Raw genomic sequence first — 55240 nt, 5'->3', positions numbered from 1 at the left:
CCATGATCGACATGTACAAAGCCAAGAATCAAGGCCTGGACAACAGTGTGCAACGCACCCCCGAGAACACCACGCCGACCACCTTCAAGCAGTGGTGCGAAGACATCCTGGCTCCCATGATCCTCGCGTGACGAAAGCTTTACCTGGCGCGATGCCCGGCCACAAAGGCTGCGCAAGGATGCACAGGCCGTCAGCCGCCGATGATCTTCATCACCGTGGCACCGCCGGAAAAGGCCAGGTCCTGCTTGTCTCCCAACGCCTTGATCAGCAAGCGTTGCAGCGCTGGCAGAGCCTGGTGGCGCGGTTTGTCCAACAGGTCGCCGACATAGTGACGGTTGCTCGACGACAGGCAGCCATGCAGCCAGCCGGTGGACGACAGGCGCAGGCGTGAGCAGGTGCGGCAGAACGGCACGCTCTCGTTGGCGATCACGCCGAAATGGCCGACGCCCGGAATGGCGTAGCGCATCGCCGTGGCATCCACCGGGGCGCTGGCCTGCACATACTGATGGCGGCTGCCGATCAGCTCGAGCAACTCCGGCAGAGCAACGAACTGCTGATTGAAGGCGTTGCCATCACGGGCCAGATGGCCCATGCGCATCAGCTCGATGAAGCGCAACTCGAAGCCGCGTTCCAGGCAGTAATCCAGCAGAGGCAATACCTGGTCGAGGTTCTGCCCACGCAGCGGCACCATATTGACCTTGATCTTGATTCCCGCCTCACGCGCCGCCTCCATGCCCGCCAGCACGGTGGCCAGATCGCCACCACGGGCGATGCTGCGGAAAGCAGCGGCATCGAGGGTGTCGAGGGACACATTTAAACGACGGATGCCGCAGTCAATCAGCAGTGGCAGCTTGCGCTCGAGCAACTGACCATTGGTGGTCAGGCTGATGTCATCCAGGCCCATCTGGCTGACCTGGCGCAGAAAGGGCTCCAGCCGCGTGCTGACCAGCGGTTCGCCACCGGTGATGCGCAGCCGCTCGATGCCTGCTGCCTCGATCAGATAGGCCACGCCACGCGCCAGGGCATCGGCGGACAGTTCGTCCTGAGCGGCGACCAGGCGCTTGCCGTCCGGCACGCAATAGGTACAGGCATAGTTGCAGGCGGCAGTGAGGCTGACACGCAGGTTGCGAAAACGTCTGCCCTGGCGGTCGACGATCATGAAAGGCTCCGATGGCTCGATGCCCGGAGTATATCGCGAGGCCGGCCGCCTCATAGGTGCAGGCCGGCCTCGGAAGCGGCGAGGTCGCGATCGCAGTGTCGCGAGGTCGTACTCAGTCGCGTTTGCGCTTGTTGCCCATGCGCACGCCGATATCCATGAGGAACTGGAAGAAGCCTTCCTGATCCTCCAGCACGTTGCTCCAGAACGGCGAGTGGTACAGCGCCACGGCGCCATGCACCAGTGCCCAGGCGGCGCAGTAGTGGAAGTACGGCGGCACGTCTTCCAGCTTGCCTTCGGCGATGCGGCCCTTGATCAACTGGGTCAGACGCTCGAAGTTGGAGGCGCGGATCTTGTGCAGTTGCTCCACCATCTCCGGTACCTGATTGCCCTTGACCACCTTCTCTTCCAGGCGGTCGAACAGGCGATAGCGCTGCGGATCGCGCATGCGGAACTCGAAGTAGGCGCGCGACAGCGCCTCCTTGTCGCGATCCACGTCGGAGGAATGCAGCAGCTCGTTCAGGTCGCGCTCGTAGTCGAGCATCAGGCGCAGGTAGATCTCCGCCTTCGACTTGAAGTGCTTGTAGATGGTGCCTTTGCCGATACCCACCGCGTCGGCGATCATTTCGACGGTGACGCTGTCTTCCCCTTCATCGAGGAAGAGTTTCAGTGCCGTGTCGAGAATCTCTTGTTCGCGGCGGCGAAATTCGCGGACCTTACGGGGTTCTTTCTGCATAAAGGGACTGCGGAGTCAAAATTTGAAGGCGCACATTATGCCTAAATGTAGCCAAATTGCACGGATCATCCGACCATGTACGTGTTTCATGATGAGTTTCCCCAAGCGCCCGATCTGCGTTATCTGAACCATGCGGCGGTCGCCCCCTGGCCCAGACGCAGTGCTGAAGCGGTGCAGCGGTTCTCGGAAGCGAACGTGACCAGCGGTGCACGTGACTATTCCGACTGGCTGAAACTTGAGCGTAGCCTACGTGAACGCCTCGTGCGCCTGATGAACGCACCAAGCACCGGCGATATCGCACTGGTCAAGAATACCTCCGAGGCACTTTCCTTCGTCGCCTTCGGTCTGGACTGGCGCCCCGGTGATCAGGTGATCATCAGCGACGAGGAATTCCCCTCCAACCGCATCGTCTGGCTGGCCCTGGCGTCCAAGGGCGTGGAGGTGATCGAGGTGAACCTCCGTGGTGCCGACCCGGAGGCCGCCCTGCTGGCCGCCATCACCCCGCGCACGCGGCTGCTATCGATCAGCGCCGTGCAGTATGCCAGTGGCCTGCGTCTGGATCTGCCACGCCTCGGCCAGGGCTGCCGACAGCATGGCGTGTTGTTCTGCATCGATGCCATCCAACAGCTCGGCGCCCTGCCCTTCGACGTGCAGGCCTATGACTGCGATTTCGCCATGGCCGACGGCCACAAATGGATGCTCGGCCCGGAAGGGCTCGGCGTGTTCTATTGCCGCAACCCGGTGCGCGAGCAGCTCGCCCTGCAGGAGTATGGCTGGCACATGCTCGAGCATGCCGGCGACTACACGCGCCAGGACTGGCAGCCGGCACGCAGCGCGCGGCGCTTCGAGTGCGGCAGCCCGAACATGCTCGGCGCCTTCGCCCTGGAAGCGAGCCTGTCGCTGCTCGAAGAGGTCGGCATGGCACGAGTCGGCGAGTTGCTGGAACAGCGGGTGCAACGCCTGAGCGAGGGCATCGGCGCATTGCCGGGCGCGGTGATCCACAGCCCGCTCGAGGCGCAACGCCGTGCCGGCATCGTCAATTTCAGCCTGGCCGGCTGGGACAACACGGCCTTGCAACAACGCCTGCGCGAGGAGCAGATCATCTGCGTCCAGCGTGGCGCCGGCGTCCGCCTGTCGCCACATTTCTACACCCGCGAGCAGGTGATCGAGGACACCTTGGGCTTGCTGGCCCAGCTGGCAAAAGGCTGAGGACTCAACAGCGCCTGGGGTATTCCAAATCCGTTTAAGAAAGATTCCATTTGGCCTGGACGCTCGGCGAGGCTGACCAATACTGAAAACTGCTGGTGTGCGGCATATCCCCCCAAGTGTCCCACCAGTGTGGGCACGACTGTGCCTTGCTTTACTCCTAATGGTCTTAACCCGGATTCATCCCCCAGAATCCGGGTTTTTTTTGGGTGCTTGGTGGGGGTATGGTGCACGCTGGCCTTGATACTGAACTGGCAAGTTTGTTTTTTGGTGTTCTGGACGCCGCTGCGGTGTATTCAGATACTCCTTGTTTCGCCCCCTCGGGCGACTCACTTTTCTTTGAAATGCGCAAAGAAAAGTAAGCAAAAGAAACGCACCCCCGCCATCCGGGTCTCGCTGCGCTCGACTTCCCTCACTCCGGCATCGCTCCGGGGTCGGCGTACATGGGCCATCCCTGGCCCATTACGCCTCTCGTGGCATCCATGCCACTCGCCCCCTGCGCAATGCCTGCGTTCGGCCTCCTGAAGGGGGAATTCCGCGCGCCTGAAAGTATTGGTTTCACTCGACAGCCAGGTCGTTCGCTGTTGCTCTTGCCAGAGCACTCCTAGCTACACCTGAGTTACTGGAGGTTCAGGCGCGTGCAGAGCCCGCCCAGGAGGGCGAACGCAATCGTCGTGGAAGAGGTTGAGCGACATGGATGTCGCGAGAGCCGCGATGGGCCAGGGATGGCCCACCGCGGCGGGCCTCTGGAGCGGCGATGGAGTGAGCGAACCCTCGCGCAGCGAGGGCCGGATGATCGGGCGGAGGGTTTTGGTTACTTTTGCCCGTCAAAAGTGACTCGCCCGGGAGGGCGAAACCAAAAAACATCAGCAGAAACGCGGCAATTCGGAACAGACGCAAGAACACAAAAGTGTATTGCCAGTCCGGTACCAAGCAAACTGGCCAGCCCAGGAACCGTAGCCCGGATGCAATCCGGGTACATCCAATTCCCCGGATTGCATCCGAGCTACCTCATCACGCCACGCCAGCCAACGGAAACAGACGCTTGAAGTTATTGCCGGTCTGCTCGGCCAGGGTCTCGTAACTCACCCCACGCAGCACCGCCAGGTACTCGGCCACCTCGCGCACGTACTGCGGCAGGTTGGGCTTACCCCGGTGCGGCACGGGCGCCAGGTAGGGGGAGTCGGTTTCCACCAGCAGGCGGTCGGCCGGCACCTGGCGCGCCACTTCGCGCAGCGCCTCGGCATTGCGGAAGGTGACGATGCCCGACAGCGAAATGTAGAAGCCGATATCCAGGGCGGCCTTGGCCATCTCCCAGTCCTCGGTGAAGCAATGCAGCACACCGGCCTGGGGCAACGCCGCTTCACGCAGCAGCGCCAGGGTATCGGCGCGGGCTTCGCGGGTGTGCACGATCACCGGCTTGCCGGTGATGCGGGCCGCCTCCAGATGCAGGCGAAACGAGGCCTGCTGCAAGGCGGCGGATTCGGGTTCGTAGTGGTAGTCCAGGCCGGTTTCGCCAATGGCCACCACCTTGGGATGGGCCAGCTCACCGAGCAACCAGTCCAGCGCCGGTTCGGCGCCCGGTTCGAGATCCAGCGGGTGCACGCCCACCGAGCAATCGACATCGGCATAGCGCTCGGCCAGGTTCTTCACCGTGGCGGCGTTGTCGGCGCTGACGCCGATGCACAGGAAGTGCCCGACACCAGCGGCGCGCGCAGCATCGAGCGCCGCGTCGAGGGAGCCGCCATGGGCAGCGAGATCGAGACGGTCGAGGTGGCAATGGGAGTCGATAAGCATCTGGTAAAGCCTCGAGCGGCAAGCTTCAAGCTGCAAGTGAAAGCGAGCGCGAGCGCAGCGGCATTCTTGTCGCTTGTGGCTTGCAGCTTACCGCTGCTGTTACATGGTATGAGTCGGACGATCGGACTTCAGCGCGCCGGCCAGGTAGGTCTCGATCTTGTTGCGCGCCGTGGCGTCGCCTTCGTTGAATTGCACGCCGACACCGGCGGCACGGTTGCCCTGGGCACCCTTGGGAGTGATCCACACCACCTTGCCGGCCACCGGAATCTTTTCCGGCTCGTCCATCAGGTTGAGCAGCATGAACACTTCGTCACCGAGCTTGTAGCTCTTGTTGGTGGGGATGAACAAGCCGCCGTTCTTGATGAAGGGCATGTATGCCGCATAGAGCACGGACTTGTCCTTGATGGTCAGGGACAAGATTCCGTTACGAGGACCCAGATTGGGAGGCAGGCTCATTTGGCGTATTCCTGGCGGCTATTGCTTAGCTGCTCGATTCTAGGGCCTGCGCGGGTTCGGGTGCAAACCGCTGGCCAGCATAAGGATGGCAAATGTGACGCCCTGCCCCATCCACAGGGGCAGCGGCTCAAGCGCGCTCGCTGCTGGGCAAGGCTGCCCACCGCACCAGCAAGGCTTCGAGCAGCAACACCGGGTTGAGGTTGGCCTTGCCGATCACCTTCTGCCGCTGCTCCAGCAGCCAGCTCTGCACGGCCAGCACCTGGGCCTGGGGCGTCTTGTCCGCCAGGTATTGCACCACCTTGCGCATGTCGGCCAGGCCAAGGCCCTGTTCGTCCTGGGTCAACTGATAGCGCAGCATCAGTTGCGCCCAGTCGCAGAACCAATCGAACAAGAGCTTCATCGGCAAGGCTTTCCAGCTTTCTGCCAGTTGGCTCGGCGTCGCCTGCTGCTTGAGCAGTTTCTTCACCCCCTCGACCACCTGCGCCCGCTGCTCGCGCACGCCTTGCTCCTGCAGGCGCAGCGCCATCAGCGGCGAGCCGGCGGCCAGGGTCAGCAGCTCGTCACGTTCTTCCTCGCTGGCCTCGGGCAGTGCGCCGGCCAACCAGGCCAGGCTCTCGTCCTGCCCTGGCAAAGGGCAGGCCTGCTGCACGCAGCGGCTCTTGATGGTCGGCAGCAAGCGGCTGGGCTGGTGGCTGATGAGCAGCAGCACGGTATTGCCGGAAGGCTCTTCCAGGCTTTTCAGCAGGGCGTTGGCCGCATTGAGGTTCATCGCTTCGGCCGGCTCCAGCAGCACCACCTTGCGCCCGCCGAGCTGTGCGGTCTGCACCACGAACTCCACCAGCTCACGCACCTGGTCGACCTTGATCGGTTTGTCTGCCTCCTCGGGCTCGAGGACGAAATTATCCGGGTGGGTGCCGGCCGCCAGCAGGTGGCAGGATTTGCATTGACCACAGGCCTCCAGGCCATTTGGGCTCAGGCACAGCAAACGCGCCATCAGGCGCTCGGCCAGGGCACGCTTGCCGATGCCGGCCGGGCCGTGCAACAGGTAGGCATGGGCATGCTGGGCACGCCCGGCAAGCTGCTGCCAGAGGTTCGTCTGCCAGGGATAGCGCTCAGCCACGGCAGGCCTCCAGCAGGCTCGGCAGCAGGGCGTCGAGATCGGCCTGTACCTGAGCCAGGCTCTGCCCAGCGTCCAGCACCCGGTAGCGCTGTGGCGCCTGCGCCGCACGTTGCAGATAGGCCTGGCGCACCGCCTCGAAGAAGCCGCGCCCTTCCTGCTCGAAGCGATCCAGGCGGCCACGCGCGGCGGCACGGGCCAGGCCCACCTCCACTGGCAGGTCGAAGATCAGGGTCAGATCCGGGCGCAGCTCGCCCTGTACGAACGCCTCGAGCTGGGCGATGCGTTCGATGGACAGACCGCGCCCGCCGCCCTGGTAGGCATAGGTGGCATCGGTGAAACGGTCGCACAGCACCACGCTGCCCCTGGTCAGGGCCGGGTGAATGACCTGCTGCAGGTGCTGGGCACGGGCGGCGAACACCAGCAGCAGCTCGGTATCCACGGCCATGGGCTCGTCACTGGGTGCCAGCAGCAGTTCGCGGATGCGCTCGGCCAGGGGCGTGCCGCCCGGTTCACGGGTCAGCAGCACCTCCACGCCGCGTTCGCGCAGGCGCTCGGCGAGGTAGTCGCGGTTGGTGCTCTTGCCGGCGCCTTCCGGGCCTTCGAGGGTGATGAACAGACCGGTCACGATAAAACCTTATTGGCTGTCAGCCGCGCGCGGCGCAGGGCTGGAGCGATAGTCGGCTCGACGCTTGAGCTGGTACTCGCGCACCGCGCGGTTGTGCTCGTCGAGGGTGTTGGAGAATACGTGACTGCCGTCGCCCTTGGCGACGAAATACAGCGCCTTGCCTTCACGCGGGTGCAGCGCCGCGTGGATGGCTTCACGGCCGACCATGGCGATCGGCGTAGGCGGCATGCCATCGATGGTGTAGGTGTTGTAGGGCGTCGGTGTGCGCAGATCGGCGCGGGTGATGCGTCCCTTGTAATCCTCGCCCATGCCATAGATCACCGTCGGGTCGGTCTGCAGGCGCATGCCCAGACGCAGGCGCCGGATGAACACCCCGGCGATCTCGTCACGCTCCTCGGGTACGCCGGTTTCCTTCTCGATCATCGAGGCCATGATCAGCGCCTCGTAAGGGTCGCGATAGGGCAAACCCTCGGCGCGCTGCTGCCATTCCTCGGCGAGCACGCTTTCGAGCCGGGCATTGGCCTTCTTCAGCAGATCCTCGTCGCTCATGCCACGCACGTAGTGATAGGTGTCGGGGAAGAAGCGCCCCTCCGGGTGCTGCCCGGCCAGGCCAAGGCGTGTCATCACCTCGGCATCGTCGAGGTCGGCCAGCTTCTGCGTCAGTGCTTCCTGCCTGGCCAGTGCGGCGCGCAACTGGTGGAAGTTCCAGCCCTCCACCAGGGTCAGGCTGTACTGCACCACCTCGCCACGCTGCCACAGACCGAGCATGTCGCGCGCCGTCTGCTGGGGCAGCAGGCGGTATTCACCGCTGTGCAGGGACGGCCCCTTGAGGTTGAAGCGCCAGTAAAGGCGCAGCCAGAGCGCGCCATGGATCACCCCTTCGCTTTCTAGCTGATTGAGCAGCCCACTGGGGGTGGAACCAGGCGGCACCTGCAACAGGCGCTCCGCGTCCAGTTGCAGCGGTTGATCCAAGGCCTCGTGCTGCAACCAGGCGGCGCCGACGACCAGCAGCGCGGCCAACAACAGGCCGCATTGAAGCAGCAGTAATAGCTTGCGTAGCACGGATCAGGATTCCAAGAGACGGCGAACGATGGCCTGCAGTTTACGGGTGAGCGTACCGACCGGCCAGTGCTGCGCCTGCAACGCGCGCACCGGCCAGATGCCGTACAGGCTGTTGCAGAGAAAGACTTCGTCGGCCGCCAGCAGTTCGTCCATGGCAACATCGCGTAACTCGAAGGGCACCCCAAGCATCTGCGCCTGCTCGATGATCTCGGCGCGCATCACCCCCTCCACGCCACAGCGCGACAGCTCGGCGGTGACCAGGGTGCCGGCGCTGACCAGAAACAGATTGCTGTAGACGCCCTCGATGACCCGGCCACTGCCGTCACGCATCAGGCCTTCGGCGCACTCGGCATCCTGCCATTCGGCCCGCGCCAGCACCTGCTCCAGACGATTGAGGTGCTTGAGCCCAGCCAGCAGAGGCTGCTCGGCCAGGCGCGTGGCACAAGGAAATAGGCGCACGCCCTGCTCGGCATGGGCGGCGGGATACTGCGGCAAGGGGGCTGCCTGAAGGATGCGCAGCGGCTGGCAGGGCTGCGGCGGCGCATAACCACGCTGACCTTCGCCACGCGTGACGATCAGCTTGGCCACACCCTCGCCCAGTTGCCCGGCGAAGGCCTGCAATTCGGCCTCCAGCAGCGCCAGATCGAGCGGCATGGACAGACGCCGGCAGCCCTCGCCAAGACGCGCCAGATGCCGCGTCAGCAGCGGGATGCGGCCGCCACGCACGGCGATGGTCTCGAACAGACCATCGCCGTAAGCCAGGCCACGGTCGCGAACCGACAACTGCTCGCCGGGCGCGCCGTTGACCCAGCACAGCATCAGCCGTGATACCGACGGAACAGCAGCGAACCGTTGGTGCCACCGAAACCGAAGGAGTTCGACAGGGCGATCTCGATGGGCATGGCCTTGGCCTGGTGCGCCACGAAGTCCAGGTCGCAGCCTTCGTCCGGCTCGTCCAGGTTGATGGTCGGCGGTGCAACCTGATCGCGCAGCGCCAGCACGCTGAAGATCGCTTCCACCGCGCCCGCCGCACCCAGCAGGTGACCGGTCATGGACTTGGTCGAGCTGACCGCCAGCTTGTAGGCGTGATCGCCGAACACGCTCTTCACCGCCTGCGCCTCGGCCAGGTCTCCGGCCGAGGTGGAGGTGCCATGGGCGTTGATGTACTGCACCTGGTCGGCATTGATGCCGGCGTCACGCAGGGCGTTGGCCATGCAGCGGGCGGCACCGGCACCGTCTTCGGGCGGCGAGGTCATGTGGAAGGCGTCACCGCTCATGCCGAAACCGATCAGCTCGGCGTGGATGGTGGCACCACGCGCCTTGGCGTGCTCCAGCTCTTCCAGCACCAGGGCGCCGGCACCGTCGGAGAGCACGAAGCCGTCACGGCCCTTGTCCCACGGACGGCTGGCCTTGGTCGGCTCGTCATTGCGCGTCGACAGTGCGCGGGCCGCACCGAAGCCGCCCATGCCCAGGCCACAGGCCGCCATCTCGGCGCCGCCGGCAACCATCACGTCAGCCTCGCCATAGGCGATGTTGCGCGCAGCCATGCCGATGCAGTGGGTGCCGGTGGTGCAAGCGGTGGCGATGGCGTAGTTGGGCCCCTGCAGACCCAGGTGGATCGACAGGAAACCGGAGATCATGTTGATGATCGAGCCCGGCACGAAGAACGGCGAAATGCGCCGCGGCCCCTGCTCATGCAACACCTTGCAGTTGTTCTCGATATTGGTCAGGCCGCCGATGCCGGAGCCCATGACCACACCGATACGCTCACGATTGGCGTCGGTGATATCCAGCCCGGAATCACGCACGGCCTGGAAGGAGGCGGCGAGACCATACTGGATGAACAGGTCGAGCTTGCGGGCTTCCTTGGCGGAAAGATACGGCTCGACGTCGAAATTCTTGACCGACCCACCGAAACGGGTGGAATAGGCGGACAAATCCATGTGCTCGATCAGGCCAATGCCACTGCGCCCGGCCAAAATGCCCTGCCAGCTGCTCGGCACATCGTTACCCAGCGGCGATAACATGCCCATACCGGTAACCACGACGCGTCTACGCGACACAGCAATCTCCTCTTGTTCTACTACTCAGGCGCACAGGCGCCTTGCACGTAAAGAAAAGCCGCACGCCTGTTGAGGGCAGTGCGGCTTCTGCAGCTCGGGAAGCTGACGGTGACTTATTGCGCGTGGGCAGTCACGTAGTCGATGGCTTCCTGAACGGTGGTGATCTTCTCGGCTTGCTCGTCCGGGATCTCGGTCTCGAATTCTTCTTCGAGAGCCATCACCAGCTCAACGGTGTCAAGAGAGTCGGCACCCAGGTCTTCAACGAAGGAAGCACTGTTGGTCACTTCCTCTTCCTTGACGCCAAGTTGCTCGGCAACGATTTTCTTGACGCGTTCTTCGATGGTGCTCATACCTTGTTTTCACTCCTAATTGGACAAATCCAGGCAGCTGGTAGCGGCCAAGTGTATAGAAAGGGTTTTTAGCATTTCAAGCTGAATGCCGGGGAGCCCCCAGGAACACTTCAACGATCTGTCTATAAACCTGTTGCAGCTTTATAACGGATTTTAGACAGCGACTATGACAGTTTTCTGATGGCTCGCGTCACATTCGCGAGCCTCCGGACGTTCGGAGGCCCTTTTTTCAGCTCATGTACATACCGCCGTTGACCGGAATGGTAGCCCCGGTCACGTAACCTGCGCCCTCGGAAGCCAGGAAGCCGACCACCTTGGCGATCTCCTCGGCCTGGCCCAGACGGCCCAGCGGAATCTGCGTCAGCAACGCGTCGCGCTGTGCTTCCGGCAGCTCACGGGTCATGTCGGTATCGATGAAACCCGGGGCCACCGAGTTGACAGTAATACCACGCGAACCGACTTCACGCGCCAGCGCCCGTCCGAAACCTTCCAGACCGGCCTTGGCAGCAGCGTAGTTGGCCTGACCGGCGTTGCCCATGGCACCGACCACGGAACCGATGTTGATGATGCGACCAAAGCGCGCCTTGGTCATCCCCCGCAGCACGCCCTTGGACAGGCGATAGAGGCTGTTGAGGTTGGTTTCGATGACATCGAACCATTCGTCGTCTTTCATGCGCAGCATCAGGTTGTCGCGGGTGATGCCGGCATTGTTGACCAGAATGGCCGGCGCGCCGAACTGCTCGGCGATGGCGCCCAGCACGGCCTCTACGGACTCGGCGTTGGTCACGTTCAGCTCCATGCCGGTGCCGCTGATGCCGTGCTCCTTGAGGGTGGCGGCAATGCGCTCGGCACCTGCAGCGCTGGTGGCGGTGCCGATGACGACGGCGCCCTGACGGCCCAGCTCCAGGGCGATTGCCTGGCCGATACCACGGCTGGCGCCGGTGACCAGCGCGACCTTACCTTGCAGACTCATGTTCGTTCTCCTTTCCTAAACCGTTTCAAGCCAAGGCAGCGCGTGCGGCGGCAAAGGCGTCGGGGGTGTCCAGATTATGGGTGTTGATGCCCTTGACGCAGCGCTTGTTCAGGCCACTGAGCACCTTGCCTGGGCCGCACTCGACCAGATCGGTGACGCCCTGTTCGGACAGGCGCACCATGGACTCGACCCAACGTACCGGGCTGTAAAGCTGCGCCAGCAGGTCGGCCTTGAGGGTGGCCAGGTCGGACACCACGGCGGCGCTGACGTTCTGCACCAGGGGAATCTGCGGTGCCTGCCAGTTCAGCGCCTCCACCGACTCGGCGAAACGCTCGGCAGCCGGTTTCATCAGGGCGCAGTGCGACGGCACGCTGACCGGCAGCGCCATGGCGCGCTTGGCGCCACGGGCCTTGCATGCTTCGATGGCACGCTCGACGGCAGCGGCGCTACCGGCGATCACCACCTGGCCGGGGGCGTTGAAGTTGACCGCGCTGACCACCTCGCCTTGCGCCGCCTCGGCGCAGGCGGCCAGCACATCGGCATCTTCCAGACCGAGGATGGCGGCCATGCCGCCCTGCCCGGCCGGTACGGCCTGCTGCATCAGTTGGCCACGGCGCTCCACCAGCTTCACCGCATCGGCGAAGGCGATGCTGCCAGCGGCGACCAGCGCGGAGTATTCACCCAGGCTGTGGCCGGCAACGAAGGCCGGCTTGGCGCCGTCCTCGGCCTGCCACAGACGCCACAGGGCGATGGAGGCGGTGAGAATGGCCGGCTGGGTCTTGTCGGTCTGGTTCAACTGCGCTTCCGGGCCTTGCTGGGTCAGTGCCCAGAGGTCATAGCCGAGGGCTTCGGAGGCTTCGCCGAAGGTGTCGAGTACCAGCTTCTGCTGGGCACCGTGATCGGCGAGCATGGCCAGGGCTTGCGAACCCTGACCGGGGAAGACGAATGCGAGGGATGCAGACATGGATAGGTCCCTTGAGTCGAAAAACCAGCGCCAGGCGAGCCTGGCGCAGCAAACTGACAGTTGGATGACAGGCCACGTGCCGCAGTCACATTCCGCCGCAGCCCATGCCCCTGAAGGGCGCCTCTAAAAACGTAGGCGAGGCAGCCAGCGCAAGGCAAAAACAGGCGAAAAAGCGCAGTTTACGCGCTGTAAATGAGCATTTTGAGCCTGTTTTTAACGCCGCGATGGCAACGCAGGTAGTTTTTAGAGGCGCCCTGAAAACGTGACGAGTTTACAGCAACATGTCCTCGAGGCGACCATGCAGTCGTTGCGGCAGATTTTCCTGCACCTCGCGCAATGCGCAGCGAATGGCACTCTGAAAACCCTCTTCGCCAGCGGAGCCATGGCTCTTGACCACGATGCCCTGCAAACCGAGAAAGCTCGCGCCATTGTGCTGAGCCGGCGCCAGATCGTCCTTCAGGCGGCGCAGCAACGGCATCGCCAGGGCGCCAATGGCCTGGGCAAACAGGCCTTCGTTGAACAAGCGCTCGAGCCGCCCGGTGATCATCCGAGCCAGGCCTTCGCTGGACTTGAGCAGGATATTGCCGACGAAACCGTCGCACACCACCACATCGGCCTCACCGCGGTACAGGCCATCACCTTCTATGTAACCGATGAAATTCAACCCCGAGGCCTGACGCAACAAGCTGGCGGCCAGTTTGACCTGCTGGTTGCCCTTGATGTCCTCGGTGCCGACGTTGAGCAGCGCCACCCGTGGCTGCTCGATGCCCAGCGTCTCGGCCGCCACCGCGCCCATGATGGCGAACTGATAGAGATGCTCGGCACTGCAATCGACGTTGGCCCCCAGATCCAGCAGGTAGCAATGACCGGCGTCAGTGGGGATCGGGCTGACCATGGCCGGCCGATCGATGCCCGGCAGGGTCTTGAGCAGGTAACGCGACAAGGCCATCAGCGCGCCGGTATTGCCAGCACTGACACAGGCATGGGCGTGGCCCTGACGCACCAGCTCCAGCGCCACGCGCATCGAAGCATCGGGCTTGCCGCGCAGGGCCTGGGCCGGGCGCTCGTTCGCAGCGATCACTTCGCTGGCGTGATGAATCTGCAGGCGTGCGCGGTCGACATCGCCGGACTGGCGTTCGAGCTGTTCTTCGATGAGGGAGGCTTGACCGACGAGGGTCAGGTGCAACGAGGGGAATTCGGCCAACGCAGAAATGCAGGCCGGAACAATGCAGTGGGGACCGAAGTCCCCACCCATTGCATCAATCGCGATGATCGAGGCGGACAAGATTACTCGTCAGCGCCCTTGTCGATCACCTTGCGGCCACGGTACACGCCTTCCGGAGAAACGTGGTGGCGCAGGTGAACTTCACCGGTGCTCTTCTCTACGGACAGGGTGTTCGCGTCGAGCGCATCGTGGGAACGACGCATATCGCGGGCGGAACGGGATTTTTTGTTCTGCTGAACAGCCATAACTCATTAACTCCTAAACGTTTGGGTCACGCTTTAACTGCGCCAATACACTGAACGGGTTGGACCGCGATACCTCGTCCTCGCCTGGCTCGGGCTCATCGAGACCGGCCGGCTGCTGGCATTCACCTGGGGCATGAGCGGGAACGATCGGTAAGGCAAGGAGCAGTTCATCCTCGACCAGACCAAGCAGCTCCAGCGGCTCTTCACCCACTTCCAGCACGTCGTAGCCCTTCGGCAAGGACTGAGTGTTCGCTCCAACCCGAACCACGGCGTATTCACATTCGCTGCGGATGGGTAGCGCGACCAGCTCCAGACAACGCTGGCAGACCATTTTGACCTCGACCTCGAGCTCACTGCGAATCACCACAGTTTTCTGCTCATCACGTGCGAAATGAAATTTCGCCTGCACCGTACCTGCCGTATCGGCAAGCGGGTCGCAGAGACGCTCCAGGCTGGCCAGTTCGAGCTGCCCTTCGAGGGTAGCTTCGCGGTCGGCGAGCTTGCGCGGATCAACGTGAGGTGGAATCGGCCCATTCAACATAGGCGCAGCATTCTAGGGATGCACCCTGCCGCTGTCAAAGGAAATTCGGCCTGTTTTAAGGCTCCGGCGACCAGTAGAATTTCCCGCCCGCCTATATAAAGGAAGAGAACATGCCCGCGCTGCTGCTCGCCTCCAGCTCACCCTATCGCCGCGAGCTGCTCGGCCGCCTGCAACTGCCCTTCACCTGGCAGTCTCCGAGCATCGACGAAAGCAGGCGAGAAGGCGAAGCAGCCGTAGACCTGGTCAAACGCCTGGCCGAGGAAAAGGCCCGCGCCCTCGCCGCCAGCCATCCGGATCACCTGATCATCGGCTCGGATCAGGTCGCCGTGCTCGGCAACGGCGAGATTCTCGGCAAGCCCCACGACCTGCCGCGAGCCCAGGCGCAACTGCGCGCCGCCAGCGGCAGCAGTGTCACCTTCCTCACCGGCCTGGCCCTGCTCGACAGCACCAGCGGCAACTGCCAAGTGGACTGCGTGCCCTTTACCGTGCACTTTCGTGAGCTGAGCGACGAACGGATCCTGCGCTACCTGCAGCGCGAGCAACCTTTCGACTGCGCCGGCAGCTTCAAGTCCGAAGGCCTGGGCATCAGCCTGTTCCGCGGCACAGAAGGTGAAGACGCCACCAGCCTGATCGGCCTGCCGCTGATCCGCCTGGTGGACATGCTGCTGAAGGCCGGCATGGAGCTTCCCTGACAATAGCGGCAAGCTTCAAGCGACAAGCCTCAAGTCGAAGCAAAAGCAACTGCGCTTGAAGCTTGAAGCTTGAAGCTTGAAGCTTGAAGCTTGCCGCTGCCTTTATCGCAACGTCGGCCCCTGGAAGCCCATCCACAGGGCGACACGATCAGCGACACTGGCCCCCAGGCGCTTGGCGAAGCGGTCAAAAGGCGTGTCATGCTGAGTGAAGTCGACCATCTCCTTCTCGCCGATCACGTCACGCGCCACGTAGCTGGCACTGCCCAGAGCATCCACCAACCCTAGCTGCAACGCCTGCTCGCCCGACCAGACCAGGCCGGAGAACAGCTCCGGATGCCCCTCCACCTTGAGCCTGTCGCCACGCCCCTTCTTCACGCTGTCGATGAACTGCTGATGGGTGGTATCCAGCACGGTTTTCCAGAAGAGGGTTTCTTCTTCCTTCTCTGGCTGGAACGGATCGAGGAAGGCCTTGTGCTCACCCGAGGTGTAGACACGGCGCTCGACACCCAGCTTCTCCATGGTGCCAACGAAACCGAAACTGGCTGCCGTCACGCCAATGGAACCGACCAGACTGGCCTTGTCGGCGTAGATCTCATCGGCCGCGCTGGCGATGTAGTAGGCGCCGGAAGCCCCAAGATCACTGATCACCGCATACAGCTTGATCTGCGGATGCTCACCACGCAGGCGACGGATTTCGTCATAGATATAGCCGGACTGCACCGGGCTGCCGCCCGGACTGTTGATACGCAGGATCACGCCCTTGGTATTGGGATCCTCGAACGCCGCGCGCAAGCTGCCGATCACATTGTCGGCACTGGCTTCCTCGCGGTCGGCGATCATGCCGCGAATATCGATGACCGCGGTATGCGGCCCGGTCGTGGCCACCTTGCCCTGGTACAAGGTCGACAGGAACAACCCCAGCGCCACGAACAGATAGGTAAAGGTCAGCAGTTTGAAAAAGATCCCCCAGCGCCGCGAACGGCGCTGCTCCTGCACACTGGACAGCAACACCTTTTCCAGCAGCTTCCAGCTCTTGGCATCCTCACCATCCGACGACGATGACTTCCACTCATCCGACATCTTCATTCACCTCTACAGTAGGCCGCACATGCTGGCCCTGTAGCCAGGTGCGCAGCTCGTTGAACTCATTGATCGCCAAACGGGGTGCACATTCACGCAGCACCGACAACGGCTGCGCCCCGAAACCGACAGCAACCGCATCCATGCCGGCGTTGCGCGCCATCAGCAGGTCGAAGGTCGAATCCCCCACCATCAGCGCCTGTTCCGGCCGCACCCGGCAATGCGCAAGAATTTCATGCAGCATCAGCGGATCCGGCTTGCTCGCCGTCTCGTCAGCGCAGCGGGTAATGTCGAAATAATCCAGCCAGCCCTTGTCCGCCAGCACCCGATTCAGACCATTGCGCCCCTTGCCGGTCGCCACCGCCAGACGATAGCCCTGCTCACGGAAGTGGGCGAGCGACTCCTGCACACCAGCGAACAACGGCGAAGGCTCGGTTTCCAGCGCCAGGTACTGCTCGCTGTAGGCACGCCGGATGGTTTCGATACGCAACGGCTCGTCGAGTTCCGGATAGAGGGTCCGGATTGCCACCCCCAGCTCCAGCCCGATGATGCCACGCACTGCGACATCACTGCAGCGCGGCACGCCAGCCGTTTCGGCAGCGCGATGCATGGCCTCGACGATACGGCCGATGGAGTCCACCAGCGTACCGTCCCAGTCGAAGATCAGCAGCCGATAGTCAGGCACTCAGACGCTCCAGGGTCTTGGCCCACATTTCGTCCACGGGCGCTTCCAGCTTGAGCACCCCGCCCTCGGGCAACGGCACGTGCAGCTCGTAGGCATGCAGGAACAGACGCTTGCCACCCAGTTCGCGAATCTCCCGGGTGAATTCGTCATCGCCGTACTTGGAATCACCCGCGATGGAGTGCCCGGCATGCTTGGCGTGCACGCGAATCTGATGGGTACGCCCGGTCACCGGCTTGGCCTCGACCAGGGTGGCGAAATCGCCGAAGCGGCGCAGCACGCGAAACAACGTCAACGCCTCCTTGCCCTCGTCATCCACCTCGACCATGCGCTCACCAGAGCGCAGATTGCTCTTCTGCAATGGCGCACTGACCTGCTTCCTGGCCGTCGCCCAGTGGCCACGCACCAGGGCCATGTAGCGCTTGTCGACGCCATCGCCGCGCAGTTGCTCGTGCAGATGGCGCAGCATGCTGCGTTTCTTGGCGATCATCAGCAGACCGGAGGTATCACGATCCAGACGGTGCACCAGCTCCAGATCCTTGGCCTCGGGGCGCAACTGACGGAACGCCTCGATCACCCCATAATTGAGACCACTGCCACCATGCACGGCGATGCCAGCGGGCTTGTTGAGCACGATCAGCGCCTTGTCCTCGTAGACGATGGCCGCCTCCAAACGCTCGAGCAATCCTTGCGCCAACGGCTCGGGCTCGTCGCGCTCGGGCAGGCGCAGCGGCGGCACTCGCACCACGTCGCCGGCCTGCAGCTTGTATTCGGGCTTGATACGCCCCTTGTTCACACGCACCTCACCTTTGCGTAGGATGCGATAGATCAAGGTCTTGGGCACGCCCTTGAGCTGCGCCCGAAGGAAGTTGTCGATGCGTTGGCCGGCAAGTTCCGGTGCAACCTCGATCAGCTGGACGCCGGAGGTTGGAGAGGCAGGAGTAGTCATCGCGCAATCATAACAATTTTTTATGGAATTGAAGCACTTAATCATTACTGCTATAGTCGCGAACGCCGCCAAAAGCGGCCTGGCTTGCGGATGATCGCCAAACTTGCCATCCCCTGCCCGCGCAATCCTTTCGGGACGTGAGGCCGTCCGACGGATTCTTCGGTTTAGAACGGCCAAAAAGGCTGCGAAGAATTCGGAAATAAAGCCTTGAGTATGATGCGCGATTCGCCCGCCGGGCGGTCGTGATAATGACAACCGCTGCGGAATCCGCGCGGCACCCGATTTTCAGCGATACGTGTAGGGTGGAGATGTACAACAGCAGGCCTGCGTAGCCTCTGGCTTGATCAAAGACGCCTTATCTCGTCCGCGACCTGCAGTTGATTCCTCCTCCTGATTGAGTGCTTTCTGTCACCACAGCAAGCAGGAGACGTCCGTCGCGACCGCAGCCTCTGATGGCGCCGTCGCTCGACAGTGGAACGATTTACGACCGTTTCTGACGCGCCTGACACCGACCCTGAGAGTCGTGTGTGCCTAACGTGGCTTCCGCTAGCCCCGGAACCCATTGGTACCACATGAAAAGAATGCTCATTAACGCAACTCAGCCCGAAGAGTTGCGTGTTGCCCTGGTAGACGGCCAAAAACTCTACGATCTGGACATCGAGTCCGGCGCCCGCGAACAGAAGAAGGCCAACATCTACAAAGGCCGCATCACCCGCGTTGAACCCAGCCTCGAAGCCGCCTTCGTCGATTTCGGCTCCGAACGCCACGGCTTCCTCCCCCTCAAAGAAATCTCCCGCGAATACTTCTCCAAGGCCCCTGAAGGCGGCCGCGTCAACATCAAGGACGTGCTCAAGGAAGGCCAGGAAGTCATCGTCCAGGTCGAGAAGGAAGAGCGCGGCAACAAGGGCGCGGCCCTGACCACCTTCATCAGCCTGGCCGGTCGTTACCTGGTGCTGATGCCGAACAACCCGCGTGCCGGTGGCATCAGCCGCCGCATCGAAGGCGAAGAGCGCAACGAACTGCGCGAAGCACTCAATGGCCTCAACGCTCCGGCCGACATGGGCCTGATCGTGCGCACCGCCGGCCTGGGTCGCTCCAGTGAAGAAATGCAGTGGGACCTCGACTACCTGCTGCAACTGTGGAGCGCCATCAAGGAAGCTTCCACCAGCCGCCCGGCCCCCTTCCTGATCTATCAGGAATCCAACGTCATCATCCGCGCCATCCGCGACTACCTGCGCCAGGACATCGGCGAAGTGCTGGTCGACAGCGTCGAAGCCCAGGAAGAAGCCCTGTCCTTCATCCAGCAGGTGATGCCGCAGTACGCCAGCAAGATCAAGCTGTACGAAGACAGCGTGCCGCTGTTCAACCGCTTCCAGATCGAAAGCCAGATCGAAACCGCTTTCCAGCGTGAAGTGAAGCTGCCGTCGGGCGGCTCCATCGTCATCGACCCGACCGAAGCCCTGGTGTCCATCGACATCAACTCGGCGCGCGCCACCAAAGGCAGCGACATCGAAGAAACCGCCCTGCAGACCAACCTGGAGGCGGCCGAGGAAATCGCCCGCCAACTGCGCCTGCGCGACATCGGTGGCCTGATCGTCATCGACTTCATCGACATGACCCCGGCGAAGAACCAGCGCGCCGTCGAAGAGAAGGTGCGTGAAGCCCTGGAAGCCGACCGTGCCCGCGTGCAGGTCGGCCGCATCTCGCGCTTCGGCCTGCTGGAAATGTCCCGTCAGCGCCTGCGTCCGTCGCTGGGCGAGACCAGCGGCATCGTCTGCCCGCGCTGCAACGGCCAAGGCATCATCCGTGACGTGGAATCGCTGTCGCTGGCCATCCTGCGCCTGATCGAAGAAGAAGCGCTGAAGGATCGCACCGCCGAAGTCCGTGCCCAGGTGCCGATCCCGGTCGCCGCCTTCCTGCTCAACGAGAAGCGCAACTCGATCACCAAGATCGAACTGCGCACCCGTGCACGCATCGTCATCCTGCCCAACGATCACCTCGAAACCCCGCACTTCGAGGTTCAGCGTCTGCGTGACGACAACCCCGAAGCGCTGAGCGGCCAGACCAGCTACGAAATCGCCGCCACTACCGAAGCCGAAGACGCCGCAGCCCACCCGGCCACCGCGACTCGCACCCTGGTTCGCCAGGAGGCCGCGATCAAGGCCGCACCGCGCAGCAACGCGCCGGTGGCCGCCGAGCCACAACCGGCTCCACTGGCCCCGACCAAGGCGCCGGAACCGAGCCTGTTCAAGGGCCTGGTCAAGTCGCTGGTCAGCCTCTTCGCCGGCAAGGAAGAAGAAGAAGCCCAGCCAGCCGTGGTAGAGAAGAAGGCCAGCGAGCGCCCACCGCGCGAAGAGCGCCGCAACGGCCGTCAGCAGAGCCGTAACCGTGGCGGTCGTCGCGACGAAGAGCGCAAGCCCCGCGAAGAGCGTGGCGCGCGTGAGGAACGTGCTCCGCGCGAAGAGCGTCAACCTCGTGAGGAGCGCCAGCCGCGTGAAGAGCGTCAGCCGCGCGAAGGCCAGGAGAACCGTCGTGAGCGTCGCCCACGCGAGGATCGCGCACCGCGTGAAGAGCGCGTGCGCGAACTGCGCGAGCCACTGGACAACAACGCAGCCGAATCGCGCAAGGAAGAACAGCGCACCGAGCGTCAGCCACGCGCCGAACGCCAGGAGCGTCAGCGTCCGCCACGCGAAGAGCGCCAGCCACGCCCGGAACAGGCCGAGGCCCTGCAGGACGAAGCGCTGCCGAACGACGAGCAACAAGGCGATGACGAGCAGGAAGGGGGTAACGAGAACGAGCGCCCACGTCGCCGCTCCCGTGGCCAGCGTCGCCGCAGCAACCGTCGCGAACGTCAGCGTGATGCCGACGGCAACCTGATCGAAAGTGCCGAGAACAGCGAGGCAGCCGCTAACAACGAAGCACAGACGGTCATTCCGGCAGCCACTGCCGCGGCCGCTGCCGTGGTTGCCGAAAGCGTCGACAGCAGCGAAAACGTCGCCAGCGAGACGCCAGAGGTCGAAGCCCCGGCCGCTCAGGTTGAAGCCCCCGTCACCGCGCCGGTCGAGGCGCAAGCCGAAGCCACGCCTAGCGAGGCGGTCGAAGCACCGGCGAGCGAGGCACCAGCCGCCGAGGCCGAGCCCGCTGTCGTGAGCGAAGTACCTGCCGCAGTCGAAACGCCGGTCGCCGAGCCGATCGCTCCAGTAGCAGAGCCGGTTGCTGAAGCCACTCAAGAGCCCGAGCCAGCTCCGGCTCCGGCGCCGGTCGAAGAAGCCGCTCCGGCACCTGCGCCGGTTCCAGCCAATGCCACCGGCCGTGCCCCGAACGATCCGCGTGAAGTGCGCCGTCGCCAGCGCGAAGCCGAGCGCCTGGCTCGTGAGGCCGCCCAGGCCGAGCAAAACGCTGCGGCACAAGAGACTGCAGCCGAACCCGCTGCCAGCCAAGAGCCTGCCGAGCAGGCTGACGAGCAGCCCAGTGAAGCCGTGGTGAGCGACGAAGCGAAGCAGGAGGACATCAAGCACAACGCTTGATGACCGAGTTCGCAACGCAAAAGGGGATGCTTCGGCATCCCCTTTTTCATGGGCAAATCGCAGGCAAAAAAAGGGGCGGGAAAACCCGCCCACTTTTTGTCCCTAGTCCCTCTGTTTCCCAACTCATCGTCCTGATGAATCGCTTCGTGCGATGTTCCTGATCATCCTCCTGACGACCTGTGCTTCTCCCTAAGCACGGGCTCGATATTACTCACGCCCGTTTCGTGCTCAACCCCATGCAAATCACCGGCAGGTCGTTTCGGCAAACAGAGCGCTTGCAAAAAACTTAGTAGTATCAATGGCTTGAAAATTTCACACAGGCAAAGCGGAAAAAATCAGAACCCGCTTGCCCTGAAGTCTGACGCGTCATGTAAGCGATGACTGACAAGCAGCATCGAAGATCCGCTGCTCGACGCCCGAACCGATCAGCAAGAAGCCTCTTCGGGCCATCGGGCGAACGAGCGGTATTGCGGTGATGCTTGCCGACCAGCCCGGCGCAGGCACGCCAGGAGTGCGTGCAGTGCTCAGGAACGCAGGAAAAAAGGAATGGCGACCAACAGGGTACCAGCCGCCACTAGCCAGAGTGTGCTGCTCATCAGGTAGGGAGCGCCCATCAGGCACATCCCGCAGAGGAAAGGAATGGGCTTGCGCTGACGCCGCCCGTAGATGACGAAGCCCAGGCCGATGCTACCGAACAGCAGGCCCCAGAGCAGAGCCGCGCTGTCCATCAGGCGAAGCTCGAGAAATCTGGCTTTCTGCGCTGCATAAACGCCGACAACGCCTCGACGGCCTCCGGCGAGCGCAGGCGCTGACCGAACAGAGCGCCCTCCTCTTCGATCACCCGGCGCAGGGCCTCACGATCCGGCGCTCGCATCAGGCGCTTGCTGTCGGCGACTGCCGAGGGTGCCAGCTCGAGAAAGCGCAAGGCCATCTCACGGGCCTTGGCCAGCGTGGCAGAGCCATCGTCGAGTGCCTGGTTGGCGATGCCCCAGGCGGCGGCCTGCTCGCCGCTGAAGCTCTGGCCGAGCAACAGCAGCTCGGCGGCCCGCGCATGCCCCAGCAGGCGTGGCAGAATCAGACTGGAACCGTATTCGGGGCACAGCCCGAGGTTGACGAAGGGCATCTTCAATTGTGCGTCGCCGCTGACGTAGACCAGATCGCAGTGCAGCAGCAAGGTGGTGCCGATCCCTACCGCCGGCCCGGCAACGGCTGCCACCACCGGCTTGGGAAAGTCGAACAGAGCCCGCATGAACTGGAACACTTCGCTGTTCAGGCCAGAAGGCGGCGCCTGCAGGAAGTCGGCGACATCGTTGCCGCTGGTGAAGCAGTGCTCGTCTCCGCTCAACAGCACCACGCGCACTGCCGCGTCGCGGGCCGCCTCGTCCAGCACCTCGGCCATACCAGCGTACATGGCGCGGGTCAGCGCGTTCTTCTTGTCCGGACGCTGCATGCGCAGGGTCAACAGGCCAGCGTCGCGTTCGATATGCAGATGTTCGCTCATGCAATGCTCCGAAGCCGTAGCCACCTGGGTCTACGCGTGGGTGAGAAAGGCGTCGGCAAACATCTGGCCGCGCGGCAAACCGGCCATGTACAGGCGCCGCGCAAAACTCTCGAGTGCCTTGGGTTGGCCGCAGAGTAAGGCGAGGGTCTGCCGCGAAACAAGGCGCAGTTCGGCCAAAGCAGCCGACAACTGCGCCGCCGTGATCAGCTCCACCTGCAGGTTGGCATGCGCCTCGGCCAATGCTTCGAGCTCGCGGGCCAGATAATGCTCGGCCGGTTCGTGCGCCAGATGCAACAGGCGGATGGCGCCGCGATGCTCCTGGCGCAACGCCTCACGCAATACGCCATAAAGAGGCGCCAGGCCGGTGCCGGCGGCCAGCAGCCAGAGCGGCCGTGTCTGCCAGTCGGCGTCATACTGCAAGGCGCCGCCACGCAGCTCACCCAGACGCAGACCGTCGCCCACCTGCAGGCTGCGCGCGGCATCGCAGAAGGCCCCCGGCTGGCGACAATCGATATGGAACTCCAACCAGTCATCCTCACCGGGCAGGCTCGCCAGCGAGTAAGGGCGCGCCACATCGCCATGCCAGAGCAGCAGATGTTGCCCGGCGCGATAGCGTAGCGGCCTGGCCGGTTGCAAACGCAGGCGTAATACCTGCGGGCTGGGCCAGTCCACTGCCATGACCTTGGCCGCCAGACCATCGCGCTGCGGGTCGAAGGGCTCGACGCTCAGATCACCGACCACCTGACACTGACAGGCCAGGCGCCAACCTTCGGCACGCTTGTCTGTCGCCAAGGCCTCGGGCTGGCGATCATGCGCCTCACCCTCGATGCAGCGCACCAGGCAGGCGTGGCAACTACCGGCGCGACAGCTATGCGGCACAGCGATACCGTTGCCCAGCAAGGCATCAAGCAGATTGCTCTGTGCGGCCACCTGAAATCGCCGCTGGCCGACCCGCAACTCAGGCATCGGCCCGTTCCCAGGTGGCCTCGCAGCGGTTACGTCCGCTGCGCTTGGCGTGATACAAGGCCTGATCGGCGCGGTGCAAGGCTTCGTCGAGGTCATCCCCGGCATTGAGCAGGGTCATGCCCATGGACAGGCTGAGTTCACCCACCTTGACGCCTATCGGCTCGGCCTTGGAGAAGGCCTCACGCAAGCGCTCGCAGCAGGCCGAGAACTGGTCGGCGTCGGTATTGGGCAACAACAGCACGAACTCCTCACCGCCATAACGGGCGATCACGTCACCGTCACGCAGGCAGGAGCGCGCGACCGAAGCGAAAGTCTGCAACACGCGATCTCCAGCGGCATGACCGTATTTGTCATTGATGCGCTTGAAATGATCGAGATCGATCAAGGCCAGACCATGCTGCCGCTCCACCTGCATCTGTTGCAACTCGCGGCTTGCCATGCGCAGGAAATGACGGCGATTGAACAAGCCGGTCAATTCATCGGTAGCGACCAGATCCTCGAGCTGGCGCATCATCCCACGCAAGGTGTCCTGATGCGCCTGCAGGGCGAAACGACGCTGACGCATGCGTTGGCGCATGGCCTGCATGTAACCGGAAAACAGGCACAGCCAGACCAGCAATACGAACAGGATCGACACCTGCAGCCAACTCAGCCCCGGATCGCTCAGGCGCATGCGATAGGCCTCGACCAGTACCATCGCGGCAAACCCCAGGAAGGCGAATACGGCACAGCGCACGAACACGCGCGGCGTCAGCTGGAAGACACCGAACAGCAGGATCAGCACGTAGAAGACCAACAGACTGCCGCGTGCGCTGTCGAAGCAGGCCTGCACCAGCGGTTGCCAGGCCAGCGCCACCAGCACCTGCGCCTCGGTGAGGCTGGGATCCTCGAAACGCAGGTTCTGCCCCGAGAGGAACAGGGCCAGGAACACCAACTGACTGGCGAAAACCCCGAGCGTCAACCATGCCGCACTGCTGACGGAGCCCACGAACAGATCGTTGAGCACAGCGAGCCAGCAAACGAGCGCCATCATCACATAGGTCGTGAATGCCATGGCGAAGCGTTTGAGCAGAAGATTTTGCAGGCTGCTTTGCGTGGCTCGTCGTCTGGTTGAGCTCATGGGCTCCGTCCCATACTGGCATCATGCCTTACTCTACAGATGTGCCCGGCAAAAGCCTAGGGAAGCGATAAGCCGGCGTCACGATCCCCAGCGGCTGTGCCCGTTCCAGCGGGTGCGTTATACTGCCGCGCCTTTTTCGGCCCCACTTCGAGCACCAGGGCGACACGGCGCGACTGCAAGGTCGCCGCGCCCGGGTAATTGCTGAGGGTGCCCTTTTGCCGTTGCGCCGAGTCACGATTCGGCGCTTGCCTACCGATGTTCCCAGCCAGAGGAGCGCCCCATGACCGTGATCAAGCAGGACGACCTGATTCAGAGCGTCGCCGACGCCCTGCAGTTCATCTCCTATTACCACCCCGTCGACTTCATCCAGGCCATGCACGAGGCCTACCTGAAGGAAGAGTCCCCGGCCGCCAAGGACGCCATGGCGCAGATCCTGATCAACTCGCGCATGTGCGCCACCGGCCACCGCCCGATCTGCCAGGACACCGGTATCGTCACGGTATTCGTCAAGGTGGGCATGGACGTGCGCTGGGACGGCGCCACCATGAGCGTCGACGACATGATCAACGAGGGCGTGCGCCGCGCCTACAACCTGCCGGAGAACGTGCTGCGTGCGTCGATCCTGGCCGACCCGGCAGGCGCGCGCAAGAACACCAAGGACAACACCCCGGCGGTGATCCACTACTCCCTCGTTCCCGGTGACAAGGTGGAAGTGGACGTAGCAGCCAAGGGCGGCGGCTCCGAGAACAAGTCGAAGATGGCCATGCTCAACCCGTCCGACTCCATCGTCGACTGGGTACTCAAGACCGTGCCGACCATGGGCGCCGGCTGGTGCCCGCCGGGCATGCTCGGCATCGGCATCGGCGGCACTGCCGAGAAGGCGGCGGTGATGGCCAAGGAAGTGCTGATGGAGCACATCGACATCCACGAGCTGAAAGCCCGCGGCCCGCAGAACCGCATCGAGGAACTGCGTCTGGAGCTGTTCGACAAGGTCAACCAACTGGGCATCGGCGCCCAGGGGCTGGGCGGCCTGACCACCGTGCTCGACGTCAAGATCATGGACTACCCGACCCACGCTGCCTCCTTGCCGGTGTGCATGATCCCCAACTGCGCCGCCACCCGCCACGCTCACTTCGTGCTCGACGGCTCCGGCCCGGCCTCGCTGGAGGCACCGGATCTGGATGCCTACCCGGAAATCGTCTGGGAAGCCGGCCCGAGCGCGCGCCGCGTCAACCTCGACAGCATCACCCCGGAAGAAGTGCAGAGCTGGAAGCCAGGCGAGACCATCCTGCTCAACGGCAAGATGCTCACCGGCCGCGACGCCGCGCACAAGCGCATGGTCGACATGCTGAACAAGGGCGAAGCGCTGCCGGTGGATCTGAAAGGCCGCTTCATCTACTACGTCGGCCCGGTCGATCCGGTCGGTGACGAAGTAGTCGGCCCAGCCGGCCCGACCACCGCCACCCGTATGGACAAGTTCACCCGTCAGATCCTGGAAAGCACCGGCCTGCTGGGCATGATCGGCAAGTCCGAGCGCGGCCCCATCGCCATCGAGGCGATCAAGGACAACAAGGCCGTGTACCTGATGGCCGTCGGCGGCGCCGCCTATCTGGTCGCCCAGGCGATCAAGGCCTCGAAGACCGTCGCCTTCCCCGAGCTGGGCATGGAGGCAATCTACGAGTTCGAGGTCAAGGACATGCCGGTCACCGTCGCGGTCGACACCAACGGCGAGTCGGTGCACAACACCGGCCCGGCGATCTGGAGCAAGAAGATCGCCGACAGCCTGGCAGTCGAGATCAAGTAAGCATCACAGCGTTACCCACGAACCCGGCCCAGTGCCGGGTTCGTCGTTTTCTGGCAGCCGTGCCCACCCGTCATACCCGCCCCGCTCCCCGTGACAGCCTGCCACTAAAATGCCATTATCTGGGCCTAGAGTATCCATTACGTGCGATCTCGCTGCATGAGGTCATGGGTTTCAGCAGTCGAGATCATGAAAACAGTGCAGATCACCAGCCGATCGCAGGCCCAGCAAGCCTTTCGCTAGCGTCTCCTCAGACCATGGGGCGCAAAGATCGAGCGCCAATCTGCTTCCCTGGAGCGCGGCTTGCAAGATATCGAGCGCCCCTCTGAAAGCCTGCCCACACATCGTTCATCGAGATACCTGCAGGGCAATGGATAGGCGGTTGTCCTACCAGCCCTGATCAATCTCTTCGCCCCCAGCAGGCGTCCTGCGGGGGCTCGAGCGGAACCAAAGAGCATCAGCATGACCCTTGACTCGGCAGCATCCAATAGAGCCCACAGCCCCGCCCTGCATGCGCGCGGATGGACAGCGCACGAGGGCCTCGCCAGGCCCGATCGCTGCAGCTCGCACCTGAGCCGTCTGGCGGCATTCGCCGCGTTCGCGGCCGCGCTGCTGCTCTCGGGCTGCGCCACCAAGCCAGAGGCCGACACCCCAAACCAGGAGGCCAGGACTGGCCTTGCTCACAGCGAATATCAGGCACTGCTGGATCAACCCTATATCGACCCACTGGCGGACTATCTCGTGCGCTACCGCACTGACCCGAGCCGGGCCGAGTACCTCAAGCAGGTCAGCGCGGAACGGGAAAAGCGTTGCGCAGTGATCGCCAGGCGCTACCAGGACAGAGCGCCGACCCCGGCCAATCTGAGAAAGCTCAGGAGCGGCTACGGCGTCGCCTGCCCGGCCGTCGTCGCCGACTTTGCTGCACGCCTGGCTGCGCAGGGCGGCAAGGTCGAAACACCCAGTCCGAGCACGCCAGCGCCCGAGGCACCCAAAGCAGCGCCGGTCTCGTCGAAAGAACTGCAGAGCTGCTATTTGCTGTTCTCCATCGCCAACTACCGCGAAGCCGAGCGAGTCTGTCGCGACCCGGCCCAGGCAGGCGATGCCAGAGCCCAATACAACATGGCCGCCATCGCCCAGGTACTACAGCGCACCCCGGAGTCGCTCGAATGGACGCGCAAGGCCGTGGCTCAGGGTTTGCCAGAAGCCGAGCTGCACCTCGGCTTGTTGTATCTGGAAGGCAAGGGCCTGCCCAAGGATGCCGGCCAAGCATTGAAATGGTTTGAAACCGCAGGCGATCGCGGGCTGGCCGAAGCGAACTACCGCGCCGGCCTGATGCATTACCGAGGCGATGGAGTTCCGCAAGCCTCCGACAAGGCCAGGCAACGCTTCCTGGCAGCCGCACAGAAGGGTAATGCCAAGGCTCAGATGCTCCTCGCCGAGCTATACGAGAAGGGCCTAGGCGGTGCTGCCGACACCGACGCCGCGCGGCGCTGGTTGCGCAAGGCGGCGGAGAATGGCCTGGCGCAGGCGCAAAGCCGCCTGGGAACGCTCTACGCCAAAGGTGAAGGCGTGCAGCAAGACGACGCGGAAGCCTTCTATTGGCTAAGCCTCGCCACGGCTGGCGGAAACGCTGGCGCGAGGTCGCTACGTGACGATGTCGCCCAGGCCCTCACCCCCGAGCAACTCGAAGCCGCCCGTGAGCGCCTGAACCAGAGGCTGGAGCGCCGACCATGAACGCCAATCGCCTGGCCGGCATGATGCGCTGGATACGCGTGCCATCAGCAATTGGCGACCGGGGGGACATGAAGTCCCTGAAAAAGCTGATCATGGCCATCCTGTTGCTGTTGGTGACCCTGTTCATGTCCGGCATGGGCCTGATGTCCTGGTTGAACCTGAGCTACTCGCAAGAAGCCATGTCAGCCCTGAGGATGCGCCAGATCGAGGATACCTTTCACGCCAACCTCGACCGCATCGACAGCCAGCACAAACTGCTGGAGATGCATACCAGCGCACTGGCGCGCCTCGGTGAGCTTTTCTATCGCCAGCGGCACAAGGGCGCCAGCAACACGCAGACCTTCGAGCGCGCCCTGATCGAACGCGTGCGCAACTTTCCCGAAGCCTACGGCGGCGGCATCTGGTTCACTCCCTTCACCTATACGCCCAGGCAACGCGCGTTCGCCCTGTTCGCCCATTGGGACAAGAATGCCGTCGCCATCGACCCCAGGTACAACGACGAGTCCTCCCCCTACATGGAGCAGGACTGGTACAAGACCGCCCTGCCGACCGAACAGTGTGCGTCTTGCCCGCAGAGCTTTCACTGGACACCGGCCTACTACGACCCCATCGCCGAGAATGCCATGCTGTCGGTCACGGCCTGCATGTATGACGATCAAGGCAAGTTCATCGGCCTCGCCAGCACTACCTGGCGCAACGATGACATCATGCGCCTGGTGCGCTCGGTGGACGTGACGCAGAGCAGCTTTGCCTTTTTCATCGATGGCAACGATCGCAAACTGTCCAGCCTCACCATGGGCAAGAACGCCGATACCAGCCAGGCGATCATGGACTCGCTGTCCAACGATTACTTCTCCTCGCCAGCCGCCGCGCCGGAAATCTCCTCTTCCGGGCGTTTTCGCGTACCGGTGATGGTACACAGGCTATCGATAGAGGGGCGCGACTACAGGCTGTTCGTCTCCAAGACACGGGCCAACATGACCTTCGGTATCGGCGTGCCGCAAGACGAAATCGACTCCGTGCTAACCCCCATGCGGCAGAGCAACCTGCGCATCGCCATCGCCACGGGCATCGTGCTGCTCGTGCTGTCGATGGTCATTCTGTACATCGTCGCCACCATCATGCGCCTGCTCCAGGCCCTCTACACCGATGCCCTGACCCAGCTCGAGAACCGCGCGAAACTGTTGCACGACACGCACGTGCCGGGCCACGAGAGCCTCATTCTGGTCAACATCGACGCCTTCAAGGAAATCAACGACTTCTACGGTCACCAGTGTGGCGACAACCTGCTGCGCGAACTGGCCGAGGCCCTGAGCGCGTTCGTCGCCCGCGAGTCGGCCTGGTCGGACTGCGTGCTCTACAAGCTGCCTGCCGACGAGTTCGCGGTGCGCTTCCCCGTCCCTCTGGACCCGGACGACCTGGAGGCACGCATGGCGGCCCTGGCGGCCTTCGCCGGCACCCAGGTATTTCGGTGGGACGGCCAGGAGTTCGGCATTTCGGTGACCCAGGGCGCTGCCACCAGCGCCCGTGGCCCGCACACGGCCAATGGCGCGGAGCTGCTGTCCTGCGCCAATATCGCGCTCAAGCTCGCCAGGCGCCAGCACAGGCATTTCGGCGTCTACGATCCCGCGCTCAGGGTCAGGGAAGAATACGAGCACAACCTGCTCTGGGCCTCCCTGCTCAGAGCCGGGCTGCAGGAAGACCGGGTCGTGCCCTTCTTCCAGCCGATCCTCAACAACCACAGCGGCAAGGTGGAGAAGTTCGAGTGCCTGGTGCGCCTGATAAACGAACAGGGCCAACCGGTGAGCCCGGGCCTGTTCCTGGACATTGCCAAGAAACTGCGGATTTATGGCCAGATTACCCGGATCATGGTGGACAAGAGCTTCGCTCAGTTCCGCGACGAAACCTTCGACTTCTCCCTCAACCTGTCCTATGAAGACCTCACCGACCCTGCCACCATCAGTTTCATCAGGACGCGCCTGAAGGAGACCGGCATAGGCCCCCGAGTGATCTTCGAGATTCTCGAATCCGAAGGCATCAAGAACTATGACGAGGTCAAGGCCTTCATCGACGATGTGAAAACCTTCGGTGCCAGAGTGGCCATCGACGACTTCGGCGCGGGTTACTCCAACTTCGAGCATTTGCTCCGCCTGGGCGCCGACATCATCAAGATCGACGGCAGCCTGATCCACAATCTGGACAACGACGCCAACGCCCGCACCATCACCCGCGGCATCGTCCAGTTCGCCCGCAAGTTGCGCATGCAGATAGTCGCCGAGTTCGTGCATTCACGCTCGGTACAAGAACGCGTTGTGCACCTGGGCATCGACTACTCTCAGGGCGCCTGGCTCGGCATGCCTGCCGCACAGCTCTGTGACCGCGTGCCAGAAGATTCTTCCGCTGAGGCGTACAAGCCCGTAGCGCCATAGGACTGAGCACCCCGGCGCACGCCTCGGCGCTTCACGGGCCCGCCGCAGAGCCGGGCTCGCACCAGGGGCCGTCACGGCAATAGCAGGCCGTTGAAAAACGTAGGCGAGGCAGCCAGTGCAAGGCAAAAACAGCCGAAAAAGCGCAGTTTACGTGTTGTAAATGAGCATTTTGAGGCTGTTTTTAACGCAGCAATGGCAACGTAGGTAGTTTTTCAACGGCCTGATAGCTGTCGACCACGCGCCAGATAGCTGTCCATCTCCACCTGCGGCACCATGCTGCCGCCCGTGGCCCAGACCAGATGGGTCGCCCGCGCCAGACGCTGCGGGGTCAGGCCCATGCGCTGGCGATAGCCCTGCTGCTCGGCCAGAACATGCAAAACACCGGGCATACCGGCCAGGGCCGAAGGCTCCAGACGCTGACCCTCGGTCTGCTCCAGTAGCGCCAGGTAACGGAACATCTGTTCGTCGCTGACCGTGTAGTAGCCATCGATCAGCCGCTGCATGGCACGGCCGACGAAGCCGGATGGGCGACCGACCGCCAGACCGTCTGCGGCAGTACGGTTGTCGATGCCGAAGTCCTGCACCGCCAGCTCGTCGTGCCGGCCCGTATGCACGCCAAGCAGCATACAGGGCGAGTGCGTCGGCTCGGCGAACAGGCAATGCACTGCATCGCCGAACGCCAGCTTGAGACCGAACGCCACGCCACCCGGCCCGCCGCCGACGCCACAGGGCAGGTAGACGAACAGCGGATGCTCGGCATCGACCACCACACCAGCCGTCGCCAGTTGCTGCTTGAGGCGTTCACCGGCCACCGCGTAGCCGAGAAACAGGTGCCTGGAGTTCTCGTCATCGACGAAGTGGCAGCGCGGGTCGCCCTCGGCCTGGCGCCGCCCCTGCTCCACCGCGACGCTGTAGTCGCTGGCGTACTCGACCACCGTCACGCCATGCTCTCGCAGCTTGTCCTTCTTCCACTGGCGGGCATCGGCGGACATATGCACGGTGGCCTGAAAGCCCAGGCGCGCACTGATGATGCCGATGGACAGGCCGAGGTTGCCGGTGGAGCCGACCGCCACCTGATAACCGCCGAAGAAGGCGCGCATCGCGTCGCTGTCGAGGCAGGCATAATCGTCATCGAGGCTGAGCAGCCCGGCCGCCAGCGCCAGATCCTCGGCATGCTTGAGCACCTCGTAAATGCCGCCACGGGCCTTGATCGAACCGGAGATGGGTAGATGGCTGTCACGCTTGAGCCACAGCGCGCCGATCCCGCCTGCGGCCTGCGCCTCATCGCGCAGCAGCGCCTGCATCCCTGGCAACGGCAGGATGTCCGACTCGATGATGCCGCCGCTGCCGGCCGTCTGCGGGAATACCCGCGCCAGATAAGGCGCGAAACGTGCCAGGCGGGCGCTGGCCTCGGCCACATCGGCCGCACTCAGACCGACGTCGGCCAGCGCCTCGGCAGCAGGCACCACGGCAGGGTTGAACCAACTGGTTTCGCGCAGAGCGATCAGTTCGTCGAGCAGCGGGTATTGCGCACACCAGTCGGCGAGCGGTTTGCCAAGGATCATGGCGGTACTCCTGATTGCATGCACTGGACTGCGTGCATTAGACGCTGCCCAGGCTGATCAGGCAAAGCCAACCAAGCGGAACGATCCCCCTCCTGGTCAGGCCTAAACTGAAAATCGCCGAGGAGTCGCCATGACCTTTTCCCTTATCGCCCGCTGCCCGCATAGCGGACAATTCGGCGTTGCCGCTGCCACGGCCATGCCGGCGGTGGGCAAGTTGCTCAGCCATGCCGCTGCCGGCGTGGGCGCGGTGGCGACCCAGGCCCAGGTCAATCCCTATCTCGGCCTGGATGGCCTTGCGCTGCTGCGCCAGGGGCTTTCGGCCGCCGAGGCGCTGACGCGTCTGCACGCCACCGATCCCTGCATGGCCCTGCGCCAATGTGCGTTGATCGATGCGCGTGGCGACACCGTTTGCTGGACGGGTGAGCGCTGCATTCCCTGGGCCGGCTCACTGAGCGGCGAGCAGTTTTCCGTGCAGGGTAATCGCCTGGTCGGGCCACAGGTGCTGGACGCCGTGGCCGAGGCCTTTTGCCGCGCAGGGCAGCGCCCGCTGATCGACCGCCTGATCGAGGCGCTGGCCGCTGGCGATCGCTGCGGCGGTGATCGCCATGGCGAGTCCTCCGCGGTGATCTACATAGTGGATCAGGAGCAATACCCGCTCTGGGACATCCGCGTCGATCACCACCGCGACCCGGTGGCCGAACTGCGCCGCCTGCATGCCGTATTCGCCCGCGAAGTGCTGCCGGAGATACTCGCCATGCCCACCCGGCAGAACCCGGCGGGCAAGGCGGCGGAAGAGTCGGTCTAACGAGCCGCGGTGCCGAAGCGCCGACGATAATCACCTGGCGATAGCCCCACCAGGCGGGCGAACACCTTGCGGAAGGCGCCACTGTCGCGATAGCCCACCTGCCAGGCCACCTGATCGATGCTCTGGCGGGTGAATTCGAGCAACTCGCGGGCTTTGGTCACGCGCAACTGCTGGCAGTACTCGGTGGGTTTCAGCCCGGTGGCAGCACGAAAACGTCGCAGGAAGGTACGCTCGCCCAGGCCGGCACGCGCGGCCATGTCCGCCAGCCCCGCTTCGGCGCCGGCCTCGCCCTGCAGCCAGTGCTGCACCGCCAGCACTGCCGCATCGCCATGGTCGAAGCTGGGCACGAAATGGCTGAAGTGCCGCTGCGATTCACGGTTCAGATCCACCACCAGAAAACGCGCAGTTTCCGCGGCGACGGTCGGCCCCAGCAGGCGTGTCACCAGGGCCAGGCCCAGGTCGGTCCAGGCCATCAGCCCCCCCGCCGTGATCAGGTCGCCGTCATCGACCACCATGCGCTCCGGTAGCACCTGCACCTGGGGGAAACGCGCCGCCAGTTCCGCAGCCAGCGCCCAGTGCGTGGTCACCCTGCGCCCATCGAGCAGGCCGGCATGGGCCAGCGGGAAAGCACCAGCGCAGACCGAGGCCAGGGTCACCCCTACGCCATGCTGCTGGCGTAACCAGTCGCCATAGCAGGCGGCCAGCGGCTGCTCGGCATCACCGCCCAGGCAAGGCGGCAGGATCACCACCTGCGGCGCCCCGCCGGCCTGCGGCAGGCTGTCGAACACGCGCACCAACGCTCCCGCTGCATCCGCCTGCCAGTGACTGATACGCAGGCTCGGCAGGCCCTGCCGCTGCTGCTCGGCAACCATACGGTTGGCCACAGCGAACAGATCGCCCAGGCCATGCACCGCCGCCAGTTGCACACCGGGATACAGCAACAGCCCGATCTCCAGGCAACGCTCGCTCATTGTCAGTTTTTCCCCGCAGATTGTCGGCCTCGCCCATCCTCGCATCAGCGCCGCAGCGCTAGGCTCTGTACGAAAAGTCGTCGAGCGAAGGTCAGGCAAGGCGAAATCACTCGAAGAAGCGCAGTTTACGTGTTGTAAATGAGCATTCTGAGAGTGATTTCAACGCAGCATCACCGAGCGCAGGCACTTTTCGTACAAAGCCTAAGGTGTGCACACATCATCCCACGGAGAGCCCCATGAGCAAGCGTGCCCTGATCCTCATCGACATCCAGAACGATTATTTTGCAGGCGGCAAGTGGCCCCTGGCGGGCATGGACAGTGCCGCCAGCAACGCCGCCCGTGTGCTCGAGGCGGCTCGCGCGGCAGGCGATACGGTGATTCACGTTCGCCATGAGTTCGAGAGCGACGACGCCCCCTTCTTCGCCCCCGGCAGCGAGGGCGCGCGCCTGCATGCCAGCGTGCTGCCGCAGGTGGGCGAGGCCATGGTGCTCAAGCACCAGGTCAACGCCTTCCTTGGCACAGAGCTGAAAGCGCAACTGGATGCCGCCGCCATCGAACAAGTGATCCTGGTAGGCGCCATGAGCCACATGTGCATCGCCGCCGCCGCGCGCGCCAGCGCCGACTTCGGCTACGCCACCACGGTGATTCACGACGCCTGCGCCACCCACGACCAGACCTTCGAGGGCAGCACGATCCCCGCCGCCCAGGTGCATGCAGCCAATATGGCGGCGCTGGCGTTCGCCTACGCCACGGTGCTCTCCACCGAGCAGTATCTGGCCGGCTGATCGCTTGCCAAGACGACGGTTTGCGCCCACTGGCAAACCGTCGTTCGCGGCCTTGGCGCTGCCAAGTGCAGCAGCGAATCGCCAATATTCAGGCGCAGCAAAACGCCATCAAACCGTCAGTCGCCTGATCACTGCCCTCCATCCGCAAGCAGACCCAGCGCACATCAGCGCCGGCCCGCCGCTCCTATGCTGCAATCCCGAGTCACCCAGCTAGGGAGAACAGCCATGTTCCACTACCTGTACAAAGGGTTCGCCACCCTCCTGCTGGCCGCAGGCGTCGCCTTTGCCGCCCAGGCCGCCCCCTCCTATTCGATGAAGGCACCGCGCACGGTGGCCTGGGCCGATTTTCTCGGCCTCAACGTACAACTGCCCTGGTTTCCCGAAGCGGCCTACCGCCAGCAGATCGCCAAGCTCAAGGAGCTGGAGCTGCAGTGGATTCGCATGGGCCTGCACTGGGATCGTCTGGAGCCCGCCCCCGGGCAATGGCAATGGGCAGAGGTCGACCGGGTGATGCAGGTGGTCGAGCAAGAGCAACTCAAGCCGCTGATCTACCTGGTGGGCTCGGCGCCCTTCGCCACCTCCGCGCCCAGCGGCGTGAGCAATCGCGACCAGTACCCGCCGATCAACGCCCAGCTATTCGCCAGCAGCTTCGCTACCCTGGCCAGCCGCTATCCCTACGCCAAGGCCTGGCAGGTGTGGAACGAGCAGAACATTCCCTCCTTCTGGCAACCGGCGGAAAACCCGCTGCAGTACCAGCAGTTGCTGGAAAGCAGCCTGAACGCCCTGGCCAGCGCCCGCCCGGACGCGACCCAGGTGATCGGCGGCAATGCCTACTACAGCCAGATGCCGGTGCGTGGCGGCCTGATGCTCGAAGCGCTGCTGCGCCTCGGCAGCGTCAAGCGTGACCGCGTCACGGCCTACCACCCCTACAGCCAGGAACCGGAAGGCGACGTGCCCGGTGCAGGCGATTTCATCAGCAACGCCAACACCGTCAACCAGTACCTGCGCCAGTACGGCAGCGGGCCGATCTGGGCCACCGAGTTCGGCTGGTCGAGCTACCCCGGCCCAGCGGAACTGCAGCCGATCATCGGCGAACAGGGCCAGGCCGACTATATGTTGCGGCGCCTGGCCCTGATGAGCGCGATGGATTTCGACCGGGTGTTTCTCTTCACCCTGAGCGACCTGGATGCCCGCGCCACGCCGCGTGACCGCTTCTATGGTCTGCTGCGCCTGGATGGCAGCGAGAAGCCGGCCTACCAGGCCCTCAAACGCTTCCTGCAGATCAGCGGCCCCCGCCTGACGCCGCTGAACCCACCGAGCTTCGCCAACGCCCCGGCCGGCATGCTCAGCATTGCCTGGCAGCGTGCCGACGGCCGCTGGCTGTGGTGGTTCTGGGCACAGGAGGAAGGCAGCGTACGCCTGTCGCGCAACGGCAGTGGCACCCTGTACAACCCGCTGCAGGGCACCAGCCAGAGCGTGCAATCCAGCGGCGGTGGCATCACCGTCAAGGTCAGCCGCGAGCTGCAGATGCTCTTGCTATGAGCGGCCGAAGCGCTCCAACTGCATCTCGCGCAAACGGCTGAGCGTGCGGCGAAAGGCAAACTCCAGGTAGCCCTGGGTGTACAGCTCATCCAGCGCCACCTCGGCCTCGATATACAGCGGCACGCGGCGGTCGTAGCACTCGTCGACCAGGGCGATGAAACGCCGCACCGCATCGTCGTTGCGCGCCAGCGCCGGCAACTGCCGATCCCCGGCATCGACCCGCTCGGCAGCGTCCTCGGTGCCACGGGCAATGCGCCCCTCACACGGCTCGCCACCCAGGCACGGTACCCCGTCAAGCAGGATGGCCGGAAAGCGCCCGCACAACTCGATGAAATCCGGCGCGGCCAGCGGCTGTTCACACAGCTCACCGAAGCGGCACCACAGCGCTGCCGAACTGTTGCCCAGACAGGCGATATGCCGGTGGCTCAGTTCGACCGGCTCATAGCTGACCACCTGGCCCTGACTCAAGCGGGCGAACAACTCGGCCAGCGCCTGTGGCTGCTGCACCCAGTAGCGTTGCACCTCGGTGCCAGGGTGCAGACGATGATCCTGCTCGCCGTCCACAGCCACCACCTGCATATGCGCCTCGAGCGCGGCGATGGCCGGCAGGAAACGCTCGCGGTTGAAACCGTCGGCATAAAGCTGATCCGGCGGCTGGTTGGAAGTGGCCACCAGCACCACGCCCTGCTCCACCACCAGGCTAAGCAGGCGGCCCAGCAACATGGCATCGCCGATGTCAGTGACGAACAGTTCGTCGAAGCACAGAACACGCACCTCGCGCCCCAGCTCCTCAGCCAGCAGACGCAGTGGGTCGGCATTGCCGGTCAGCTCGAACTGGCGGCGATGCACCCACTGCATGAAGTGATGGAAATGCTGACGTCGCGCCGGCACATGCAGGCTGTTGTAGAAGCTGTCCATCAGCCAGGTTTTGCCGCGCCCCACCGGCCCCCAGAGGTACACGCCGGGCGGATATTCCCCGTGATGCAAGGCCTGGTGGCAACGCTGCAGCGCCTCGACCGCACGGCGCTGCGCGGCATCGGCGACGAAGCCACCCGCCAGTGCCTGCTCATAAGCAGCCAGCGGCGAGCCTGGCAATGCCTCTGGCGCGTTCAACGCAGCACCAGCCGGCCGTCGTCGAACTGTTTTGGCCAGTCGCGCCGGGTGAATACCTGGCCCGCCTCACGCACCCGGCGCACCTCGGCCAGATCCAGCTCGGCGATCAGCCAGTGACTGCGCGTGGGGCACAGCGCTTCGCTCTCGGCAATCACGCCACTAGCCGGCATGCCATAGTCCGACGGCACGTACAGCGCGGCGCGGCCGATATTCTCGTCCAACGCTGGCGACCAGGGTGCCAGGCCCACCGTGGGCGATTGCAGCACGGCAATCTGGTTTTCCAGCGCTCGTGCCTGGGCGCCGATGCGCACACGATAGAAGCCGGCCTCGGTATCGGTGCAACTGGGCGCCAGAATCAGATCGACTCCGGCCTCGGCCAGGGTGCGCGCCAGCAGCGGAAACTCGTTGTCATAGCAGATCAGGATGCCCAGCTTGCCAAGCGCCGTGTCGAACACCTTGAGCCCGCTGCCAGCGGCGATCTGCCATTGCTCCAGCTCGAAGCGGGTCATCATCAGCTTGTCCTGGCTGCCCAGGCAGCCGTCCGGGCCGAACAGCCAGGCGCGATTGCGGTAGACGCCGTCATCATCCAGCACGGCTACCGAGCCGGGTTGCAGATAGACCTGCAGCCGCCGCGCCAGGCTCTCGCACAATTCCAACCAGCGCGGCAGCAGCGCCTGGATGCCAGCGATGGAGCCGTGCAGGTCACTGCGTTCTGCTTCCGGCAACTGCCCGGTCAGCACCAGCCCGGCGTATTCCGGCAGCAGCAACAGCTCGGCGCCCTGCCCCGCCGCCTCTTCGCAAAGCCTGGTGAGGTGTTCGGCGTAGGCATCCCAGCTGGTCAGCAGATCGATGTGATATTGGCAGGCGGCAACCTTGATCATCAGTTGAGCTCCTTGAGCCAGAACGACATGGGCTTAGCCGATTCCTCGGCTTCGTCCAGGTCGCGCCAGTGGTACTGGGTATGCAGTTCGGGATGATGGCGATAGCCCCGGCGCGCCCAGAAGGCATCCAGTGGCTGATAATCGGCGGGCCGCCGCGGGTGGTCAGCCGGGCGCTGCACGGCGCAGAAGGCGCACCAGTCGAAGCGACCCAGCTTGCGCGCATGGGCCTCGCGCTCGGCGAAGAAGCGCACGCCCAGGCCATGGCCGCGCCAGGCCGGCAACACCACCGACTCAGCGCAATAGAAGATGCGCGCAGGGTCCCAGCCCGCCGAGAGGAAGGGCTGTTGGAATTCCAGGGTTTCGTCAGCCAGCGGCAGCGCCGTGGAGGCGCCGACCACTTGGCCCGCGTCCCGTACCAGCACGCACAGGCTTTCGGCACTGCGCACATAGGTGTCGAGGTATTCGGCCTCGTAGTCGAGGCTGCCGTCGTAGAGGTAGGGGAATTCGCGGAAGACCGTGATGCGCAAATGCGCCAGGTCTTCGATATGGGGCGCTATCTGCCGCCCCTGGAGCAATTCGATGTCCATCTGGAGTCGTTCGCCAGCAGCAGGGTGACGCCGGCGGCTATGCCGGCATGAAAGCGCGAACTTATCATGCGAGCCATTCCACCACTAACCACGCTACGAAAGGAACTTAGCCATGACCGCCACCGAACTGGTTCAGGCCTACTACGCCGCCTTCAATGCCGGCGACATGCCCACCTTCCTCGACCTGCTGGCCGAGGACGTGGTGCACGACATCAACCAGGGCGAGCGCCAGGTCGGCAAGGCCACCTTCGCCGCCTTCATGGACAAGATGAACCGCTGCTACCGCGAGCGCCTGGCCGACATCGTGGTGATGCAGAACGCCGCCGGCGACCGCGCCGCAGCCGAGTTCGTGGTGCACGGTGAGTACCTGGCCGACGACGAAGGCCTGCCACCGGCCAACGGCCAGACCTACGTCCTGCCAGCCGGCGCCTTCTTCGAGATCAAAAACGGCAAGGTGGCGCGCATCAGCAACTACTACAACCTCAATGACTGGGTTGCGCAGGTCGGCTGAGTATCGCAGGTAAGGGGCCGGGTCTGTCGCAGCTCGGCGCCCTGATGCACAAGCTCAGTGAACCCAGTACAGCCCACGTTGCTCGGCCAGCCTCGCTCGCTCGCGATCCAGCTCGGCCCGTAGCTCTTCTTCGCTGGGCAGCACCAGCTTGTATTTGCTGGCGAACAGTTGCTCGCTGCCTTGCAGCACCGAATAACGCACCACGGATGCATCCTTCTGCGCACAGAGGATGATGCCCACGGTCGGGCCGTCTTCCGGGCCACGTTTGGGCGCCTCTAAAAACGTAGGCGAGGCAGCCAGCACAAGGCAAAAACAAGCGAAAAAGCGGAGTTTACGAGTTGTAAATGAGCATTTTGAGCTTGTTTTTAACGCAGTGATGGCAACGCAGGTAGTTTTTAGAGATGCCCATTTGAGGTCATCGAACATGCGTACATACATGTCCATCTGGCCGATGTCCTGGTGAGTTAGCTCACCGCGCTTGAGATCGAAGATCACGAAACACTTGAGCAGGTAGTTGTAGAACACCAGGTCGATGTAGAAATCCTTGCTCTCGGTGCTGATGCGCTGCTGTCGGCCGACAAAGGCGAAACCCTTGCCCAGCTCCAGCAGAAAGCTCTGCAACTGGTCGATCAGCGCCTGCTCCAGCTCGCCTTCCAGCATAACGCCGGCATTGGGCAGACCGAGAAATTCCAGCAGCACCGGATCGCGCACGAACTCACGAGGGCTCTTGCCCAGAGCCTGCAGCTTGCTCGCCGCCTCCTGCTCCACAGCAGCGCGATCCTGGCTGGCCAGCAGGCGCTCGTAATACAGCGTGCCGATCTGCCGCTCCAGTGCGCGAGTGCTCCAGTTCTGTATGGCGGCTTCGTTCATATACCACTGGCGGGCACTGTCGCTGTCCAGCTTGAGCAGGGTGCGATAGTGCGTCCAGCTCAATTCGCGACGCAGTGCGTCGCGAATTGGAAAAGCCAGAAAGAACGCACGCATATGACGCAGATTGGTTGTATCAAAACCTTTGCCGAACTCGGCCGTCAGCCCCTTGGCCTGCGTCGCTAGCAGCTTCTTGCCGTAGGCGGCACGCGCCTGCCCAGCCTGCTCGAACTCGACGATATGCCGGCCCACTTCCCAGCAGGTCTGCACCTGAATCGTATCCACGGCCCGCACTGCCTGCTGCCGTGCCTGGCGGATCAGCTCGGCCAGTTCGGCGAGCAAAGGTTGCAGCCTGGGGTCAGCGTTGGCTGGCGTCATCTTTCCTCCCTGAATGCCCAATCTTGATCCTGTCAGCGATTGCCTGCTCAGTGCGAAACATATTCTCTGGAGCAAATTTCTTCGTGATAGTGCAGCGCCCGAAACATTCTGCAAAGCCTTAATACAGCGTTAAGCCAGCCCCTCGCACAATCGGCCCCAGGTTCATTACCGAGATCCCGACGATGGAACTCCCCTGGGCACAGCATGATCGTCCCGTGGCCCGTATCGGGCGCGGGGATACTTACGAACTCCACCTGGCCTCCGCCGACAGCGCGCGACGCGCGGCCTTGGAGCAGTTCATCCGCCAACGCTTCGAGCTGCAGCATGGCGCGCGCATTCGTCACTTCATGCCCTGTCTGTTCGGCCTGGAGAACCCAGCCGGGCAGTTGCTCGGCGCGGTGGGTGTGCGCAGCGCAGACAATGGCTCGCTGTTTCTCGAACGCTATCTGGACGAGCCGATCCACAAGGCCATTGGTGCACGCCTGGGCCACACCGAGCCTGGCCGTGGCGAGCTGGTGGAAGTGGGCAACCTGGCCGCCGACAACCCCGGCGCCGCGCGCCTGCTGATCGTCGCCCTCACCGATCTGCTGGTGGCGCTGGGTTTTCGCTGGGTCACCTTCACCGGTACACCCACCCTGCTCAATAGCTTCCAGCGCCTCGGGCTGACCCCCATCGCCCTCGGCGAGGCCGACCCAACACGCATGGGCGAGGAGCTGGCCGACTGGGGCCGCTATTACCACAGCCGCCCGCTGGTGATGGCTGGCGATATCCATGGCGGCCATCAGCGCCTGCTGCAACTGGGCGCTTACCCACGCCTCGGCCATCAACCGCTCTATGCTCTGGAGGAGATGCCCGATGTGGTCTGTAGCTGAGCCTTTCTTCACCCGTCTGGCCGAACATGGCGAGCATGTCGCGCTGATCGAGGGCGAACGCACGCTGAGCTACGCCCAACTGCTCGACGCCGTGGCGAGCCGCAGCAGGCACCTGCGTGACCTGGGCGCACAGCGCGTGGCGCTGGCCCTGGACAACGGCATCGACTGGGTGCTGTGGGATCTGGCTGCGCTGCATGCCGGCCTGGTCTGCGTGCCCGTGCCGGGGTTCTTCTCCGCCGATCAGCAGCGCCATGTGCTCGACAGCGCCGGCATCGATTGCCTGATCGGCAGCGCAGCCCCAGGCTTCGTCTGCCTGGAGGGCGACATCCATCGCCGCCACGTGGCGCAACCGGCCCCGCTGCATCCGAATACCTGCAAGATCACCTACACCTCCGGCACCACCGGCCAGCCCAAGGGCGTATGCCTGGATCTGGCCACGCAACTGGCGGTGGCTGGCAGCCTGGTCGAGGCCAGTGCCAGTCGCAGCGTCGAGCGCCACCTGTGCATCCTGCCGCTGGCCACATTGCTGGAGAACATCGCCGGCGTCTACGCGCCGCTGCTGGCCGGGGCACGGGTGGAGTTGATGCCGATGGCGCAAGTCGGTCTGACAGGCGCCAGCGGCTTCGACCTGATGCGTTTCCTGCAGGCACTGCAAGCGGCCCAGCCGCACAGCCTGATCCTGCTGCCACAACTGCTGCTGGCCCTGATCAGCGCCGCCGAGCGCGGCCTGCCGCTGCCAAATTCGTTGCGTTTCGTCGCGGTCGGTGGTGGGCGGGTCTCCGCGCAATTGCTGGAGCGGGCCGAAGCGTTGGCGCTGCCGATCTTCGAGGGCTACGGGCTATCCGAATGCGCCTCGGTGGTGTGCCTGAACACGCCCGAACAGCGCCGCCTCGGCAGCACCGGCAAGCCGCTCGGCCATCTGCAGGTGAAGTTGGCGGACGACGGTGAGGTGCAGGTCAAGGGCGCACGCATGCTCGGTTATCTCGGTGAGCCGGCACCGCAAGGCGAATGGCTGGGCACCGGCGACCTGGGCCATTTCGAGGACGGCTTCCTGGTGCTGCATGGGCGCAAGAAGCACCAGTTCATCACCGCCTACGGGCGCAACGTCAACCCGGAGTGGGTGGAATCCGAACTGGTGCAGCAGTTACCCATCGCCCAGGCCTGGCTGCATGGCGAGGCGCTGCCGGCCAACGTCGCGGTGCTGGTGCCACGCTTCCCCAATACTCCCGACGCGCAGCTACAGGCGGCAGTGGACGCGGTCAATCACGGCCTGCCGGATTACGCCCGCGTGCACCACTGGCTGCGCGCCGATTCTCCCTTCAATGCGAGCAACGACCTGGCCACCGCCAACGGTCGCCTGCGTCGCACAGCCCTGTTCACCCATTACCAAGCCGCCATCGATGAGTTGATGGCAGAAGGAGTACCTGCATGAGTTTCTACCAATCCCTACTGGAGCAGACCCAGGCCGAACGTGATTACCTGCTCGGCGCGCCGATCATCCAGCAGGCCATGACCGGCCAGGTGGCGCTGCACAGTTACATCGCCTTCCTCACCGAGGCCTATCACCACGTCAAGCACACCGTGCCGCTGCTGATGGCCTGCGGCGCACGCCTGCCGGAACGCCTGGAATGGCTGCGTGAAGCCATAGCCGAATACATCGAGGAGGAGTATGGCCACCAGGAGTGGGTGCTCAGCGACATCGCCGCCTGCGGTGCGGACAAGGAAGCCGTGCGCCATGGCACGCCGCGCCTGCCCACCGAGTTGATGGTGGCTTACGTCTACGACCGCATCGCCCGGCACAACCCGGTGAGCTTCTTCGGCATGGTCAACGTGCTCGAAGGCACCAGCATCGCCCTGGCCACGCAGGCCGCCGGCATCATTCAGGACAAGCTGCGCCTGCCGAGCCAGGCCTTCAGCTACCTCAACTCCCACGGCAGCCTGGACCTGGAACACATCGAGTTCTTCAAGAAGCTGATGAACCGCCTGGACAACGATGATGACAAAGCCGCAGTGGTACACACCGCCAAGGTGGTCTACCGCCTCTATGGCGACATGTTCCGCAGCCTGCCGCTGTCGGACGAGGAATAAGCTCATGCAGCCGACGGATTGCCGCGCCCTGCTCACGGGCGCCAGTGGCGGTATCGGCCTGGCCCTGGCCGGGCGCCTGGCCAGCGAAGGTGCCCACCTGCTGCTGGTGGGAAGGCGCCTGGAGCCCCTGCAGGAACTGCTCCAGCGCTACCCCAACCAGGTGCAACTGGTACAGGCCGATATCGGCAGCCGCACCGGGCGCGATGCGCTGGTAGCCGCTGCGCAGAACTTCGGCGGGCTGAACTGCCTGATCAACGCCGCCGGGGTCAACCGTTTCGCCCTGCTCGACCAGCAGGACGAACAGCAGATCGCCGAGCTGATCGGTCTCAACGTCACCGCCACGCTGCAGATCACTCAGCGCCTGCTGCCACTGCTGCGCGCACAGCGTCACGCCCTGGTGATCAACGTCGGCTCCACCTTCGGCGCCATCGGCTACCCGGGTTTCGCCGCCTACTGTGCCAGCAAGTTCGCCCTGCGTGGTTTTTCCGAGGCCCTGCGGCGCGAACTGGCCGATACCCATGTGCGCGTTCTCTACTTCGCCCCGCGTGCCACCCGCACGGCGATGAATGCCCCCAGCGTGGTGGCGATGAACGACGAGTTGGGCGTGGCCATGGATGACCCCGAACAGGTCGCCAATGAACTGCTCGACACCCTTCGCCGCGAGCAGGAAGAACGCCATCTCGGCTGGCCCGAGCGGCTGTTCGTGCGCCTCAACGGCCTGCTACCCAAGGTGGTCGATCAGGCCCTGCGCAAGCAGTTGCCGATCATCCAACGCTTCGCCCGCCATAAACCCTGAGGAAGAAACTCGTGAACGCATTGCGTACCCTGCTCATCGCCACGCTCGGCTTCACCACCCTGCCCGCCTTCGCCTTGAGCGCCAGCGGCGAAGCGCAGTTGCACCAGTTGCAGACGCGCTGGGCCGAGATCAACTACCAGACGCCGGAAAAGCAGCGTGAAGAAGCCTTCGCCAAGCTGGTCAGCCAGGCCGACGCAGCCCTGGCCAGCGAGCCCAAGGCCCCCGAGCTGCTGATCTGGCGCGGCATCATCCTCAGCACCGAGGCCGGCGCCAAGGGTGGCCTCGGCGCGCTGAGCCTGGTCAAGCAGGCCAAGGCCAGCCTGGAACAAGCCCTGGCCATCGACCCGCAGGCGCTGGGTGGATCGGCCTACACCAGCCTTGGCAGCCTCTACTACCAGGTGCCGGGCTGGCCGATCGGTTTCGGTGATGACGAGAAGGCCGAAAAGATGCTCAAGCAGGCGCTGGCGATCAACCCGGATGGCATCGACCCGAACTACTTCTACGGCGACTTCCTGCAGCGTCAGAAACGCTACGACGAAGCCCGCGCCGCGCTGGAAAAGGCCCTGGCCGCCCAGGATCGCCCTGGCCGCGAACTGGCCGATCAGGGGCGTCGCGCAGAAGCCCAAGCGCTTTTGCAGCAGGTCGAGAGTAAACTCCGCTAACTCGGCCCCTTACAGGATTTGCCATGCGCATTCTTCTCGTCGAAGACGACCCGGCATTGGGCGAAGGCATTCGCACCGCACTGAAACCCGAAGGCTACACCGTCGACTGGCTGCAGGATGGCGCCAGCGCGCTGCATGCCCTCAGCCACGAGAGCTTCGAGCTGGTCATACTCGACCTCGGCCTGCCGCGCATGGACGGCCTGCAGGTGCTCAAGCACCTGCGTGCCGCCGCCAACCCGGTGCCGGTGCTGGTGCTGACCGCGCGCGATGCCACCAGCGACCGCATCGCCGGCCTCGATGCTGGCGCCGATGACTACCTGATCAAGCCCTTCGATGTCGCCGAACTCAAGGCGCGCCTGCGCGCCCTGCTGCGGCGTAGCTTCCAGCGCCCGCAACCGGCACTGGAGTACCGTGGTATTCGCCTCGACCCGGCAAGCCAGGTGGTCGAATACCAGGGTCAGAGCCTCAACCTGCCGCGCAAGGAATTCCTCCTGCTGCACGAGTTGCTGATCCAGCCCGGCCGCGTGCTGACCCGCGACAAGCTGCAGCAGGCACTCTATGGCTGGGACGAGGAAGTGGAAAGCAACGCCCTGGAAGTACACGTGCACCACCTGCGCAAGAAATTCTTTCCAGAGCTGATCCGCACCGTGCGCGGCGTTGGCTATCTGGTGGACAAATGAGGCTGCTGAAAGTCTTCGGCTCCATCCGCACCCGCCTGCTGGTTCTGTTGCTGCTGATGCTGGCCGCCAGCTTCGGCCTGATCAGCCACAAGATCTACCACGACTCGGTGCATGAGGTGCGCGAGCTGTTCGACGCCCAACTGTCGCAGACCGCACGCCTGCTGATGGGGCTGGTGCGCCATGACCTGAACGCAAACGAGCGCCGCGAGATGCAGGCCGTACTCGACGAAGCCTTGCTGCTGCGCAACGTGCGCAATCCGGACAACCTGTTCGGCCATGAATATGAAGGCAAGCTGGCCTTCCAGATGCTCAACTACGATGGCGAAGTGCTGTTCCAGTCCGCCAGTGCGCCACCCGGGCTGCTCGACGACATGATCAAGCAGCTCGGTCTGACCCTGCCCGATGAAGGCCAGCCGATGCACGAACGCTTGACGCAACTGGCACGCTACCTGATCGGCTACCACACCGTGAGTATTGGCGAACACCGCTGGCGGGTGTTCGTTCTGCAGGATGTGCGTGACAACCACTGGGTACTGGCTGGCGAGCGAGAGGACGTGCGCGGCGAACTGATCGACAAGATCGCCCGGCGTAGCCTGCAGCCCTTGTTGTACGGCCTGCCCATCGTCGGCCTGCTGCTATGGCTGGCCGTGGGCTGGGGCCTGAGCCCGCTGCAACGCATGGCCCAGGCCATTCGCGGGCGCGCTCCGGACAACCTGGCGCCGCTGGTCTTTCCGCCACTGCCGGGCGAACTGGAACCGATGGCGGCGGCACTGAACCGGTTGCTGCTGCAGGTCAACCAGTTGCTCGATCAGGAGAAACGCTTCATCGCCGACGCCGCCCACGAGTTGCGTACGCCGCTGGCGGTGCTGCGCATCCACGCACAGAACGCCCTGGAGGCAGCGGATGCCAGCGACCGTGATGAGGCCCTGCGCCAGCTCGCCGGCGGCGTCGACCGTGCCACCCGCGTGGTGGCGCAACTGCTCACCCTGGCCCGCCTCGACCCCAACAGCGTGCGCCTGAGCATGAGCAATCTCGATCTGCTGGCCTTCCTCCGCGGCGAGCTGGCCGAACTGACCCCCCTGGCCCTGGAGCGCCAGCAGGATCTGGTGCTGGAAGCCAGCGACGGCGGTGACTACCAACTGATCGCCGACGCGCCGAGCCTGGGCATCCTGCTGCAGAACCTGGTGAGCAATGCGGTGCAGTACACCCCGCTCGGCGGCAGCATCCAGGTGCAATTGCTCAGCGATGCGCAGGCGCTGACCCTGCAGGTGCAGGACAGCGGCCCCGGCGTGCCGGTGGACATGCGCGAGCGCCTGTTCGAGCGTTTCTTCCGCCTCGGCGAAGGCCAGGGGGCGGGGCTTGGCTTGTCCATCGTGCGTCGAGTGGTGGAACTGCATCAGGGCAGCATCGCCCTGGAGGACTCACCGCTGGGGGGTCTGCAGGTCAGCGTGCGCCTGCCTCGACGCTGAAGGCTCAGAAATAGACAGGCATTATCGAGCGAACAGGAACAATCCGATTTCCCTATGACCACTTGAGACTGATCATGCCCGCCTGTTTCCCCTACCTACAGGGCGCCTCTAAAAACGTAGGCGAGGCAGCCAGTGCAAGGCAAAAACAGCCGAAAAAGCGCAGTTTACGTGTTGTAAATGAGCATTTTGAGGCTGTTTTTAACGCAGCAGTGGCAACGCAGGTAGTTTTTAGAGGTGCCCTACAGGAGCCCGACCATGAGCCTGATCAGACGTCTCTTCCAGTCAAACCGCCCCACCCAGCAAAGCGTTGCGCCGAGCGCGCAGGAACACCCGAACTTCTGGATGTATCAGTGATTCAGGTGCCAGCACCGACCAGGCGCAACGGCACCTGGCGGCCGGCCTTCTGCGCCAGGTAACGAGTGCAACTGACGCGCAGGAAGGAAGCGAAGTTGACCACCTCGCCGCGAAAATCCATCACCTCTTCATAGAGTTTGGCGATCAACTGGTTGGTGGTCATGCCATCGACCTCGGCGATCTCGCGCAGGATGTCCCAGAACTGGTTCTCCAGGCGCAAGGTGGTCACCACACCGCGGATGCGCAGCGAGCGTGAGCGCGATTCGTAGAGGATGGGGTCGGCCTTCACATAGAGTTCGCACATCTTGCTGCTCCCTGTCGTAGCCCGGATGCAATCCGGGAAATCCAGCCCATCATGCGCCCCCGGATTGCATCCGGGCTACGGGTTTACAGGCGAATTTCCGTGCCCAGCACCTTGAGAAACGCCGCCAGCCAGGCTGGATGCGCAGGCCAGGCCGGCGCACTGACCAGCTTGCCATGCACGTGAGCCTGATCCACCGGGATCTCCACATAGGTGCCACCCGCCAAGCCGACTTCCGGCGCGCAGGCCGGATAGGCGCTGCATTCACGCCCCTGCAGTACGCCGGCTGCCGCCAGTAGCTGGGCACCGTGACAGACAGCAGCGATGGGTTTGTCGGCGGCGGCGAAGGCCTTGACCAGGGCCAGCACCTCGGCATTCAGGCGCAGGTATTCCGGCGCGCGGCCACCGGGAATCAGCAGAGCGTCGTAATCCTCGGCGCGGACCTCGGCGAAGTCGAAGTTCAGCGCGAAGTTGTGCCCGGGCTTCTCACTGTAGGTCTGCTCGCCCTCGAAGTCGTGGATGGCGGTACGCACCGTCTGCCCGGCGCTCTTGCCCGGGCACACCGCGTGCACGCTGTGACCGACCATCTGCAGGGCCTGGAACGGCACCATGGTTTCGTAGTCTTCGGCGTAGTCGCCGACCAGCATGAGAATCTTCTTGGCTGCCATGATCGTCTCCTGTGGTGGGATGGAACGAGCTGATTATTCGCCCTCGCTCCCAGCAGCAGGTAACAGCCGGGTACTACGCCGTGCTCAAATGCCGATCTTGTCCAGCGCCTCACCGACCGATCGCCAGAAGCCACGCTGCGGACGCTCGGGCTCCTCCTGGCTGGCAGCGACCTGGGCCAGCGGCTGCACCTGCCGTGTTACCGGCAACTCGCGCTTGGCCAGCTCTGCCGAAACCAGTTGCAACGGCCCCTCGCCGCCGCCTTCCATGGCCGTGCCCATGGGCGGTGGGCCGTCCTCGTCGTAGCGGAGGTAATAGGTACCGCCCACGGCGGCATCCAGGGAGAAACTGGTGATCAGGGTGAAATCCAGCGGCCCGTCGGCCAGCAACGTCCAGAAGCTGCCAGCCAGTGGCCGGCGCATTTCCAGCTTGTAGTTGGCGGCCTCGAAATCCAGGGCCAGATAGCCATTGCTCGGCAGACTGCCGATCAACTGGTTGTCGATAAACAGCGCCGGCGCCTCCAGCTCCTGATCCGCCCAGTCGTTGCGCGGGCGGTAGAGATAGACCATGGCCCGGTTCTCATCGCTGAGCTGTTGGGGGGTGAAGGGTTCACCGTCGAGATCACCGAAGAAGGCCCCCGGCGTGGAGCAGCCGGCGAGCAGGACGAAGGGCAACGACAGCAGCAGACGGCGCATCGGGGGCTTCCCTGTTGTTGTAGGTATGCAACGAGCTTAGTCGCCCGGAGAAACGCGAGCACCCGACGAAAGTGGGGGTTGAGAGGGACGCGACGCACTCCCGGATGATCTGCGCAAATCGCCTCCCTCTCCGGATGTGCCACAAAAAAGGCCGGCATCGCTGCCGGCCTTCCTCTTCGGGGAATTGCCTGGATCAGATCGCGTATTTCTGCAGGTTGGCCATCATTTCCCGCAGCGCCTCGACGTTATCCGCCGGGTGGGCGGCACCGTCGAAGTCGCAGATACGCTGCCACTGCGCCGCAACGTCAGCGGGGCTGAAGCCGGCCTGGGGATCGAAGCCGACGCCAAGGCTGCGCTCCCAACGTACCTTGCCGATCCAGCCGCCACCGACCTCGAACAGGCCGCCGGTGTCCTGGCAGGCCGCGCTACCAAGGTACACCACCAGCGGGCTGACCAGCTCGGGTTTGAGTTGCTCGAATACCTGCGGCGGGATCAACCCTTCGGTCATGCGGGTGGCACCAGTCGGAGCGATGGCGTTGACCAGGATATTGTTCTTGCGCCCTTCGATGGCCAGGGTACGGGTCAGGCCATAGAGGCCGAGCTTGGCCATGCCGTAGTTGCTCTGGCCGAAGTTGCCGTAGATGCCGGAGGTGGACGAGGTGAAGATCACCCGGCCGAAGTTCTGCTCGCGCAGATGTGGCCAGGCGGCGTGGGTGGTCTTGTAGGCCCCCTCGACATGAACCTTGTAGACCAGATCCCAGTCGGCATCCTCCATCTTGTGAAAGCTCTTGTCGCGCAGGATGCCGGCATTGTTGACCAGCACATCGATACGGCCGAAATGATCGAGCGCGGTCTGCACGATCCGGTCGCCGTCGGTCACCGAGTCGTGATTGGCCACCGCCGTACCGCCGAAGGCACGGATCTCTTCCACCACCTTGTCGGCGGCCGAAGCGTTGGCACCTTCGCCGTGGGTGCTGCCACCGAGATCGTTGACCACCACCTTGGCGCCATGGCGGGCGAACAGCAGCGCATGAGCGCGGCCCAGGCCACCACCAGCTCCCGTGACTATTACCACTTGATCTTCAAAACGGACGGTATCGCTCATCGGGCTGGCTCCTCGGGCAGATTGCGAATGCCCCGAGTGTCAGGCAGCCCCGCAAGCGCCACAAGAACGCGCGGGGCACCTGAATGACGGCCGATAATGCGACCTTATGCGGCTCGACCGTCAGTTGCTGGATCCAGACCCCGAGCTGGAGCCCGACCCCGAGCCAGTGCCGGAACCAGAGTCGGCACCATCATCGCCCGATCCCATGCCATCGCCTCGTCCCGGGCCACCGTCGTTACCCGGGTTGCCATCGCGCGCGGGGCCACCGGCCTTGGGCACGGCCGGCGGAATCTGCGAGCCATCGTCATCGCCCTGCATCGTCGGATCTTCCTGGCCTGGTGTGGTCGGCAAGGTCTGCGCCGGGGCCGGCCGGATGTTGTCTTCATCACCAGCGGCCAGGGCCGGCAATGTCAGGGTGCTGAGCATCCCACCGAGCAGAAAAGCGGACAGTAACTTGTTCATGGATCACCTCGAATTTTTCTGTGATTGACAGAACTAGTGAGTGACGCGCGAGGCAGGTCGTTCGATAAATATCTTCATCGCTGACACCCCTGCGCTGCTGCCGCTGCGCTCGCCCTGGCCCGTTTTGCCGGCCAGCAAACCGCTATGCAGGCGAGCCCATGGCAGCGCGAAAGCGCAGGTAATGCTCGAGCACCTCGGCTGGCGCCTCGAGCTGCGGATAGTGACCGATGCCTTCGAGCAGGACGGTATCGGCATCGGCGATCAATGCCCGATAGCGCGCCACCATATGCGCCCCGGAGATGGGATCGACAGCGCCATCGATCACCCGCATCGGCACGTCGGTGGCCTGCATGGCGCTCACCCAACGCTCGCGCTGCTGACGACGCTCGGGCATGTAGCGGATCAGCCGATGCATCACCGCCGGACCGTTGTCATGGGCGATCAATTGCCACAGGGCATCCAGCTCGGCGTCGCTGGGCTGGGTCTGCGGGCCGAAGATACGGGCAAAGCTGCGCGCCAGCGAACGCCGCGAGAACAGACGACCGATCAAGGGCCCGAGCGGCCCCAGCAGCAGTTTCTGCACCCGTACCGGATGGTGCGTTTCGGGAAACAGGCCGCCATTGAGGAATACGCAACTGGCCAGGTGCAGGCGCTGCTCCTGATGCCGGGCGATCAGCTCCTGCGCCACGCTGTCGCCGTAATCGTGAGCCAGCACGTGCAAGGCCCGGCGCTCGCCCAGATGCCCCAGCAGCGCCTGCTGCAGGTCGGCCTGCTCCAGCAGGCTGTAGGCATGACCACGGGGCTTGGCGGAGTAACCGAAACCCAGCATGTCGCAGGCGATCACCCGGTAGCGCTCGGTCAATGGCGCCCACAGCCGGTGCCAGTCCCAGCTCGCGGTGGGGAAGCCGTGGATCAGCAGCAAGGGCTGGGCATCCCGCTCGCCGCCCAGCCAGTAACGAATGGCATGGCCACGAAAGGCAAAGGTATGACTCTGGGCACGCCAGGCGTCCAGCTCGATACCCGCCAGCGGGCTCATTGATCGTAGCCCGGCATCTGCTGGTCGAGCTTGCGCAGCAGCGCTGGCCAGGGCAGCGCACCGCCCATGCCCTGCGGCGTTTTCATGACGCCGGCGATCATCGCCTGGGCGCCGTCGAGTATTTGCTGCGGGATATGGATGAGTTCGGCGCCGCCGCTCTGCGCCATCACCTGGATCTCGCAGGCGCGTTGCAGGATGAACATGCCGAGGAAGGCATCGGCGATGCTGCCGAAGGCGGTGAGCAGGCCATGGTTGGGCAGGATCATGAAGTTCTTGTCGCCCAGATCGGCCTGCAGCCGTGCCTTCTCGTCATGGTTCAGGGCCACGCCTTCGTAACCGTGGTAGGCCAGGCTGGACAGCACGAACAGCGACTGCTGCGACAAGGGCAGCAAGCCCTGCTTCTGCGCCGACACGGCGATGCCGGCAGGCGTATGGATATGCAGCACGCAACCGACGTCCGGGCGTACCTCGTGTACCGCGCTGTGGATGGTGTAGCCCGCCGGGTTGATGTCGAACGGGCTGTCCATCAGCTTGCTGCCGGCCAGATCCACCTTGACCAGACTCGAGGCGGTGATCTCGTGGAACATCAGGCCGTAGGGGTTGATCAGGAAGTCTTCCGTGCCCGGTACCTTGGCCGAGATGTGGGTGAAGATCAGGTCATCCCAACCATGCAGGGCGATCAGCCGGTAGCAGGCGGCCAGGTCGACACGAGCGCGCCATTCGGCCTGGGACACCTGATTCTTCACGGCGGGAAATTGCAGCGGGGCATTCACGGCACTCACCTCGATGGATTTGTCGATCGGTGAAAGCAGTCTAGTCCCGTGCCATGCCCCTGACAGCGCCGGCAAGCGGGCGAAGCCGCCATGCCCGCGTTGCAGGCAGATGGCGCCTGGCCGATAAGGGGATATTCGCTGGATTGATGGCCCGCTTCAGCCCTTGAGCGCCGTGGCGAGGGCCTGCAACCAGGGCTCGGCGTCGCTCTCCGGAGTGACGCTCTCGCTGGCGTCCAGGCGCAGCATCGGCAGCACTTCACGCAGGCCCAACTCGGCATAGAGTTCGCGGATCAACTCGCCAGCGCCACAGAAGCTGTCGTAGCTGGAATCGCCCAACGCCAGCACGGCGGCCGGCTTGCCGCTCCAGGCCGGCAGGCGCTCGCGCAGTTCGCAGTAAAGCGGTAGCAGGTTGTCCGGCAGCTCGCCCATGCCGGTAGTGGCAGTCACGGTGAGCAGGGCATCGGGAGCGAAGGCCAGCAACTCGTCGAGATTCACCTGGCTCTTGTACCAGGCGTTCAGCCCGGCGGCCTCGAGCAGCCGTTGGGCGTGGCGGGCGACTTCCTCGGCGGTGCCGTAGACCGACCCCGAGACGATGGCGACTTTCATGACAACTCCAGAAACAGGAAAAACGCCGCGCATTATGCCGCAAGTGGACAGCGCGACTCGATGACTTAGAATGCAGCGCACATCCATCGAGGAATCACCCCCCATGATCAATGCCAAGCTGCTGCAACTGGTAGTCGACGCCTCCAACGATGGCATCGTGGTGGCCGAGCAAGAGGGGGAAGACAACATTCTCATCTACGCCAATGCCGCCTTCGAGCGCCTGACTGGCTATGTCAGCGACGACATCCTCTATCAGGACTGTCGTTTCCTGCAGCGCGACGACCGGGCCCAGATGGGTCTGCAGGCCATCCGTGAGGCGGTGCGCTCACACAAGCCATGTCGGCAGATCATTCGCAATTACCGCAAGGACGGCAGCGCCTTCTGGAACGAGCTGTCGATCACCCCGGTGTTCAACGAAGGCGATCAACTGACCTACTACATCGGCATTCAGAAGGACGTCACCGAGCAGGTCGAGGCGCAGCAGCGTGTACGCGAGCTGGAAGCCGAGGTGGCCGCACTGCGCGCCGAGCTGGCGAGCCTGAAAAGCTGACGAACGTACAAAACTAACGGCCTGAAACACGGTCTGCAGTAGGTGAATCACCATGCAGTGACCGTCATGAACCACGACCCGCTCCTGACTCAGGCCGAAATCGACTTCATCCAGCACCTAGCCACGCAGACATCGCGCGAACGCCGCGCGCCGTCGGATATCGGCGCCCAACTCGGTGAACTCCTCGAACAACTGGGTACAGACGAGTACCTGAGCCTGGATGCGCGCAGCCAGGACAAGCACCTCAGCTACCCGATCCGCCTGGTACGCAAGGGGCGCCAGGCACCACGCCTGGAAGTGGGGGCGCCGCTGATTCTCGAACCCGGGGAAGTCGAACGCCCCTGGCGCCTGACCCTGTTACAGCCTCTGGCCCTGCTGGACGGCAAGAACCGTCCCGGCGGTCTGGAAGTCATCGAACTCTCCAGCAACGGCATGCTGGTGCGTAGCGCCGGCAAGGGCAAACCGGCGCATACCCTGCACGCCAACCTGCAATTGCCGGACGAAGCCTGCATCCATCTGCAGGCACGCCTGGTACGTCGCGTCACCGGCACCTGCTACGCCTATCGCCTGCAATCCCTGCATGGCGAAGATGAACAGCACCTGCGCCAGTTCCTCTTCGACCACCATGCAGCCAGTCAGGCCAGCCAGGCCAGCGCCTGAAGGGCGCCTCTAACAGACTGTTGAAAACGTAGGCGAGGCAGGCAAGACAATACCGATGGCGGCCCCGCAAAAACAGCCGAAAAAAGGACTGGGCCCGCACTCGGGTTTACGTGCTGTAAATAAGCATTTTTGAGGTTCTTCGCGGAATCTCTGTAAAGTCAGGTCTGATACCGGACTGGCAAGTTTGTGTGTTGTTTTCGGTGTTCAGGCTGCTTATCGGTGTCCTGCTAAAAGCTCCCGTTTCGCCCCCCGGCGACCTTCTTTTGTCAAACGCCACAAAAGAAGGCAAAAAGGCTTGGCCCGTCATCCGGCCCCGGCTACGCCGGGGTTCGTTCGTTCCATCGTTGCTCCGAGGGCACGCTGCGAAGGGCCATCCCTGGCCAATCGCAGCTCTCGCGGCATCCATGCCGCTCAACCCTCTACGCAACGATTCCACTCACCCTCCTGAAGGGGCCATTCG

At 63.9% G+C, this 55240-nt stretch carries 56 protein-coding genes (1 of these 56 cut by a window edge); 20 read left to right on the top strand and 36 right to left on the bottom strand.

The window, feature by feature from the left end; genetic code table 11:
* Window positions 1-131, top strand: partial view of an NmrA family NAD(P)-binding protein gene (locus ACSVIK_RS20755; RefSeq protein ID WP_442446104.1) — the 3' end only. 898 nt of this gene lie to the left of the window's left edge; 131 of the gene's 1029 nt are visible here — the last part of the coding sequence; the start codon falls outside the window, past its left edge; it ends in the stop codon at window positions 129-131.
* Window positions 132-190: 59 nt separating this feature from the next.
* On the opposite strand, the gene ACSVIK_RS20750 is transcribed toward ACSVIK_RS20755, so the two are convergent.
* Both ACSVIK_RS20750 and ACSVIK_RS20745 read right to left on the bottom strand, forming a co-directional pair.
* On the bottom strand, window positions 191-1159 hold the full coding sequence (locus ACSVIK_RS20750; protein WP_442446103.1) for a GTP 3',8-cyclase MoaA: 969 nt from the start codon (window positions 1157-1159) through the stop codon (window positions 191-193).
* A 112-nt stretch (window positions 1160-1271) separates the two neighbouring features.
* Window positions 1272-1892 carry a TetR/AcrR family transcriptional regulator gene (locus ACSVIK_RS20745; RefSeq protein ID WP_268178562.1) on the bottom strand — a complete coding sequence of 207 codons (621 nt, stop codon included), beginning with the start codon at window positions 1890-1892 and terminating at the stop codon, window positions 1272-1274.
* A gap of 75 nt (window positions 1893-1967) precedes the next feature.
* Here ACSVIK_RS20745 and ACSVIK_RS20740 point away from each other — a divergent pair, with 75 nt between their 5' ends.
* Window positions 1968-3101: an aminotransferase class V-fold PLP-dependent enzyme gene (locus ACSVIK_RS20740; protein ID WP_442446102.1), complete on the top strand. Its 1134-nt coding sequence runs from the start codon at window positions 1968-1970 to the stop codon at window positions 3099-3101.
* A 1011-nt stretch (window positions 3102-4112) separates the two neighbouring features.
* Here the strand turns inward: ACSVIK_RS20740 and ACSVIK_RS20735 are convergent.
* From ACSVIK_RS20735 to ACSVIK_RS20675, 13 genes are all read right to left on the bottom strand, one after another.
* Window positions 4113-4895 carry a TatD family hydrolase gene (locus tag ACSVIK_RS20735; protein ID WP_442446101.1) on the bottom strand — a complete coding sequence of 261 codons (783 nt, stop codon included), beginning with the start codon at window positions 4893-4895 and terminating at the stop codon, window positions 4113-4115.
* 99 nt (window positions 4896-4994) lie between these two features.
* Window positions 4995-5351, bottom strand: a complete 357-nt coding sequence (locus tag ACSVIK_RS20730) for a PilZ domain-containing protein (protein ID WP_268178565.1) — start codon at window positions 5349-5351, stop codon at window positions 4995-4997.
* Between the two features lie 127 nt (window positions 5352-5478).
* Entirely contained in the window at window positions 5479-6471 is a 993-nt protein-coding gene (locus tag ACSVIK_RS20725; protein ID WP_442446100.1) for a DNA polymerase III subunit delta', read from the bottom strand.
* Entirely contained in the window at window positions 6464-7096 is a 633-nt protein-coding gene (gene tmk, locus ACSVIK_RS20720) for a dTMP kinase (protein ID WP_442446099.1), read from the bottom strand. Before tmk ends, ACSVIK_RS20725 begins: the two co-directional genes overlap by 8 nt.
* A 9-nt stretch (window positions 7097-7105) precedes the next feature.
* Window positions 7106-8158 carry an endolytic transglycosylase MltG gene (gene mltG, locus ACSVIK_RS20715; RefSeq protein ID WP_442446098.1) on the bottom strand — a complete coding sequence of 351 codons (1053 nt, stop codon included), beginning with the start codon at window positions 8156-8158 and terminating at the stop codon, window positions 7106-7108.
* Window positions 8159-8161: 3 nt separating this feature from the next.
* Window positions 8162-8977, bottom strand: a complete 816-nt coding sequence (pabC, locus tag ACSVIK_RS20710; protein WP_442446097.1) for an aminodeoxychorismate lyase — start codon at window positions 8975-8977, stop codon at window positions 8162-8164.
* Entirely contained in the window at window positions 8977-10221 is a 1245-nt protein-coding gene (gene fabF, locus ACSVIK_RS20705) for a beta-ketoacyl-ACP synthase II (protein WP_442446096.1), read from the bottom strand. The genes pabC and fabF overlap by 1 nt, the downstream gene beginning before the upstream one ends.
* Before the next feature lie 113 nt (window positions 10222-10334).
* Window positions 10335-10571, bottom strand: a complete 237-nt coding sequence (gene acpP / locus ACSVIK_RS20700; RefSeq protein WP_003245177.1) for an acyl carrier protein — start codon at window positions 10569-10571, stop codon at window positions 10335-10337.
* Between the two features lie 229 nt (window positions 10572-10800).
* Window positions 10801-11544 carry a 3-oxoacyl-ACP reductase FabG gene (fabG, locus tag ACSVIK_RS20695; protein WP_442446095.1) on the bottom strand — a complete coding sequence of 248 codons (744 nt, stop codon included), beginning with the start codon at window positions 11542-11544 and terminating at the stop codon, window positions 10801-10803.
* A gap of 25 nt (window positions 11545-11569) precedes the next feature.
* Window positions 11570-12508: an ACP S-malonyltransferase gene (gene fabD / locus ACSVIK_RS20690; protein WP_442446094.1), complete on the bottom strand. Its 939-nt coding sequence runs from the start codon at window positions 12506-12508 to the stop codon at window positions 11570-11572.
* Between the two features lie 271 nt (window positions 12509-12779).
* Complete coding sequence (plsX, locus tag ACSVIK_RS20685; protein ID WP_442446093.1) at window positions 12780-13793, bottom strand: phosphate acyltransferase PlsX; 1014 nt, start codon at window positions 13791-13793, stop codon at window positions 12780-12782.
* Between the two features lie 2 nt (window positions 13794-13795).
* A complete protein-coding gene (rpmF, locus tag ACSVIK_RS20680) occupies window positions 13796-13978 on the bottom strand; it encodes a 50S ribosomal protein L32 (RefSeq protein WP_268178572.1) in 183 nt (60 codons plus the stop codon).
* Window positions 13979-13991: 13 nt separating this feature from the next.
* Window positions 13992-14519 carry a YceD family protein gene (locus tag ACSVIK_RS20675; RefSeq protein WP_442446092.1) on the bottom strand — a complete coding sequence of 176 codons (528 nt, stop codon included), beginning with the start codon at window positions 14517-14519 and terminating at the stop codon, window positions 13992-13994.
* A gap of 110 nt (window positions 14520-14629) precedes the next feature.
* Between ACSVIK_RS20675 and ACSVIK_RS20670 the strand changes: the two genes are divergently transcribed.
* The gene (locus tag ACSVIK_RS20670; protein ID WP_442446091.1) at window positions 14630-15211 is read left to right on the top strand and encodes a Maf family protein; all 582 of its coding nucleotides are present in this window, start codon (window positions 14630-14632) and stop codon (window positions 15209-15211) included.
* 102 nt (window positions 15212-15313) lie between these two features.
* Here ACSVIK_RS20670 and sppA read toward each other — a convergent pair whose 3' ends face one another.
* Genes sppA through rluC form a run of 3 tightly spaced genes read right to left on the bottom strand, consistent with a single transcriptional unit; the run spans window position 15314 to window position 17922 of the window.
* A complete protein-coding gene (sppA, locus tag ACSVIK_RS20665) occupies window positions 15314-16291 on the bottom strand; it encodes a signal peptide peptidase SppA (protein ID WP_442446090.1) in 978 nt (325 codons plus the stop codon).
* Window positions 16281-16976: an HAD-IA family hydrolase gene (locus tag ACSVIK_RS20660; protein WP_442446089.1), complete on the bottom strand. Its 696-nt coding sequence runs from the start codon at window positions 16974-16976 to the stop codon at window positions 16281-16283. The genes sppA and ACSVIK_RS20660 overlap by 11 nt, the downstream gene beginning before the upstream one ends.
* On the bottom strand, window positions 16969-17922 hold the full coding sequence (gene rluC, locus ACSVIK_RS20655) for a 23S rRNA pseudouridine(955/2504/2580) synthase RluC (RefSeq protein WP_442446088.1): 954 nt from the start codon (window positions 17920-17922) through the stop codon (window positions 16969-16971). Before rluC ends, ACSVIK_RS20660 begins: the two co-directional genes overlap by 8 nt.
* Window positions 17923-18494: 572 nt before the next feature.
* Between rluC and rne the strand changes: the two genes are divergently transcribed.
* On the top strand, window positions 18495-21449 hold the full coding sequence (gene rne, locus ACSVIK_RS20650) for a ribonuclease E (RefSeq protein WP_442446087.1): 2955 nt from the start codon (window positions 18495-18497) through the stop codon (window positions 21447-21449).
* 524 nt (window positions 21450-21973) lie between these two features.
* On the opposite strand, the gene ACSVIK_RS20645 is transcribed toward rne, so the two are convergent.
* Genes ACSVIK_RS20645 through ACSVIK_RS20630 form a run of 4 tightly spaced genes read right to left on the bottom strand, consistent with a single transcriptional unit; the run spans window position 21974 to window position 25036 of the window.
* Window positions 21974-22177, bottom strand: coding sequence for a hypothetical protein (locus tag ACSVIK_RS20645; RefSeq protein ID WP_442446086.1), 204 nt, complete (start codon window positions 22175-22177; stop codon window positions 21974-21976).
* Window positions 22177-22950: an enoyl-CoA hydratase gene (locus tag ACSVIK_RS20640; RefSeq protein WP_442446085.1), complete on the bottom strand. Its 774-nt coding sequence runs from the start codon at window positions 22948-22950 to the stop codon at window positions 22177-22179. The genes ACSVIK_RS20645 and ACSVIK_RS20640 overlap by 1 nt, the downstream gene beginning before the upstream one ends.
* A 30-nt stretch (window positions 22951-22980) precedes the next feature.
* Window positions 22981-23916 (bottom strand): iron-sulfur-binding ferredoxin reductase, encoded by a 936-nt coding sequence (locus ACSVIK_RS20635; protein WP_442446084.1) that lies wholly within the window; start codon window positions 23914-23916, stop codon window positions 22981-22983.
* Window positions 23909-25036 (bottom strand): diguanylate cyclase domain-containing protein, encoded by a 1128-nt coding sequence (locus ACSVIK_RS20630; RefSeq protein WP_442446083.1) that lies wholly within the window; start codon window positions 25034-25036, stop codon window positions 23909-23911. Before ACSVIK_RS20630 ends, ACSVIK_RS20635 begins: the two co-directional genes overlap by 8 nt.
* Before the next feature lie 280 nt (window positions 25037-25316).
* Between ACSVIK_RS20630 and ACSVIK_RS20625 the strand changes: the two genes are divergently transcribed.
* The 3 genes from ACSVIK_RS20625 (at window position 25317) to ACSVIK_RS20615 (ending at window position 31000) form a co-directional block, all read left to right on the top strand.
* The gene (locus tag ACSVIK_RS20625; protein ID WP_442446082.1) at window positions 25317-26840 is read left to right on the top strand and encodes a fumarate hydratase; all 1524 of its coding nucleotides are present in this window, start codon (window positions 25317-25319) and stop codon (window positions 26838-26840) included.
* Window positions 26841-27299: 459 nt separating this feature from the next.
* Complete coding sequence (locus ACSVIK_RS20620; protein WP_442446081.1) at window positions 27300-28571, top strand: tetratricopeptide repeat protein; 1272 nt, start codon at window positions 27300-27302, stop codon at window positions 28569-28571.
* Window positions 28568-31000, top strand: a complete 2433-nt coding sequence (locus ACSVIK_RS20615) for an EAL domain-containing protein (RefSeq protein ID WP_442446080.1) — start codon at window positions 28568-28570, stop codon at window positions 30998-31000. Before ACSVIK_RS20620 ends, ACSVIK_RS20615 begins: the two co-directional genes overlap by 4 nt.
* Window positions 31001-31212: 212 nt before the next feature.
* Here ACSVIK_RS20615 and dsdA read toward each other — a convergent pair whose 3' ends face one another.
* Window positions 31213-32565: a D-serine ammonia-lyase gene (dsdA, locus tag ACSVIK_RS20610; RefSeq protein ID WP_442446079.1), complete on the bottom strand. Its 1353-nt coding sequence runs from the start codon at window positions 32563-32565 to the stop codon at window positions 31213-31215.
* 130 nt (window positions 32566-32695) lie between these two features.
* Between dsdA and ACSVIK_RS20605 the strand changes: the two genes are divergently transcribed.
* Entirely contained in the window at window positions 32696-33370 is a 675-nt protein-coding gene (locus tag ACSVIK_RS20605; protein WP_442446078.1) for a DUF1028 domain-containing protein, read from the top strand.
* Here the strand turns inward: ACSVIK_RS20605 and ACSVIK_RS20600 are convergent.
* Window positions 33367-34341 carry a GlxA family transcriptional regulator gene (locus ACSVIK_RS20600; RefSeq protein ID WP_442446077.1) on the bottom strand — a complete coding sequence of 325 codons (975 nt, stop codon included), beginning with the start codon at window positions 34339-34341 and terminating at the stop codon, window positions 33367-33369. The two genes, ACSVIK_RS20605 and ACSVIK_RS20600, sit on opposite strands and share 4 nt — an antisense overlap.
* 236 nt (window positions 34342-34577) lie before the next feature.
* Between ACSVIK_RS20600 and ACSVIK_RS20595 the strand changes: the two genes are divergently transcribed.
* Window positions 34578-35126 (top strand): cysteine hydrolase family protein, encoded by a 549-nt coding sequence (locus ACSVIK_RS20595; RefSeq protein ID WP_442446076.1) that lies wholly within the window; start codon window positions 34578-34580, stop codon window positions 35124-35126.
* Between the two features lie 225 nt (window positions 35127-35351).
* On the top strand, window positions 35352-36668 hold the full coding sequence (locus ACSVIK_RS20590) for a beta-galactosidase (RefSeq protein WP_442446075.1): 1317 nt from the start codon (window positions 35352-35354) through the stop codon (window positions 36666-36668).
* Here ACSVIK_RS20590 and zapE read toward each other — a convergent pair.
* From zapE to ACSVIK_RS20575, 3 genes are read right to left on the bottom strand one after another with little or no spacing between them, the layout of a single operon-like run.
* A complete protein-coding gene (gene zapE / locus ACSVIK_RS20585; RefSeq protein ID WP_442446074.1) occupies window positions 36663-37781 on the bottom strand; it encodes a cell division protein ZapE in 1119 nt (372 codons plus the stop codon). The genes ACSVIK_RS20590 and zapE overlap by 6 nt on opposite strands.
* Window positions 37778-38662 carry a carbon-nitrogen hydrolase family protein gene (locus ACSVIK_RS20580; RefSeq protein ID WP_442446073.1) on the bottom strand — a complete coding sequence of 295 codons (885 nt, stop codon included), beginning with the start codon at window positions 38660-38662 and terminating at the stop codon, window positions 37778-37780. Before ACSVIK_RS20580 ends, zapE begins: the two co-directional genes overlap by 4 nt.
* Window positions 38662-39249 (bottom strand): GNAT family N-acetyltransferase, encoded by a 588-nt coding sequence (locus tag ACSVIK_RS20575; RefSeq protein ID WP_442446072.1) that lies wholly within the window; start codon window positions 39247-39249, stop codon window positions 38662-38664. Before ACSVIK_RS20575 ends, ACSVIK_RS20580 begins: the two co-directional genes overlap by 1 nt.
* Window positions 39250-39361: 112 nt before the next feature.
* On the opposite strand from ACSVIK_RS20575, the gene ACSVIK_RS20570 reads away from it, so the two are divergent.
* Window positions 39362-39760, top strand: coding sequence for a nuclear transport factor 2 family protein (locus tag ACSVIK_RS20570; protein ID WP_277372641.1), 399 nt, complete (start codon window positions 39362-39364; stop codon window positions 39758-39760).
* A 54-nt stretch (window positions 39761-39814) separates the two neighbouring features.
* On the opposite strand, the gene ACSVIK_RS20565 is transcribed toward ACSVIK_RS20570, so the two are convergent.
* Window positions 39815-41005 carry a PDDEXK nuclease domain-containing protein gene (locus tag ACSVIK_RS20565; protein WP_442446071.1) on the bottom strand — a complete coding sequence of 397 codons (1191 nt, stop codon included), beginning with the start codon at window positions 41003-41005 and terminating at the stop codon, window positions 39815-39817.
* A gap of 182 nt (window positions 41006-41187) precedes the next feature.
* Between ACSVIK_RS20565 and ACSVIK_RS20560 the strand changes: the two genes are divergently transcribed.
* From ACSVIK_RS20560 to ACSVIK_RS20530, 7 genes are read left to right on the top strand one after another with little or no spacing between them, the layout of a single operon-like run.
* On the top strand, window positions 41188-41877 hold the full coding sequence (locus ACSVIK_RS20560; protein ID WP_442446070.1) for a thermostable hemolysin: 690 nt from the start codon (window positions 41188-41190) through the stop codon (window positions 41875-41877).
* Entirely contained in the window at window positions 41861-43309 is a 1449-nt protein-coding gene (locus ACSVIK_RS20555; RefSeq protein WP_442446069.1) for an AMP-binding protein, read from the top strand. Before ACSVIK_RS20560 ends, ACSVIK_RS20555 begins: the two co-directional genes overlap by 17 nt.
* On the top strand, window positions 43306-43965 hold the full coding sequence (locus tag ACSVIK_RS20550) for a TenA family transcriptional regulator (RefSeq protein WP_442446068.1): 660 nt from the start codon (window positions 43306-43308) through the stop codon (window positions 43963-43965). The genes ACSVIK_RS20555 and ACSVIK_RS20550 overlap by 4 nt, the downstream gene beginning before the upstream one ends.
* Before the next feature lie 4 nt (window positions 43966-43969).
* Complete coding sequence (locus ACSVIK_RS20545; RefSeq protein WP_442446067.1) at window positions 43970-44761, top strand: SDR family oxidoreductase; 792 nt, start codon at window positions 43970-43972, stop codon at window positions 44759-44761.
* Between the two features lie 11 nt (window positions 44762-44772).
* A complete protein-coding gene (locus ACSVIK_RS20540; protein ID WP_442446066.1) occupies window positions 44773-45423 on the top strand; it encodes a tetratricopeptide repeat protein in 651 nt (216 codons plus the stop codon).
* A gap of 23 nt (window positions 45424-45446) precedes the next feature.
* Window positions 45447-46103, top strand: coding sequence for a response regulator transcription factor (locus ACSVIK_RS20535; protein ID WP_442446065.1), 657 nt, complete (start codon window positions 45447-45449; stop codon window positions 46101-46103).
* Window positions 46100-47572: an ATP-binding protein gene (locus ACSVIK_RS20530; protein WP_442446064.1), complete on the top strand. Its 1473-nt coding sequence runs from the start codon at window positions 46100-46102 to the stop codon at window positions 47570-47572. The genes ACSVIK_RS20535 and ACSVIK_RS20530 overlap by 4 nt, the downstream gene beginning before the upstream one ends.
* Window positions 47573-47927: 355 nt before the next feature.
* On the opposite strand, the gene ACSVIK_RS20525 is transcribed toward ACSVIK_RS20530, so the two are convergent.
* From ACSVIK_RS20525 to ACSVIK_RS20490, 8 genes are all read right to left on the bottom strand, one after another.
* Window positions 47928-48230 carry a ribbon-helix-helix domain-containing protein gene (locus tag ACSVIK_RS20525; RefSeq protein ID WP_442446063.1) on the bottom strand — a complete coding sequence of 101 codons (303 nt, stop codon included), beginning with the start codon at window positions 48228-48230 and terminating at the stop codon, window positions 47928-47930.
* Window positions 48231-48313: 83 nt separating this feature from the next.
* Complete coding sequence (locus ACSVIK_RS20520) at window positions 48314-48898, bottom strand: DJ-1/PfpI family protein (RefSeq protein WP_442446108.1); 585 nt, start codon at window positions 48896-48898, stop codon at window positions 48314-48316.
* 81 nt (window positions 48899-48979) lie between these two features.
* A complete protein-coding gene (locus ACSVIK_RS20515) occupies window positions 48980-49588 on the bottom strand; it encodes a DUF2846 domain-containing protein (protein WP_442446062.1) in 609 nt (202 codons plus the stop codon).
* Window positions 49589-49781: 193 nt separating this feature from the next.
* Window positions 49782-50693, bottom strand: coding sequence for an SDR family oxidoreductase (locus tag ACSVIK_RS20510; RefSeq protein WP_442446061.1), 912 nt, complete (start codon window positions 50691-50693; stop codon window positions 49782-49784).
* 120 nt (window positions 50694-50813) lie between these two features.
* Complete coding sequence (locus ACSVIK_RS20505; protein ID WP_442446060.1) at window positions 50814-51155, bottom strand: hypothetical protein; 342 nt, start codon at window positions 51153-51155, stop codon at window positions 50814-50816.
* Window positions 51156-51297: 142 nt separating this feature from the next.
* A complete protein-coding gene (locus tag ACSVIK_RS20500; protein ID WP_442446059.1) occupies window positions 51298-52191 on the bottom strand; it encodes an alpha/beta fold hydrolase in 894 nt (297 codons plus the stop codon).
* Entirely contained in the window at window positions 52188-52964 is a 777-nt protein-coding gene (locus tag ACSVIK_RS20495; protein ID WP_442446058.1) for a class II aldolase/adducin family protein, read from the bottom strand. The genes ACSVIK_RS20500 and ACSVIK_RS20495 overlap by 4 nt, the downstream gene beginning before the upstream one ends.
* 156 nt (window positions 52965-53120) lie before the next feature.
* The gene (locus ACSVIK_RS20490) at window positions 53121-53570 is read right to left on the bottom strand and encodes a flavodoxin (RefSeq protein ID WP_442446057.1); all 450 of its coding nucleotides are present in this window, start codon (window positions 53568-53570) and stop codon (window positions 53121-53123) included.
* 103 nt (window positions 53571-53673) lie between these two features.
* Here ACSVIK_RS20490 and ACSVIK_RS20485 point away from each other — a divergent pair, with 103 nt between their 5' ends.
* Together ACSVIK_RS20485 and ACSVIK_RS20480 are read left to right on the top strand one after the other, a co-directional pair.
* Window positions 53674-54120: a PAS domain-containing protein gene (locus ACSVIK_RS20485; RefSeq protein WP_442446056.1), complete on the top strand. Its 447-nt coding sequence runs from the start codon at window positions 53674-53676 to the stop codon at window positions 54118-54120.
* A 66-nt stretch (window positions 54121-54186) separates the two neighbouring features.
* Complete coding sequence (locus tag ACSVIK_RS20480; RefSeq protein WP_442446055.1) at window positions 54187-54780, top strand: PilZ domain-containing protein; 594 nt, start codon at window positions 54187-54189, stop codon at window positions 54778-54780.
* The last annotated feature ends 460 nt before the right edge of the window (window positions 54781-55240 follow it).

Source organism: Pseudomonas sp. NCHU5216 (assembly GCF_052156495.1).
GTDB lineage: Bacteria > Pseudomonadota > Gammaproteobacteria > Pseudomonadales > Pseudomonadaceae > Aquipseudomonas.
Note: the sequence above shows the minus strand (reverse complement) of the source record. Positions and strands in the feature narration are given on the sequence as shown.

Excerpts from the sequence above, each read along its gene's own strand:
- ACSVIK_RS20750 (WP_442446103.1), bottom strand. The coding sequence starts at position 1,159 with ATGATCGTCGACCGCCAGGGCAGACGTTTTCGCAACCTGCGTGTCAGC.
- ACSVIK_RS20745 (WP_268178562.1), bottom strand. The coding sequence starts at position 1,892 with ATGCAGAAAGAACCCCGTAAGGTCCGCGAATTTCGCCGCCGCGAACAA.
- ACSVIK_RS20740 (WP_442446102.1), top strand. The coding sequence starts at position 1,968 with ATGTACGTGTTTCATGATGAGTTTCCCCAAGCGCCCGATCTGCGTTAT.
- ACSVIK_RS20735 (WP_442446101.1), bottom strand. The coding sequence starts at position 4,895 with ATGCTTATCGACTCCCATTGCCACCTCGACCGTCTCGATCTCGCTGCC.
- ACSVIK_RS20730 (WP_268178565.1), bottom strand. The coding sequence starts at position 5,351 with ATGAGCCTGCCTCCCAATCTGGGTCCTCGTAACGGAATCTTGTCCCTG.
- pabC (WP_442446097.1), bottom strand. The coding sequence starts at position 8,977 with ATGCTGTGCTGGGTCAACGGCGCGCCCGGCGAGCAGTTGTCGGTTCGC.
- acpP (WP_003245177.1), bottom strand. The coding sequence starts at position 10,571 with ATGAGCACCATCGAAGAACGCGTCAAGAAAATCGTTGCCGAGCAACTT.
- fabG (WP_442446095.1), bottom strand. The coding sequence starts at position 11,544 with ATGAGTCTGCAAGGTAAGGTCGCGCTGGTCACCGGCGCCAGCCGTGGT.
- fabD (WP_442446094.1), bottom strand. The coding sequence starts at position 12,508 with ATGTCTGCATCCCTCGCATTCGTCTTCCCCGGTCAGGGTTCGCAAGCC.
- rpmF (WP_268178572.1), bottom strand. The coding sequence starts at position 13,978 with ATGGCTGTTCAGCAGAACAAAAAATCCCGTTCCGCCCGCGATATGCGT.
- ACSVIK_RS20675 (WP_442446092.1), bottom strand. The coding sequence starts at position 14,519 with ATGTTGAATGGGCCGATTCCACCTCACGTTGATCCGCGCAAGCTCGCC.
- ACSVIK_RS20670 (WP_442446091.1), top strand. The coding sequence starts at position 14,630 with ATGCCCGCGCTGCTGCTCGCCTCCAGCTCACCCTATCGCCGCGAGCTG.
- sppA (WP_442446090.1), bottom strand. The coding sequence starts at position 16,291 with ATGTCGGATGAGTGGAAGTCATCGTCGTCGGATGGTGAGGATGCCAAG.
- rluC (WP_442446088.1), bottom strand. The coding sequence starts at position 17,922 with ATGACTACTCCTGCCTCTCCAACCTCCGGCGTCCAGCTGATCGAGGTT.
- rne (WP_442446087.1), top strand. The coding sequence starts at position 18,495 with ATGAAAAGAATGCTCATTAACGCAACTCAGCCCGAAGAGTTGCGTGTT.
- ACSVIK_RS20645 (WP_442446086.1), bottom strand. The coding sequence starts at position 22,177 with ATGGACAGCGCGGCTCTGCTCTGGGGCCTGCTGTTCGGTAGCATCGGC.
- ACSVIK_RS20640 (WP_442446085.1), bottom strand. The coding sequence starts at position 22,950 with ATGAGCGAACATCTGCATATCGAACGCGACGCTGGCCTGTTGACCCTG.
- ACSVIK_RS20635 (WP_442446084.1), bottom strand. The coding sequence starts at position 23,916 with ATGCCTGAGTTGCGGGTCGGCCAGCGGCGATTTCAGGTGGCCGCACAG.
- ACSVIK_RS20630 (WP_442446083.1), bottom strand. The coding sequence starts at position 25,036 with ATGAGCTCAACCAGACGACGAGCCACGCAAAGCAGCCTGCAAAATCTT.
- ACSVIK_RS20625 (WP_442446082.1), top strand. The coding sequence starts at position 25,317 with ATGACCGTGATCAAGCAGGACGACCTGATTCAGAGCGTCGCCGACGCC.
- ACSVIK_RS20620 (WP_442446081.1), top strand. The coding sequence starts at position 27,300 with ATGACCCTTGACTCGGCAGCATCCAATAGAGCCCACAGCCCCGCCCTG.
- ACSVIK_RS20615 (WP_442446080.1), top strand. The coding sequence starts at position 28,568 with ATGAACGCCAATCGCCTGGCCGGCATGATGCGCTGGATACGCGTGCCA.
- dsdA (WP_442446079.1), bottom strand. The coding sequence starts at position 32,565 with ATGATCCTTGGCAAACCGCTCGCCGACTGGTGTGCGCAATACCCGCTG.
- ACSVIK_RS20605 (WP_442446078.1), top strand. The coding sequence starts at position 32,696 with ATGACCTTTTCCCTTATCGCCCGCTGCCCGCATAGCGGACAATTCGGC.
- ACSVIK_RS20600 (WP_442446077.1), bottom strand. The coding sequence starts at position 34,341 with ATGAGCGAGCGTTGCCTGGAGATCGGGCTGTTGCTGTATCCCGGTGTG.
- ACSVIK_RS20595 (WP_442446076.1), top strand. The coding sequence starts at position 34,578 with ATGAGCAAGCGTGCCCTGATCCTCATCGACATCCAGAACGATTATTTT.
- ACSVIK_RS20590 (WP_442446075.1), top strand. The coding sequence starts at position 35,352 with ATGTTCCACTACCTGTACAAAGGGTTCGCCACCCTCCTGCTGGCCGCA.
- ACSVIK_RS20580 (WP_442446073.1), bottom strand. The coding sequence starts at position 38,662 with ATGATCAAGGTTGCCGCCTGCCAATATCACATCGATCTGCTGACCAGC.
- ACSVIK_RS20575 (WP_442446072.1), bottom strand. The coding sequence starts at position 39,249 with ATGGACATCGAATTGCTCCAGGGGCGGCAGATAGCGCCCCATATCGAA.
- ACSVIK_RS20570 (WP_277372641.1), top strand. The coding sequence starts at position 39,362 with ATGACCGCCACCGAACTGGTTCAGGCCTACTACGCCGCCTTCAATGCC.
- ACSVIK_RS20565 (WP_442446071.1), bottom strand. The coding sequence starts at position 41,005 with ATGACGCCAGCCAACGCTGACCCCAGGCTGCAACCTTTGCTCGCCGAA.
- ACSVIK_RS20560 (WP_442446070.1), top strand. The coding sequence starts at position 41,188 with ATGGAACTCCCCTGGGCACAGCATGATCGTCCCGTGGCCCGTATCGGG.
- ACSVIK_RS20555 (WP_442446069.1), top strand. The coding sequence starts at position 41,861 with ATGTGGTCTGTAGCTGAGCCTTTCTTCACCCGTCTGGCCGAACATGGC.
- ACSVIK_RS20550 (WP_442446068.1), top strand. The coding sequence starts at position 43,306 with ATGAGTTTCTACCAATCCCTACTGGAGCAGACCCAGGCCGAACGTGAT.
- ACSVIK_RS20545 (WP_442446067.1), top strand. The coding sequence starts at position 43,970 with ATGCAGCCGACGGATTGCCGCGCCCTGCTCACGGGCGCCAGTGGCGGT.
- ACSVIK_RS20535 (WP_442446065.1), top strand. The coding sequence starts at position 45,447 with ATGCGCATTCTTCTCGTCGAAGACGACCCGGCATTGGGCGAAGGCATT.
- ACSVIK_RS20530 (WP_442446064.1), top strand. The coding sequence starts at position 46,100 with ATGAGGCTGCTGAAAGTCTTCGGCTCCATCCGCACCCGCCTGCTGGTT.
- ACSVIK_RS20525 (WP_442446063.1), bottom strand. The coding sequence starts at position 48,230 with ATGTGCGAACTCTATGTGAAGGCCGACCCCATCCTCTACGAATCGCGC.
- ACSVIK_RS20515 (WP_442446062.1), bottom strand. The coding sequence starts at position 49,588 with ATGCGCCGTCTGCTGCTGTCGTTGCCCTTCGTCCTGCTCGCCGGCTGC.
- ACSVIK_RS20510 (WP_442446061.1), bottom strand. The coding sequence starts at position 50,693 with ATGAGCGATACCGTCCGTTTTGAAGATCAAGTGGTAATAGTCACGGGA.
- ACSVIK_RS20505 (WP_442446060.1), bottom strand. The coding sequence starts at position 51,155 with ATGAACAAGTTACTGTCCGCTTTTCTGCTCGGTGGGATGCTCAGCACC.
- ACSVIK_RS20500 (WP_442446059.1), bottom strand. The coding sequence starts at position 52,191 with ATGAGCCCGCTGGCGGGTATCGAGCTGGACGCCTGGCGTGCCCAGAGT.
- ACSVIK_RS20490 (WP_442446057.1), bottom strand. The coding sequence starts at position 53,570 with ATGAAAGTCGCCATCGTCTCGGGGTCGGTCTACGGCACCGCCGAGGAA.
- ACSVIK_RS20485 (WP_442446056.1), top strand. The coding sequence starts at position 53,674 with ATGATCAATGCCAAGCTGCTGCAACTGGTAGTCGACGCCTCCAACGAT.
- ACSVIK_RS20480 (WP_442446055.1), top strand. The coding sequence starts at position 54,187 with ATGAACCACGACCCGCTCCTGACTCAGGCCGAAATCGACTTCATCCAG.